Origin of the sequence: Butyricimonas hominis (assembly GCF_014287455.1) — a bacterium.
GTDB classification, from domain to species: domain Bacteria; phylum Bacteroidota; class Bacteroidia; order Bacteroidales; family Marinifilaceae; genus Butyricimonas; species Butyricimonas muris.
This window is the reverse complement of record NZ_JACOOH010000004.1, coordinates 1-57671: the sequence shown is the minus strand read 5'-3', so window position 1 is coordinate 57671 and position 57671 is coordinate 1. Positions and strand designations below refer to the sequence as shown.

The window sequence follows — 57671 nt, the reverse complement described above, 5'->3', positions numbered from 1 at the left end:
TTATTCGGTGATGGATTTGAACAGTTGGACAGATGGGAAAAACGTGATTTCATGGACATCGCCTGAAACGATTTTCACGCAGGGGGGGAATGCTGTTGTTTCGACATTCTTGAATTCTTCGACCGATTGGAATAATCCGAATCCGGATTATACATATCCGGAGCAAGCGTTTTCGTACCAAGTGTCCGAGGAGCTGTTGAGATGTTATGGCGATGGGGATTTGCGCAGAACCGCTTTTTTCAAGAATTCTTTGCATGCGGCTATTCCCGATAAGTATAAGACGTGGACGGATTATAATGATAATGACGAGATTGGGGCGGATTTTTTGATTCGTTTGCCGGAAGTGATTTTGAATAAGGCAGAGGCATTGGCGATGTTGAACCGGGATGGGGATGCGAAAACCGAGTTGGAAAAGTTGCGTTCCAAACGATTCGTGGTAGCTCCGTCGGTAACGGAAACGGGTGGGGCATTGATTGACTTTATCCGCGATGAACGCCGTCGGGAGCTTTGCTTCGAGGGACATCGTTGGTTTGATTTGCGACGCTATGCCGTGAATAGTATTCACCCTCTGCCGGATAATTTCACTATCCGACACCGGAATAATGCTTATGAAGCAAATTCACGAACTTGGTATGAAAACGGTTATTACGAGTTGAATGCTTATACGCGAGATCGGGCGGCTTGGATGATTCCGATTCCGAACTATGCTATTGAATTTAACCGGGGAGAACTCCAGAACGAGATTCGCCCGAATAGAGAACTTCAAAGAGATTGATTATGAGAAAGAATAAATTCCTTTATGTATTGCTTTTGTCCGTGTTATTCACGGCGTGTGACAAGGAAGATAATTTGACGCCTTCCAACCTCGGTAAAGATTGGTTCACGATTGAAAATTCGGATGATCCTGTCGACCGGGCGATTTATCAATTCTACGTGGAAACGGGGATTCCCGTGTTCTATAACGATACGATCGGGCAAGAAACCCGCGTCGATAACTGGGGTAATTCTTATACACATTACGAAATCTTGCAGTTCGGGGCATCAGCTTTGGGGGGAACGGAAACCCCTAATCCGTTTTCGGATTACGAGTTATGTCCGAGAGAAAATGTTGTCGACGGGCTTGAATTCCTGCGTGAAGAAATTGTGCCTGTTCTGCCCGAGAGTATTAAAATTCGCAGTTTCTTGTTGTTGAAATCTTTAACGCCCTATAATCCGGCAACAAGCAAGGAGGCTTTCAAAGGATTGAACACCGTGCTGATTTCCCGTGTTACCGAATTTGGGGACATGAGCGATGCGGAACGGCTGAACATGAAAGGAGCTGTTCTTAATGCAGTCCTTGCCACGCCGATCGCTGCTTATGCTGAAGAACTGGCAGTGTTCTATCAGACGACACGCGGCTGCTATACGCAGGCAGATTTGTATGGTTGTAATGGGTGGCGTTTTTATAATACTTACGGGTTCTCTGATCCGAGAACTGTCGGTTTCTTGAAAGACCCGAATCCTTATGATTATGGTAATATGCCCACGGAAACTCAGGATGTCGGTATGTATATCAGTGCGATATTTACTTCTACGCCGGAAGAGTTCGAAGCGTCGTACGGGGCATTTGATGCCGTGATGATCAAGTATAGAATTATAGTGTCCGTATTGAAGGAAATAGGGGTTTCTATATAGATTATTCGTTTATTCATAAAGTGTTATTATTAATGGAAGAGAGTCAAACTCTCTTCCGTTGAGGAACACATCGCCGTAATTGAAAGAAGTATGTTTTGTATTGTATAAAATGAACTGAAATGAAAAAAATTCTATTGATTTATGTCGGGATTTTGTGTTCTGCGCTGGTTTTCGGGCAGACAAATTTCCAGAAATTGACATTAAACGAAGCCTGTGAAAAGGCGAAAGCGGAAGGGAAAATGGTTTTTGTAGATCTTTACACGTCGTGGTGTGGACCTTGTAAAGTGATGGCTGCCGATGTATTCCCGAACGTACAGTTGGGTGAGTTTATGAACAAGCATTTCGTGTGCGTGAAATATGACACGGGTGCGGAGGAAGATGGCAAAGTCCTCGCGCAAAAGTTCAACGTTCAGGCATACCCGACATTCCTGTTACTGAATACCGCTCAAGGGTTAGAAAATCAAATTGTCGGCGCCACGATTGACCCGTCAGAGTTTAAAAAAATGGTGGAAGAGGCCATGTCGGCTTCAATTGCCAGTTTGGGAAAACAGTACGCGGAGGGTAACCGGGATGCTTCTTTCTTGACAAATTATTTGCAGGAATTGTTGAAAGCCCAAATGATCGCGGAAGCACAAGAAGTACGTGCGGAATTGTTCAAGGTGGTTCCGGACGCCCAAAAGTCGAATAGAGAGTATTGGTACATTTATGATAATCAGGTATTATCCCCGATTTGTTCGGAACCGATGGATTTCCTGTTTGCACATTTCGACCAATTTTGCGAGAGCATGGGTGAGGAAAAAGTGTTGGAGAGAATCTCGATGGCTTTTGAGATAAAATTGAGAGATATGATTCGCGGTCGGGAAAAGATGGATGACTTGGATAAAGTGATAAAGCAGATGAAACCTCATCATTTTAACTCTCGGTCACGTCTTGATGTTTATGCCTCTTTGGCGCAAGCGTTGCGTGCCGCTTGGGCGGATAACAAGAACAAAGAAAAAATAGAAAAAGTACTCGTGTTATGTGAAAAAGAATTCCCGAAAATCGATGGAGAGGATTTGGTTTGGTTTTATTTTCCCGTGACAATTTTCATCGCGGGTTCCGGGACGGAGGAACAATACGCTCGCGTGGTGAAATTACACGAGTACACTTACGAGCATACCGGGCATCAACCTTTGCAAATCGGACTGGGAAATATGCTCAATGCTAGGGAACAAAAACAGAATTAATATTACAAGTAAAAGAAAATGAAAAAGTTATTATTGGTATTTGTGGGACTCTTGTGTTCCGTAGTTATCTTCGCTCAAACCAACTTTCAGGAATTGTCATTAGAGAAAGCTCGCGAGCAAGCGAAGACAGAGAATAAACCCATATTTTTGGATTGTTATACTTCTTGGTGCGGTCCGTGCAAGATGATGGCGAATAATGTCTTCACGCTTGAAGCTGCCGGTGATTATTTCAACAAGAACTTTGTTTGCGTGAAAATCGATATGGAAAAAGGTGAAGGTCCGGCTATCGGGAAACAGTACGGGGTTGACGCGTATCCTACCTTTTTGATTATTAACGCTGATGGAAAACTGATGCATAAACTTGTCGGGGCGATGTCGCTCGAGGAGTTGATTGAAAACGTCGAGTGTGGTTTAAAGGCAAGCAGCATTGCGGAGTATGAAACGCTGTATCAGTCGGGGAAGCTGGATAAAACGGAACAAATGGCATATTGGAAATTGCTCTCTATCTCCGGAGAGGTGGTGAAGGCTCAAACCGTGGGTGATGACCTTTGGGGAAAACTTTCAGAAAAGGATAAGCTAAACCCGACTTATTGGGCATTGTTACGCTCGCGGGCAACGACCATAGAGGGCGAGGAGATGAAGTTCGTTTGCGCCAATAGGGAATATTTTGAAAAAGAAGTCGGGAAAGAAGAGGTTGGTAAGTTGATTTATAATTCGTTTATAACCGAATTGAACATGATGATCGTGTACCAGTTACCAGCGAAAAAATACGAGAAGGTTCCGGTTATTAAGGATTTGCTTAAAAATAACGATGTACCTCGTAAAGAGGCTCTTTTGAAGATAACCGAATTGGCTGAAGCCCGGGGAAATTATGATGAAAGGGCTTATCTGGATATTCTTGATGCCAATTTGGATATATGGGATGATTCGGAAAAAAGAACGATATTCGAGGCGGCAAAATTATTTATCTCGCTTGCCAATGGTAAAGAACACACGAGAATGTTGGGAGATATAGCCTTACGGGCACAAGAAACCGTGAAAGATGAGGTGGTTAAAGAGGGGATTATTAAAATAGGGCTCACTTCCAGAAGAGTGTCGGGGAAGGACGGCGTGTATTGGGAAGATTTGGCATCACTGAAAGAGGTCATGGAGCGAGCTTTGCTCGAGAGTAGGTATGTATTCTTGTATTTCCACAATGACGGTCAAACTTCAAAACTTATCAATGAAAAGCTCTTCTCTAGCAAAGAGGTGGGGGATTACTTGAATAAGTTCTTTATAAATTATAAAATACACGTTGGAGAAGGGGATGGAGCTAGAATTGCCAGAAAATATGGTGTCATTGTTCCCAACGTGGTGGTTATGATTGATAAATACGGGGATGTTCGTCACCGGGTGTCCAATCTCATGCAAGGTGATTTCATCGAACGGATGAGCGAAACCTTTGATGATAATAAAGCCGTGGGAGAACTTGAAACACGATATGCAATGGGTGAGCGTTCGCCCGAATTTATGGTGAAATATTTGATGGCACTGGCTAAGATATCTAGCCCGAGAACTTCGCTTGTTGCCGTGGAGCTATTCGCTTTGCTTGATGACGAGCAGAGGGTTTCTCCCGAATTTTGGATGCTGTATCACCCTCAATTTTCCATGATTAGTTCGGATATGAAGAATTATTTGTTTTCGAATATTCAGGAATTTCGTGAGAAATCAGGTGTCGAGAAAGTGGATGAGTTGGTCGCGTATCAAATTAATTCCGACCTAAATCAAGTTCTTTATAATGCGAAAGCCAGAACTACTGCCGAAGATATAGATAGGACGATACAATTTATTAAACAAAATAAGTTACAGAACTCGGGTCAATTAATAGGGTTGGCAAATATTGTCAAACTGTTCAAGAACAAGGTTTGTAGCGTTAAGGAATACAAGAAAGCAAGTAAAGGTATGAAGCCGGAAGAGATTCCGTTCGCGGATTTATACGCGAATGTCCTCGCGATGGAGCCGGGGAGAACGGAAGAGTGGAACGCGTGGGGGAAAGAGATAGTTGATTCTCTTTCTGACCCTAAATATATACAGTGGTATAAACAATTTCTTAACTTGAAGTAAAGTATATTTTTTACTTGGTTTGGAATTTTGAACAGTCTTTTGAAAGTTGAATAATGAACTTTCAAAGGGCTGTTTAAGTTTAAAATGGAGTCGATTTTCTTCCCCGTTTCTGATAAAATAAGTTAAATAATATATATGTAAATTGTATATTATTTATAGTTAATTTGTATCATCTCCCATTCAACTCCCATTCATCTCCTATTCAAAGCCTATTTTAAAGGTAAATAAATAGTAATTTAATTGAATTTGAATAAAATTTAATACCATGAAAATATATAGTATATTCATGATTAATTCAGGTAGGATATTTGAATATGCTAGAAACCCACCTTTTATTTTTTTGCTTTAATGATAATTGTGTCGCGAGTGTAATTTCATTATTTTTAGGGCGAAAATTTCTCTTCAACCCAGAGGGGTAGAGGAGAAATAAGTTGTGTTTTGTGTTATTTTAGTGATTTTGATGATGATGAGAATTGTTTGTGTTTTGTTTTTTGTAAGCGTGTGGTTATCACCGTCCTGTGTATCCGCGCAAGTGAAAGCCGTGAAAACATGGGTGGCAAGAAAAGCGGAGGAACGAAAACCGTTGAATAAATTTGCTTTTTACGAGAAGGCGTTGAATAAGGAGGAGGCAAGGGAAATCGCGACTTTGTTGTTTGACGAGAAGCTGAAAGAGGTGAAGAAGAAAAACGAGCGAATGTGGGGAGGGAAATGTTTTAGTAGGGAGGGGTTGCGGATGCCTTTTGATTATAAGGTGTTCGGGGTGAAACCGGCAGACGGGAGGAGTCTTTATATTTCCATGCATGGCGGGGGAAGCGCCCCGGAGGCTGTGAATACGCAACAATGGAAGAATCAGATTCAGTTGTATCAACCGACGGAGGGTGTGTACGTGGCACCCCGGGCGCCTTGGGATGATTGGAATATGTGGTTTAAGCCGGGGTTGGACGAGTTTTTCGACGAGTTGATCCGGACGGCGGTCGTGATGATGGACGTGAACCCGGATAAGGTGTATCTGTTGGGTTATTCGGCAGGGGGTGACGGCGTGTGGCGTATGGCTCCCCGTATGGCGGATCGTTGGGCTGCCGCTTCCATGATGGCAGGGCATCCCGGTGAGGCTTCTCAGGTTAATTTGCGTAACGTCCCTTTCATGATTTGGATGGGGGAACGGGATGCGGCTTATAACCGGAATACTTTGGCTGCCGAGAAAGGAGTGGTGATGGATTCTTTGCACGCTTCCGACCCGGAAGGGTATATTCACGAAACGCGTATCGTGAAGGGGAAAGGGCATTGGATGGATCGGGAAGATCGTGCGGCAATCCCTTGGATGGCGAAATATCAACGAGAGCCAAACCCGACAAAGGTCGTGTGGAGACAGGAAGAGGTGGTGATGCCTTCTTTATATTGGCTGCGTGTTGATACGGATGAGGCGAAACACGGCATGGAGGTCGTCGTGGAACGGAACGGGAACACGTTCACGATTCTGAAAAATGATTACAAGCGATTGATAATTCGGTTGAATGATGAGATGATTGATTTCGAACAGCCCGTGGAGATATTTTACCAAGGGAATAAACTCTTTAGCGGAAAAGTGAAGCGGACGTTGAAGAATATAGCCGAATCGATAGACGAGAGGGTGGATAGGCGTTTGATTTTTAGTGGGAAATTGACGGTTGTTGATAACGGGAAGGTTGAGTGAATGCTCTTTTTGATCTTTGATAAAATCGCTCGCCATGGTAATTGGCGGGCGATTTTTTTTCGGTTATGGAAATGTTAAAATGGAGCGTTTTAAATGTAGGTTGAGGGTAGAAGAATTAACAAAGAATTAATGTAGAATCATTTTGAATAGTGAAATCTGGGGTGTAATTTTGTTGGTATAATTAGTGCGTGTTCTTCAGAGAACTTTAAAGAAAAATGATTAAAACAATTAGAAATGAAAAAATTAGGATTGATTTTTGTTAGTTGCGTCCTCTCGCTGTTTGTCGTCCAAAAGACGTACGCGCAGGCGCAGGACAAGTTATTGCAACTATTGAAGGAAGAGTTGGCAGCCGATATGAAAGAGCTGCAGAAGCAGGAGAATCCTCCTTACCACATGAATTTTCGGGTAATGGATGATCGTACCGTGAATATCTCGAGTGCTTTCGGGGCGACGATGCGGGCACAGGAGCAACATGTGCGTTCTTTGGTGCCGCAGATTCGGGTGGGAGACACGATTCTGGATAACTTTAAATATAACGCCATGGGGGCTCAGCCTGACCGGAACGGGAATTACCGGATGGCTTATATCGGATTGGATGACGAGAACGGGACTGATGCAACGCGTCAGGCAATCTGGTACGAGGTGATGCAACGTTATAATTTTGCCACGGAAGCTTACGAGCAGGCGAAGACGCAGAGTAAGGTAAGCGTTGCCGACGAGGATAAAGCTCCTTCTTTCTCTGCAGCCCCGGTAGAGAAATATTACGAGGCCCCGATTCCTGCCGAGAAGCAGGCTATCGATATCGCGGCGTGGGAAAAGAAATTGAATGAGGTTTCCGCCGTGTTCAAAAGTGAACCTTTATTACAGAGCGGGGAAACAAGCTTGACCTTCCGGGTATTGCGTACTTATTTCGTGAATACCGAGGGTACGGAAGTGGTGCAAAACCGCACGTATGCCCGTGTCATGATGAGTGCTTCGATGAAAGCGGATGACGGGATGGAATTGCCTTTGAATATGTCTTATTTCGCTTACGAATTGAAAGACCTTCCTGATGCAGGCATCATGATTGCCGATGCGAAAAAAATGATAGAGCGTTTGAAAGTATTGCGTGTTGCCCCGGTCGTTGATCCTTACACGGGTCCGGCATTGTTGTCCGGTCCTGCAAGCGGTGTTTTCTTCCATGAAATCTTTGGTCACCGTATCGAGGGACATCGTTTGAAATCGGGTGGACAGACCTTCAAGAAAATGGTAGGTGAATACGTGTTGCCGAAAGAGTTCCAAGTGTATTGCGATCCGACTTTACGTAGTTATGCAGGGGAGGAATTGAACGGGTTCTACCTGTATGATGATCAAGGTGCAAAAGCACGTCGTGTAGATGTAGTGAAAGACGGTATATTAAGGGAGTTCCTGATGAGTCGTGTGCCTCTGGACGGATTTCCCCGTACGAACGGACACGCTCGTACTTCCGGAGGTGGTGATCCTGTTTCCCGTCAGTCTAACTTGGTGGTGGAAACGACAGCCCCGAAAACGGAGGCGGAATTACGTCAGATGTTGCTGGAAGAAGCTAAAAAGCAAGGAAAAGAATACGGTTATTATTTCAAAGAAGTAACGAGCGGTTTCACGTTGACCGGTGAAGGCGGTAGCTTGAACTCCTTTAACGTGACCCCGTTGGAAGTGTATCGGATATATGTTGACGGTCGTCCGGACGAATTGGTTCGCGGAGTGGATTTGATCGGAACCCCGTTATCCATGTTCTCCAATATCGTGTGCGGTGGTGATACCCCAAGCGTGTTCACGGGCGAGTGTGGTGCTGAATCCGGTTGGGTGCCTGTTACGGCTAGTTCCCCGATGATTCTGGTAAATAAGATTGAAACGCAGCGTCGTCAGAAATCAATGGATTTACCTCCTATTTTACCGGCACCGACGAACAATTGAAAATGGAGAATTGAAAATTGAAAATGATGATTTACGAGAGAGGGGAATGGAATCGTAAATCTAAAATCTAAAATCTTAAATTGAAATGAAATATATATTATCGATATTATTGTTTTTCCTGCTTGTGGCGCCGCTTGCCGCCCAGAATAATCAAGATCAGGTGATCTTTAAAGCTATGCAGGATGAGATGCAACGCAGCAAGGAACAGTTGATGTTGCCGGGGATGCAGCCGCCTTACTATATTTCTTATACCTTGGGACGTTCTCGTCAATTTCAGGTGAGAGCCTCGTTGGGCGGTATCGTTAATTTCACGGAAACGCCGTGGTCTTCCCGCGGGGCGGTACAAATGTTTTTAGGGAATGATGATAATAATAACGATTTCGCGTATAGCTGTGTCGCGGCTCAATTGCCGATGCCGGCAGAGCCCGATTATGACGGCATGCGCAGGAATTATTGGATGGGGTCGGATATGATGTACAAGTGGTCGTTACAGGCTGCCAACATGAAAGAATCTTACTTGAAGGCGAACCCGAGAACGCCCGAAGAGGTGAATTTGAAAGATCGTCAGAAAGTGGAGCCTGTCACGAAAATCGAGGAAGCTAAAAACGCTTACACGATAGATCGTGCCGCGTTGGAGAAAACGGCAAACGAATTATCTGCCATCTTCAAGGATTACAAGGATATATACAATTCATCGGTAAATATCAGCGGTGCGGATATTGAGATTTATAAAATGACGACCGATGGTGTTGTGTTGAAACAACCGATGAGATATACCAACTTGTATGCCACGGCTTACGTGGTGACCGAGGATGGTGTACGTATCGATGATACTTATTCCGTGATTGTAGACCGTCCGGAAGATTTACCTTCGCTTGATGAGTTGAAAAAAGGCGTGAAAGCGTTTGCCGATAATTTGATCAAGTTGAAGAATGCCCCGGTTATCACGGAGTATTACGGTGGTCCGGTTTTATTTGAAGGAGGAGCGAGTTCTTCTGTTTTGACCTCTAATTTATTGAGAAGAGGTGCTCTTTACGCTTATCGTAAACCTGCTTCTGACCGTATGCAACCGATCAAGACTTTGGATGATCGTCTGGATATGAAGATCATCGATACCCGTCTGACGGTGAAGAATTATTCTTCTTTGGAAAAATACAATGGTGTCACTTTATTGGGAGCTTATGATATTGACGCCGACGGTATCGTGCCGCCCAAGGAAATCACCTTGGTGGAGAACGGTATTTTCAAGGCGATGTTGAACGGAACCGTTCCGACATTACATGCGCCCCAATCGACAGGTAGTTCCCGGTTCACGCTTTCTTCTATGGATGGAACCTATACATTGGCTCCCGGTACAATTCATATTAAAGCCGACAAGGGTACCAAGCCGGAAAAGATGAAAGCCGCTTTGATCAAGGCTGCCAAGGAGGAAGGTTTGAAATACGCTTATATCGTGCGTGGCTTGGCAGGAAAAGCTTCCCGCATCTACCGGGTGGATTTGAAAGACGGAAGCGAAACGCAAGTACGTTTCGGTGATGTTTCCGGATTCACGTTACCTAACTTGAAACGTATGTTGAATATTTCCAACAAGGAGAATGTAAGCAATTATCTTTCAAACGGAGAGGTGTTGTCTTCAATCATTTATCCTTCTTCTATTCTGGTGGAAAATATAGAAATCAACAAGTCTGACGTGAAGAAAGACAAAGAACAGGTATTGACTTTCCCGTTGCAGAAATAGTCATTATAGAAAATAGAACACAGGGAACTTGGCTCGCTTTTACGGTGAGCCAAGTTTTTTTATGATACTTGTGATTATTTGATTTGCAATTATTATATTTGCAATAATTGCAATTTAAATAATCTAATGATGATAGCAAAGGTTAGGAATCCTTTTATAATTAGCGGGTATGTTTCTGCCGAATATTTTTGTGACCGGGAGATGGAAAGTGATGAACTTACGCGGGCTTTTTTTAACGAGCGTAATACGGTGATTGTTTCTCCCCGGCGTATGGGTAAAACAGGGTTAATAGAACATTGTTTTCATCGTAAGCAGGTGCAAGAAGAGTTCTACACGTTCTTTATCGATATTTATGCCACGGGTACGTTAAGGGAATTCGTGTTCGCTCTAGGCAAGCATATTTTTGAAACCTTGAAGCCCAAGGGGAAGAAGTTTATAGAGCAATTCTTTGCCATTATCAGTTCACTGCGTCCGGCATTTAAGTTAGACTCAATGAGTGGACAGCCTGTTTTTGATATCGGGATTGGAGATATCAAGCAACCGGAATTATCTCTTGAAGAGATTTTCATGTATTTGGAAAGAGCCGATAAACGTTGTATCGTGGCTATTGATGAGTTTCAGCAGATTGCCAAGTACCCGGAGAAAAACGTGGAGGCAATGTTGCGCACGTGTATTCAAAGATGTAAGAATGCTAATTTTGTGTTTTCCGGTAGCCAACGCCACATGATGCAAAATATGTTTTTTTCGGCATCAAGACCGTTTTACCAGAGTGCTTCTCTTCTGAATCTGGAAGCCATTCGGCCGGAACGGTATAAGGAGTTCGTGTATCATCATTTTCGTGAAGCGGGTAAAAAGATTACGGAGGAGTGTATCACGCGCGTGTATAATTTGTTGGAGGGGCATACTTGGTATATGCAGATGTTGTTTAATCGTTTTTATGAACAGGTGGAGGCAGGAGAAGAGATGACGGTAAACCTTGCTGACCAGATATTGCATTTAACGGTGGAAGCGAATAAAACTGTTTATCAAAGTATGGTTGCCATGTTGCCCGAAAGGCAGAAAGAGGTATTGTTTGCAATAGCTAAAGAAGGGAAAGCCATGGAGATAACCTCGACGCAATTTGTCAAAAGGCATGGATTGCATTCGCCGAGTTCCGTGCAATCCGCGATAAAACAATTGCTCGAGAGAGAGTTTATAACTAAGGATGGAGGGGTGTATCACGTTTATGACCGGTTTTTCGGTTTTTGGTTGGCAGAAACGTATGGAACAGGATATAAGCTTTAATTCAAAATAGTAGTGGGGAGCATGGAAGAGTCTGTGAATAAAATGAATCTGGCGGATAGGTTTGAGCAGGTCTATAGAGAATACTCGAAGCCGATGTTTTTGTATGCCCTTAGTTTTTTGATTTCGGAGGAGGAAGCGGAGGATGTTATACAAGAGGTTTTTATAAATTTCTGGAAGGACAAAACGTATCAAAAAATCCGGAGTGAGGTCACGAAGACTTACTTGTTCCGTTCGGTAAAGAATAGTTGCCTGAATCGATTAAAAAAGAAAGATATATTGCGTGATCGACTGGATGTGTTGCGGGAAGAAGTGGTTGAGGAGGAGATGGTGAAGTGGAACGACACGTTGATTCAGGAGGTGGAGGCTGAAATAGAGCGAATGCCTGAACAGACACGGGAAATTATTAGAAGCGTGTTTTTTCATGAAATGAAATATCAAGAGGTCGCGGATGCGTTGGGAATATCTATAAATTCCGTGAAAACGTTGTTGAAAAACGGGATGAGGCATTTGCGGGAGCGTTTTGCCGAACGGATGGATTTGTTTCTTGTTATGGTGCTGATAAATTGATGGTTATGCTTGGTGCTTGATTTTTTTTGAATTTTTTCTCTTTTTGATTCACCCGATTTTCTTTTTTATTGTCTATACGGAAAAGAAAATAGGTCATGGATACATGGAATGAAATAGACGAGTGGATTGCCCGATACCTGCAAGGGGAGCTTCCGGAACAAGACAAGAGTAGTTTGATTCGGTGGTTGGAAGCTTCCCCCGAGCATGAAAAGTATTTTCGGGAGATACTTCGGACAAAGGTGCATGTGGATGCTGTCGGAAAACGGAGTAGATTGGAGCGGATGCAAGAAGATGTGTGGAAGCGTATAACCCCGATTTTGGAGAGGCGAAGGAGATTGTGGTACGCGTGGGGAAGTAGTGTCGCTGCCGTGGTAATGGTGTTGGTAGGGGCGTTTTTCGTTTGGAGAGGACAACGGGAAATCAAGGGTGAATCAAATGTTTTCGCGAGTGTTTTACAAGTTGAATCCGGATCGGCTAAAGCGATTTTAGTGACTTCGTCGGGAAAAAGGATCGAGTTAAAGGAAGGTGAAACTCGTCAAGTGGCGGATATTTCCGGTGTAGGTGTGATACAGGATTCAACGGGAGGAGTTCGATTCGAGGATAAAGGGATGCCCGGGGAGGGGATACGAGAGAACAACACGATCGTGGTGCCTCGGAAAGGGGAGTACTTCGTGGAGTTGAGCGATGGTACGAAAGTTTGGATAAATTCGGATTCACGGTTGGAGTTTCCCAATCGCTTTTACGGGGATTCGCGGGAAGTGAGTTTGCAAGGCGAGGCTTACTTCGAGGTGGCGTCAAACCCGGATAAACCGTTTTACGTGCATCTGGGAGAAGTGAAAGTGCGTGTGCTGGGGACGGCATTTAACGTGATGGCTTACGAGAATGACGGTTTGACGGAAGTGGCGCTTTTGCACGGGAAAGTTAGTTTTGACGTGGGAAAGGAGGCTTATGCGCTTGAACCGGGAGAGGTTGCATCTTTAAACAAAGAGAACGGTAAAACTACTATTCGGGAAGGTGATGTTCGGATGATTATTGATTGGAAAACCGGTAAGTTTAATTTTGAGGATATGCCTTTGGAGGTATTGACCGTGAAATTATCTCGTTGGTATGGAGTATCTTTTGTTTTTGTGGATGAGGAGGCAAAGAAATTCCGTTTTTCCGGGGCGGTAACTAAATACAGGAGTTTGGATTACGTGTTGAATATGATATCGAAGACGACAAATGTGAAGTTCGAGGAGGAGGAAGGGAAAGTCGTGATTCGTGCGAAAAGATGAAGCTTATATAAAATGAATTATCCCGAATAGTGGTGACGCACGATCCGGGATAGGGCTTATTAATAATAATAATATACCTATTTGCAAAAGTATGAAAAAAAAGCGAACGAGGTGGTTTTTCATGCGAGGTTTTGAACCACGAAAATTATTGAAAGTAATGAAACTAAGCGTAATTTTATTATTGGCAAGCATGCATCTGGCGGTTGCCGGTGTTAAGGCTCAAGCGAAGATCACGGTTGAGGCGAAGATCGTGACTTATTTGGAGTTATTTAAACAGATCAAAGAACAGACGGGGCTTACCGTGGTGTATAGTAACAACGAGTTGGATAAGTCGCAAACCGTGGAAGCGGGATTCGTGCAGACGGATTTGAAGGTTGTGCTGGATAGAATTTTAGAAGGCACACGTTTGACTTACGAGATGATGGATGAGTTTATTGTTTTGAAACTAGCTCCGGAGGAAAAGAAAAAGTCGTTGAATATCGTGGGGCGAGTGTCAGATAAAGACAAGTTGCCTCTCCCCGGGGTAGCCGTGATGGCGAAAGATTTGAAGTTAGGAACGACGACTGATCATAACGGGTATTATTCTTTGCTTTTGCCGATGACGGATAATGTTTCTCTCGTGTTTTCGTTTATGGGAATGAAGACTGTAGAGGTGAAGTACGTGGGGCAAGATTCGATTAACGTGGTGATGGAGGAAGACATCAAGGCTTTGGACGACGTGGTGATTACCGGCTACGGGAGAACGGCGAAGGGGAATTACACGGGAGCGGCAACCACGGTGAACGTGGCGGATATTATGATGGCGGGAGCTTCTTCTATCGACCAGATGTTGCAGGGGGTGGTTCCGGGAATGCTGGTGCAGTCGGGAACCGGTATGGTGGGCTCTTCACCGAAGATACGCGTAAGGGGTACTTCTTCTTTGCTGGGGAGTCAGGAACCGGTATGGGTGGTTGACGGAGTGGTGCAACGGGATCCCCAACCGTTTAACTCGGAGGATAACACGAAGTTTTCGGTGGACGCGGATGATATTTCCCAGTTAGCGGGTAATGCAATTTCATGGTTGAATCCCAATGATATAGAAACAATCACTGTTTTGAAGGATGCTTCGGCTACCGCTATTTATGGTTCCGAGGCGGCTAATGGTGTCATCGTTATCACGACAAAAAAGGCAAAAGCGGGTAAAGTTTCGGTATCGTATAGCGGGGATTTTTCTATAGGTCAGAGACCTCGTTACGGGTTGTATGACCGGATGAATTCACAGGAGATGATGGAGTTCTCGAGGGAAATGTACGAGGATCGGGTGGTTTACCCTAACACGATTTTGGAGGTCGGGTATGCCGGATTGTTGAAATCTTATTTGGATAAAAAGATTTCGAAGGAAGATTTCGATAAGGAATACAGGAAAATGGCCGAGCGAAACACGGATTGGTTTGATTTGCTGTTCAGTAATTCGTTTAGTCATAAACATAGTTTGAGTTTGAGCGGTGGTTCTGAAAAGATTCAGAACAGGACTTCGTTGGGATACACGGACGAGAGGGGAGAAGCGAAGGGGAATAACGTGGCGTTGTTTACGGCTACCTCTAACACGACGGTGAATTTGTTTGACAATAAATTGATGGTGAATTTGTTGTTGAAGGGTACTTGGCGAAAAGCGGAAGGTTTTGCCTATGACGTGGATCCTTTCAATTATGCGTATAACACGAGCCGTGTGATCCCCATGTATAACGAGGATGGTACTTTGCATTATCATGACAAATGGGCGGAAACCGAAAGTACGGTAATTAATAGTAAATATAATTACTTGTATAATATTCAGAATGAGTTAGATAACACGGGAAGCGAGAACAACACGAAGAGTTGGGGGGCAACCTTGGACTTGAAATGGAATATTTTGCCGGGATTGGAATACCAAGGCTTGGTGTCTTATGCTTCCTCGTCGGCAGACGTGAAAAAGTATGCCACGGAGCGTTCTTTTTACGCTTCTACTCTCCGGGGGTATGATTTTGAGGCTTACGAAAATTCTGCCGAGGAGTTCGGGTATACCCGTTTGCCTTTCGGGGGATTGTTGGAAACCGGGTTGACGGATGTGACTACCATCACGGTGCGGAATGCTTTGGTGTATGATAGAATGTTCAAGGATGTGCACCGGATGACGTTGCAGTTGGGTATCGAAACTAATTCTACTAAAACGAGAGGGTCGACCGGAAAGCGTTACGGGTATTTGAGGGAGCGGGGCGAAACTTTCGTGAAGTTGCCGATGACGTATATATATTTGGGTGATCCGGTAGATAATGATTTGGCACAAGGAGAAGCTACCGTGTTGAATAAGATTGACAATAAACTGAGCGAGTATGTTTCCGCCGTGTATGCTTATGATAATCGCTACGTGTTGAATGTCAGCGCTCGTCTTGATGCATCCAATCGTTTCGGGCAGGATAAAAATAAACGTTTCGAGCCGACATGGTCGGTGGGAGCGAAGTGGAGAGTGGCTTCGGAGAATTTCGCGAGAGATTTGTGGTGGTTGAATAATTTGGATTTGATAGCTTCTTACGGTTATCAAGGTAACGCGGTGGAAACGGTTTCACCTTATTTGATAGCGGAACAGGGAGGCGTGAATGAATATTATAATGATTACGTGTTGAACGTGAAGTCGTTGCCTTATTCTGATCTTGGATGGGAAAAAACGAAAACCTATAATTTGGGGGTAGATGCCGCATTCTTGGAAGGACGATTGAATTTCACGGTGAATTATTTCAAAAAGGTCAGTGACGTACTTTCTTCCCGTAATATCCCCCGGGAAAATGGAGTGGAGAAAGCTATCGTGGACGGGGGTGAGATGACGAATACCGGTTATGATTTCGTGATTAACGTGATTCCGGTTCGGACGAAAGATTTCACTTGGCAGTTGTCATTGAATACGGCCGTGACCAAGAATAAGGTAAATAAGAATCAACGGATTAATACCTTGAACGATTATCTGGATGGTAGTGCCGTGGTGAACGGGGAGGCTTTTTCCACGTTCTATTCTTTCAAGTATGCAGGTCTGGATGATGAGAATGGTTTCCCGAAATTTGATTACATGGATGTGGAGGACGGGGAGAGTCCGTTGGCCTATTTGGTGAAGTCCGGTAAGTTTACCCCGGATTTTTCGGGAGGTTTGAACATGATGTTCAAGTACCGGAATTGGTCGTTGTATGCTTTGTTCAACGTGCAGTGGGGAGGACATGCCCGTTTGCCGAAGTTGTATGACACGGATAGCAATTACGGGATTCCAACCCCGGAGCAGAATGTATCCCGGGATTTAGCCAAGCGTTGGCGGAAAGCGGGAGATAAAACCAATATTCCTTCTATTCCGACGAGTAAAGCCTATATCAATTTGCCGACGACAGCCACGGTAGCGAGTTCGGAAAGACGGTTGTATGATATGTATAATAATTCCGATTTGCGAGTGGCTAACACGGATTTTATTCGTTGTCGTTCTTTGTCGTTGTCTTATGATTTTGAACAGAAGTGGTTATCTCGAATCGGGGCGCAACGGTTGTTGCTTAAAGCAAGTATGACGAACCCGTTTATGTGGGTTTCCGATAGTAAATGGAACGGGTTGGATCCGGAAACGGGAGATTGGCCGACGAGAAGGGTTACTTCATTGTCTTTACAAGTGATGTTTTAAGAGGTAAGTTGAGTGTTAAATAATAAATAATGATATGATGAAGAAATTACAATTCATGATATGCTTATTGGGATTGCTGGGGCTGGGGGCTTGTTCCGATTATTTGGAGAAAGAGTCCTCGGATGAGGTAATCGTGAAGACTGTTTCCGATTATAGTGAATTGCTTTTGGGGGCAGGCTATCCGTCACCGACAAAGGCGATTTATAATACGCTCTATTTGTTGGATGACGATTTTATGCTGAATGATAATAATTTTAACGACGAAACGGATAATGCTGGTGCAGTGGGTGTTTTCCCGTTTTTTACATGGCAACCGGATATGTGGGAACGACAGGAGGTGGATAAATCTTCGTATGATGAGACTTATTCCCCGACATACGAGCGGATTATGGGAGTGAATGCCGTGCTGGACGGGATTGATGAGGCAACCGGTGATGTGGAAGAGCGTGACCGGGTGAAGGCGGAAGCCTTGGCTTTGAGAGGTTATTATTATTTTATGTTGGTAAATCTTTACGGGGAACCTTATAATTATAATAAAAAGGCATTAGGAGTACCTTTGAAGTTAACGGCTGATATGGAAACGAACGGGAAAGCCCGGAGTACGGTGGAAGAGGTGTATGGACAGATCGTGAAGGATTTGACGGAATCGTCAGCTTTGTTTGAAAAATATACCAAGCGTAGGGGAAGTTTCCGGATAAATTTGCCAACGGTTAATATTCTTTTGTCTCGTGTTTATTTACACATGGAGTTATGGAAAGAAGCTATTGCTGCTGCCACGAAGGCGATAGAACATGGTAATTTGTTAACGAATTACGTGAATTTACCGGCAAGCGCAATTTGTATTGCCAATTATAGTTATTCGGAAGTGGAGTGGGTGTATGGTAATGGAAATACACCGAGTCGATTGAATACGGTTCTTGTTTCTTCGGATTTGCGTGAAAAGTTTGATGCGAACCCGAATGATACCCGCCGGCTACTTTGGTTTGATGCGAACTGGAATGTTACTAAAAAACGACTGAGTTACCCGAGCGGTACGCCAAGAATGCCGACAAATTCGATTCGCATGTCGGAGGCTTACCTGAATCGGGCAGAAGCTTTGGTACAGGATAATCAAATCGGGTTGGCATGGGATGACTTGGAGCATTTGCGGGAGAATCGTTATCGGGATTATGATGAAGCGGAAATTACAGATGCGGTGGCATTGCTGGAAGCAATTCGTGAAGAACGTCGATTGGAACTTTGTTATGACGAGGTGCGTTGGTTTGATTTGCGGCGTTATGGAATGCCTGCTATTTCTCACCGGTATAAGGCAAGGAGTTCGGCGAATTGGCAGACTTACGTGTTGACGGAAAAAGATCCTTTGTACACGTTACCGATTCCTAATGAAGTGATGGACGAGAATCCGGGATTGCAGCAAAATGAATCGGCAAAGCAGCCTTTGAGGCAAGGGAAATGAGAAATGTAGAATCTAAAATGTTACAACGATGAAGACGAGTATATATGTATTCTTGTTTGCGCTCCTGTTTTTAGGAGCCTGCGCGGAGGACAAAGAGATTGGGGAGATTCAAATAACTGACCCGGATTACGTGTTGCCACAGGGAGGGAATGCTGCTGCGGATGAGGTCATTTTGAAGTTGTATGAAAAGTACAATACTTATTTCTTGTATAAATACACGGAAAAAGATATAGAATGGACTCAGACGGCTCTTTGGGCTTATTATGATTATGAGCCGATAGACCCCAATGATGTTGTGAATTTATTAAACTTGTTGGAAATTACTTGGTTTGATTTGTATGATGCGGAGGTTTTGAAAAGAATGATGCCTTATCGGGTATTTTTAACGGGGATGTTGAAGGAAGATATTGGCTCTTGGTGGGAAAATTGGGTAGATATTCCGGCTCGTTATCTGGAAAATCAGATAGCCATTAATAAGGTGGAGAAGGATGTGGCTGATATGTCTGCCGCGGAAAAGAGAGAATTTAAATCTTATTTGCAAGCCACGTTCTTGGAATACTGCGTGGCTTATGGTGTGATAACTATTCCTGATGAGTTTTATGCTGGAAGTGATTACACGAAATCTTATGCAAGTAGTTCGGAAGAAGCGAGAGAGTGGGGATTCGTGTACAATCCGAAAACGGATAGTGAATGGAGTTATGATACTTACCAAATCACTTCTACAGATGATGTAAACGCTTATTTGGCTTCTTTGGTATATCGCACTACCGGGGAGTGGGCTGAGGATTTGGAATACCCGTTGATTCGGGAGAAATATCAAATACTGGTCAACTGTCTGAAGGAGCAATATGGTATAGATGTTTGTAAAATCGGTAACACTGTTTATGAATAATGTTGTATGTTTAAAATGTATTGTATGAAAAAAAGTATTGTAGGTTTATTACTTTTGGTGTTTATGGCACCTTGCGTGTGTAAATCTTTTGCGGCAGAAAGGAAAAAGAAAAATGTCAAAGAAGAGACGAATGTCGCAAAGGAAACGAAATACGAGAAGTTGATGAAAAAAGCGGGACGGGAGACCGCTTCAGGGGAGTTTCTTTCTTTGCACAAGATTGGGGGAAAACTTTACGTGGAACTTCCTTTGAAATATTGCGGACGTGATTTATTGATTGCTTCCACGACATCGGAATCCAGTAATTCCAGATTGGCTATGGTCGGGTATAAAACACTTGATCCTTTGCATGTCAGATTCATAAAGATGGATAGTACGATTGTACTCCAGAACGTAAATGCCATGATGGAGGGGGATAAGGAACTGGAGATTGCCATAAAACGAAATTACATGGACACGTTTTATAAGAAGTACCCGATAGCGGCTTATAATAATGATTCTACTTCGGTTGTATTTGATATGACGGAATTGTTCGTTGGGGACGAGGAAGCTTTGAAGCCGGTTGAGAGCAATTACAGTATTCTGGGGATCTCTTCTCGGTTGAAACCGGGATTCGGTATGTTGGATAAGATCAAAGCTTTCGATGATAACGTAACGATAGCGTCGTACATGACTTATGATTATAGTATATCCTTTTTTGGGCAGAATATCGGGTCGGGAGAATTGACGACTAAAGTAATGCGTACGATATTGTTGTTGCCGGAGGAGCAAATGAAACCGAGAATCGCAGATTCCCGTGTAGGTATATTTCTTACCGGCAAACAAAATATCACTATGGCGGCAGATGGGATTGAAAGTTATGCATTGGCTAACCGTTGGAGATTGGAACCTAAGGATATGAAGGCATGGGAATGCGGGGAACTGGTGGAACCGGTGAAACCTATCGTGTGGTATATTGATGATGCTTTCCCCGAATCATGGAAGGAACCTTTGAAACAATCGGTTTTGATATGGAATCAGGCTTTCGAGAAAATCGGTTTTAAAAATGTGATGGTTGCACGTGATTTCCCGAAAGATGATCCTAATTTTGATCCCGACAACTTGAAATATTCATGTATTCGTTATGTGCCGATCTCGGTTGAGAATGCCATGGGACCTTCTTGGGTAGACCCGAGAACCGGAGAGATTATTAATGCGACCGTACTGGTTTATAATGATGTAATTAAATTGATTAATAGCTGGCGTTTTATCCAGACCGCGCAGTTAGACCCGAGAGTGCGGGGTAAGAAATTGCCGCAAGAGGTGGTGGATGAATCCTTGGCTTACGTGTTTGCCCATGAAATAGGACATACGTTGGGATTGATGCATAATATGGCTGCTTCCAGTGCTTATCCCGTGGATTCGTTACGTTCCGCATCCTTCACGAATAAATACGGTACGACACCCTCTATTATGGATTACGCTCGTTTTAATTACGTGGCGCAGCCGGGTGACGAGGGAGTACGCTTGTCACCTCCGGATATGGGTGTGTATGATGAGTATGCCATTAAATGGTTGTATTCTCCTATCCCGGGTGATAAATCAGTACGGGAGGAAGCTAAAATATTGGAAGGCTGGGTAGACGAGAAGGCTGGCGATCCTATCTACCGTTATGGGAAACAGCAAGTGTATTCTCGTTATGACCCGAGTGCCCTTGAGGAAGATTTGGGAGATGATGCTTGTAAAGCGGGAGATTACGGGATCAAGAATCTGAAATATATTTTGGAGAACTTGAATAGTTGGATAAAAGATGATGAATCGACAGCTCACAGACAGGAGTTGTATTCGGGACTTTGTAACCAGTATAACCGTTATTTGTTGAATGCCTTGACTAACGTGGGAGGTATTTATTTAACGGAGGTGAAAGACGGAACTCCGGGTGAGCGTTGGAGAGCGGTTCCTCGGGATGTACAACAAAAATCGTTGAAATGGGTTATTAAACAATTGCGTGAAAGCGATTGGTTGGATCAAAAAGATGTGACGAGCAAATTCCCGTTGGCAATCAATCAATCTCTTATGTTGAAATCTCGAGTGGGTAAAAAATTATTTCAACTTAATAAAGGCATATTATTGTCTTCTCATGTCAGCACTCAACCTTATACATTGGAGAATTACTACGATGATCTTTTTGCCGGAATCTGGGAATCGGCTATGAAAGGGCGTAAGTTGACGGCTGGTGATAAAATATTGCAGAGGTTGGCTGTGCAGGAGGCGATAGCTGCAGCCGGAAAAGTTATGGATAAAAAAGGAGGTAAATCTCTTCAAGTTGCAGATATGATTTATGCTCCTTCTGTAGATGAGATTGCTCTTTACGGATTGGATGAAACGGGTTGTATTAATGAATATTTGCCGGAATTGCGAGCTCTCGAGGAAGAACACGGGAAAGGTTATGTTGCAGCTTGCTTGCGAGAGAAATATCAGTTTGGGGATACTGGCGATTACGGTTGGCAGAAAGAGGTGAATGTAAGTGATATAGATGAATCTGCTGCTTATTGTGCCGTTATGTTGAAGAAAATAGAGAATTTGATAAAAACAAAACAGGCAATGGCAAATGTAGGGGATAAAATTCATTATCAATCCCTTTTGTTAATGATTGAAGCACAGAAAAAATAGCGTGTCAATAAAAAAAGTCGGTCAATTTTTGACCGACTTTTTTATATTGGTTACCTTAATCTTATTTTATTTCAATGGTTCTTTGTTCTTTTTTAATATCCTCGATGGAAATCTTCGGTAGATCAATGGTTAATACACCGTGTTCTACACCGGCGGCAATCTTTTCTTTGTCAACATCGTCGGGCAGAATCATCGTCTGCTGGAACTTGGAGTATGAAAACTCACGACGCAGGAAGCGTTGTTCTTTCTTCTCCTCGTTGTTTTCAATTTTCTTCTCCATGGTGATGACCAGATTATTATCTTCGTCAATGCGAACGTTAAAATCTTCTTTTGTCATACCCGGGGCGGCAACTTCTACTTTATAATCTTTTTCCGACTCGATCACGTTGATTGCAGGTGCAGTTGCGTTTGTTCTAGTCATCCACTCGTTATCAAAGAAATCATTAAAGATACTTGGTAACCAATTTTGAGTTCTTCTTACAGGCATCATAATTTCAGTCTCCTATCTTTAAGTTTAACATTCAATCTTATCTTTGGACTCCGGCTCTTTTTAGGAACCGTCGTTCGATAAGGAATAGTGCAAAGCCTGTGCCATCGTGATTTACGGACTTTTTGTCATGGATATTATGTCAAATTTTCATTTTTTGCTTCGTCATATGACAAATATTTTCAATTTCAAGTACGTTTTTGTGATAATAATTGTAGCTTTATGGCTGTTTAAATAGGTATGTACTTAATAAATACATTATGCATAGATCAAATAATAATTACAATTGGGCTAGAACAATATTTGTTGTAGCGTTGGTCGTTGGCCTTGGATGGATGTCTTCTCCGGTAATGGCACACGGCACGGAAGTGTGTTTGGCAGATGGTGATACTACCGTACATGTGGTTGCAGATGTACAGCCGGAGTTTAACGGGAATCTGAATCAATGGCTCGGGGAGAATATCATGTACCCGGAAGAGGCTCAACAGGAGCGTATCGAGGGCAAAGTGTTCGTGACTTTCACGGTAGAAAAAGACGGGGCAATATCTCATGTTACCGTCGTGCGTTCGGCTCACCCGATTCTGGATGCGGAGGCTGTGCGCGTGATCCAAAGTATGCCGAAATGGAAACCCGCCATGATGAACGGTGAAGCGGTACGTTTTTCCAAGACTTTGCCGATCACGTTTAAATTGGCAGAGGAACAATTGACTTACGAGCAATACCTGAAGAATCTGGAAGAGGAACAAGAGCTACTGAAACAAGGCAATCAATTAACGCCGGAGGAACAGGCAGCCCGCGTAGAGGCTTTCAAAAAACAGTTGGGAGATGATGCCACGCTTTACAAATTGTTGCTGGAAAAGAGTCAGGCTATCAAAGGCGAGATCGACAGTGTGGTGAAAGCTCAAACCAAAGTATTGAAGTTGAAAAAGACGGATGTAAAAGAATTGACAAAAATATACGAGAACGAGATTGACGCGAAGATCAAATTGATCGAAAGTCTGGGAACAGATGATTTTGTCAATAAATTTGTATCTTCCGAGATAAAGATGAGACAACTCGAGATGGACAAGATGTTGCAGATAAAAGATTTATTGAAAGATCGTTTTAAACTCTATTTCGAGAATTATATTTTGCAGCAATAATTATTACAAGGTATTAAATGACGGGTCGGGATGTAAATACCCCGACCCGTCATTGTTAAATTCAGTCTTAAGATAAGACATTTCAATAATTTTGTCATATATTTGACACTCCAAGATAAGACTATATGGTGATAGAGGATAGTGTCATATTAAATTCAATCCGGAATAATAAACCAGAAGGTATACATTTACTTTTTGATCGATACTATCGTCCGTTAGTTCTATACGCGGATGAATTCTTGAAGGACCAAGCTACTGCCGAGGATCTGGTTCAAGAGTTGTTTTTAAAATTATGGGAGGGTGATTATCTCTTGGAGGTATCTGAAAAGAATCTGGCGACTTATCTGTTTTCCGCGATAAGGAATAAATGTCGTACTTATTTTGAAAAGAAAGATGTTTTGCAAAAACGGGAAATGTTGGAAGATGTTGACATCCCGGTAGAGATGGTCGTGCGGATTGACGAGGAACGGATGGACATCGTGATGAAAGAAGTCAATCTTCTTCCCGAGCGCACCCGACAGATCGTGGAGTGTATCATGTTGAGGAACTTGAAATATAAAGAGGCTGCCGAGGAATTGCACATTTCTGTAAATACCGTAAAATTCTTGCTTAATAAAGGTATCGTGCGTCTGCGCGAACGTCTTGCTCATAGAAGCAGCGAAATTCTTCTATTTTTCTTGCGTCGGTTACACTTGTTTTAGTATTGGGAGATAATGCATTAGGATTTTCTAGGAAAAAAAACGGAAAAATACCTACCCATTTTTCTATTTTTTCTGTCTTCCTAGAAAAATATGTATTCGTATGCCAATACAAGAGGAAATATATGAACTGATATTCACGAAACTTAGTCAAGGTCTTGACAAGAACCGGAAGGAGTGTCTGCAGGCGTGGCTGGATGAAAGTGAACAAAACAGAAATGCTTACCGGGAAATTTGTTCTTTATGGTATAGTGGCAAATGGGCTTATAAAAGAGAACAAATACAAAAATCCGAAGGATGGGAGAAAATACTTGAAATCAAGAAAGGAAGACGGAAGAAACGTTTACTCAAAATATGGAGTGCGGGAGTTGCAGCTTCTGTTGTATTGATTATGGGAGCCTTTTTCGTCTCCCGATTTATGGATAGAGGACATGTAGAGCGAGTGACGGAATCCAGACAGGCTAATGTAACATTGATTCTGGCTTCAGGTGAACGAGTGGATGTAGGTCATAGGACAGACCGGATGATTCGGGAAGCCGGATCGGTGATTCGTTCGGATTCCGCGTTGCTGGTTTACGAGGAACATAGCATCGATACTCTTTCGGAAGAGACCGTGTATAACGAACTCGTTGTTCCGAAATGCGGGGAATATAAATTGCGTCTCTCGGATGGAAGTTTAATCGTCTTGAACTCGGAATCCAAACTCCGGTATCCCGTGAATTTTAATGGTGATACCCGTGAAGTCTTTTTATCCGGGGAGGCTTATTTCGAGGTGGCGAAGCATCCCGGTAAGTCTTTTGTGGTTCACACGGATCATGCGGATGTTCAGGTATTGGGGACATGGTTTAATGTTTCAGCCTATCCGGATGAGGAAAACACGGAGGTTACTCTTTTGAACGGAAGCGTACAGGTGGGGCGTGAAGAGGAACAAGCCATATTATTGCCCGGACAGCAATTTTTATTGAATAACCGAACATCGGAAAAGACAATACGTGACGTGGACACGAGCGTGTATGTCGCTTGGACTCGTGGTTTATTCCGGTTTGACGCGATGCCGCTGGAACAGTTGATGTTGAAATTGAGTCGCTGGATTCCTGTTACTTACACGTTTAAAGATGAAGCGATAAAGAAAATTCGCTTTACCGGGGGATTTCGGAAATATGACGACGTGGATCATACGCTCAAGATGTTGGAAGAAATTATAAATATTTCATTCAAAAGAAAAGGGCAGGAAATAATCATAGATTGGTACCAAAACTAACATAGAACGTAAAAACTTAAAATTCAAATTTATGGAAAAAAATCAAAAGGAAGGGCCTGAACCTTTACGGTACAGGTCGTGGAAGCTTTATACTGTCATGAGATTGACTTTGTTGATGAATGTCTTCTTTGTGCTTTTCTCTTTTGGAAATGGTTTTTCTCAAAAGAGGGTTACGATAGATTTGGGTGAGACAACGATAAAGGAAGCTCTGGTCGAATTTCAACGTCAAACCAATAAGATTGTAATTTACAGCGACGAGCATTTGGCCAATGACCAACGGGTGGTACTGAATTGTAAAGATGTGGAACTGGAAGAGTGTTTGAAGTTAATCTTGAAAGGAAGCGGTATGACTTATCGTTTTGAGGATGATTATATCTTGATAGTCCCTCTTAAAGTCTCTGAACAGGATTCTACTAAAACCGTCGCTAAAGTGGTTATTTCGGGTGTCGTGAAGGATACTGAAGGACTTCCTCTTCCGGGAGTGACGGTGCTGTTGAAAGGTATGAAGTTGGGGACTTCAACAAACTCGAAAGGGGAATTTACTTTGGAAATACCAAAAGTAAAAGATAAGGAAATACGCCTTGTCTTCTCTTTTATCGGTTTGCGAACGAAAGAAGTGATCTATAAAGAGAATGAACAGAAAACTCCGTGGGTGATCGTGATGGAAGAAGATATCCGGCAGTTGGGAGAGGTGACGGTAAGTACCGGTTATCAAACCGTGAACCGGAAAGATATGGTGGGGGCGTACACGACGGTAAGGGCTTCTGATATCATGCAACCGGTATATACTTCTGTCGACCAGATGCTGCAAGGGCGGGTAGCCGGAATGATCGTGATGAATACCAGTTCCCGGGTGGGGACGAATCCTAAAATACAGATTCGGGGAACCTCCACGATATTGGGGAATCAGGATCCGTTGTGGGTGGTTGACGGTATTATCCAACCGGATCCGCTTCCCTTGGACGTATCCTCTACCATGACGGAAGATTTGAAAAATGTACTCGGTAATCAGATTTCTTGGTTGAATCCTTCGGATATAGAAACGATCACCGTGTTGAAAGATGCTTCGGCTACGGCGATATACGGTTCGAAAGCCTCGAACGGGGTTATCGTTATCACGACCAAAAAGAGTAAAACCGATCGTCTGAGCGTGAATTATACGGCGAATTTTTCTTTCAAACAGAAACCCAGTTACGGGATGTTCAACATGATGAATTCCTGCGAGCGTATTGATTACTCCAAGGAAGCCTACGAGAACGGGGGACGTTTCATTGCAGAGCCTGTGGCACAGACTTCGTCGTACGAGGGATTGATGAGGCTTGTCGCGAGCAAAGAAATCACGATAGAAGAGTATGGAACTTACTTGGAGAGGCTGGAAACCGTGAATACCGACTGGTTTGATATATTGACACAAAATGGTTTTAGCCACAATCACAATCTCAGTCTGATGGGCGGATCGGAAAAAGTGACTTATAATTTGTCATTTAACTTTAGTGATGACCAAGGGCAGGAAATTGGCAACTCTGCCAAGAAAATGGGACTTCGGTTAAGAGTGGGTGCGCAATTGCTGAAAAATTTGAACGTGGACGCTTCCGTCATTTTAGCAAGGGGAGATAACCGAACTTTCGGTCCGGGAGTCAACCCGATGGAATATGCCAAATCAACAAGTCGGGCTCTGCCCGCTTATGACGAGAACGGTGCTCCCCTCTATTATTTGAGAAGTAATCCTTATGCTCCCGCGGGTAAAGACATCCTTTACAGTTATAATTTTGAAAACGAGCGAGATAATAGTTACGCCAAGGCGTTTAATATGAATACGAATGCCTCCCTCAACTTGAATTGGGATGTTACTTCATGGTTCCGTTATGAATTGGTACTTGGTTACACGGAGGTATCGAATACTTCCAAATCATTCGCGGGTGAGCAAACGTATCATATTGCTTCCAAGTACAGGGGATATGATTACGGTACGGCAGAACCCGGAAGCGATGAATTTAAATCCGCCATGCTGCCTTTCGGGGGGGAATACATGACTTCATACCTTTCGAATAAAAGTTATAACATTCAAAACAAATTTGTATTTAGCAAGACTTTCAATGAAGATCATCGGTTGAACGCGATGGCGGGAATTGAGGTACGTTCGGAGGATGCGGACGGTACGGCAAACACGGTATGGGGGTATACTCCGGACAGGGGGAATGGCTTGGTCGCACCGACCGGATTGAAGCAGTTGGTGACAGCAGAGACTCCTAAAGATTGGGGTATATTGCAGGCTTTGTATAGTGGCGGATGGAAAGAAACGGATCAGGTGAATAACTATCTTTCCTTGTTTGCCACCGTGGCTTATTCTTACAAAGATAAATATGTATTCAACGCGAATATTCGTTCCGATGCCTCGAATGCTTTTGGGCAAGACGTGAATAAACGTATGGACCCGACTTATTCTTTTGGTGTTTCTTGGCGGATGGCTGAAGAACCTTTTATAAAAAATCATATCAGTTGGTTGAACCAATTGAATTTCAGAGCGACTTACGGGGTGCAGGGAAATTCTGTAAATACGGTAAGCCCTGAAATGATTTTAGGAAGATATAGTACAGTTTTCAAGCCATTTAACGAGTACGGGGCGGGAATACGTTCTTTACCTAATCCTAACTTGAAATGGGAACGGACGAAATCTTGGAACTTGGGATTCGATTTACAATTGTTCAACGGGATTACCATGAACCTTGAATATTACGGACGCTCATCTGATGCGATTGTCGCGCAAAAGATTCCGGAAGAGTATGGAATATCTTCAATGAACATTAACGGGGGAAGAATCACGAACCACGGTGTGGAGTATTCGGTTCATTTTACTCCTTTCCAACGAAAAGATTTTGCGTGGACGATAGGGATCAATAGTTCCAAAAACTGGAATAAAGGCAGTTCTGTCAATGAAGTCAGTACACCTGATTTAAGTGAGTATTTGTCTGGCTCCTCCAGTCGTGTTTTAAAGAAAGGCTATCCGATATCTGCCATCTGGTCTTTCTCCTTTGCCGGATTGGATCCCGAAACAGGTTATCCGACGTTTAATTACATGGATTTTGAGGAAACGGATTCAAAAATGGACCCGACAGAGTATCTGGTGTATTCCGGTCAGACAGATCCTTACTTTACGGGCGGGTTGAATACCCGTTTGCGTTACAAGGACGTTTCTTTTGGTGCGGACTTCTCTGTCCTTTTAGGAGGTAAAAAACGGTTGCCGAGTTTGTACTCGGGAGAAAGAGGAAGTGTATTTATGCCGGATCCGTTTATCAACGTGGATAAAGAAATTGCTAAACGTTGGCGAGAGCCGGGTGATGAAAACAAGACCAAGGTTCCCGCGATTTACACGAGCAGCAATTTTAGTGATTATTGGGTAAAGAGACCGGATGGAGGTAGTTCGAATATGTATGAGATGTGGGATAAATCCGATTTCCGGGTAGTTAGTGCCTCTTTCCTGCGTTGTACCCAGATGTCATTGACATGGCGTGTTTCCGGGGAATGGTGTAAGAAACTTTATTTGACCAATTTGTCTATCAGTGCTTACGTGAACAATGTATTTGTGATTGCCAGCAAGAAATTCAACGGTTTCGATCCGGAATTGGGGAACAGTGTCATGCCTCGTACTTATTCTTTGGGAATTAATATTGGATTTTAAAATGGAAGTTTATGAAAAAGATGATGTTATATTTTTGGGGAATACTGCTCGTGTGTGCTTCTTGCAGTGATTTTTTAGAGCCGAGATCAAACACGCAATTTATACCGGAAGATGTTTCCGCTTTGCGGGAACTGATGATTGCGGAGGTATATACGCTGAATATTGCCATGGCCGGACCTTTGGTGCTTTTGGATGACGATGTTGACGGGGGCGAATTTATAGAGGGAAGGACAAGTGCGGTTGAAGGTCCCTTGGCTGCTTTTAGTTGGCAACCCGATATGTTTGAGATATTTGGAGCCGCGGGTATGAGTGACCAATGGTTTGCCCTGTGGAGAGACGGGTATAGCAGGATATTAGGGTGTAATGCCGTGCTTGATTATGTCGATGATGTAAATGGCCTTGAAGAGACTAGAAATGAGCTGAAAGCACAGGCTTTTACTATGCGTGCCTTTAATTATTTGTATATCGTGAATATATTCGGGGCCCCTTATTCTTATGATAAAAAAGCATTGGGCGTTCCGTTAAAACTGAATAGTAATATCGAGGAATCGTTGATGTCCCGGAATACGGTGGAAGAATGTTACGCCCGCATCGAGAAAGATTTGTTGGAGGCAGAACGACTGTATTTTACTATACCTGTGGAAAAACGATGGAGACCGGACTATAAAGCCAGTCTGCCGATGGCGCAATTGTTATTGTCCCGCGTGTACCTTGAAATGGAGAATTGGGAACAAGCTCACAAGTACGCGGAAAAGGTGATTTCCGATTACGCTTTTCGGTTGAAGGATTTGAATGAATTTGTACCCACGGAAGACGTACCTTATTATGATTTCTGTAATGTAAATTGTCCGGAGCAAATATTTTCTTATTCTCAAAATGGTTGCTTGACTGTTTTCCCGAGGGAGGGAATACCTAAAAACAGGTGGAATTATGTCGCTTCTCATGGTCTGTTGAAATGTTATTCGGAAAGTGATTTGAGAAAAGACAATTACATTATTGATGAACCCGGGTGTAAAAAAGAAGCTCCCGAAGGCATGCCTTGGGATACGTTGGTACGTCGTCCTGTCGGGAAGTATGGTGTGAATTCTAATCGGAGCGTGATTGAAAGCGCTCAATCTGTATTGAGTCTTCGGGTGGCTGAAGCGTATTTGAATTCTATGGAGGCGGCAGCATTCTTGTACAAGGCGGGAGACGCCCAAATGCAGACAAAAGCCATGGAACGTTTGGAAGATTTACGCTATATGAGATATCGTAGAAAAGACTATCGGAAATTGAGTGTTTTTTCCGATGCGGAAGCATTGATCACTTATATCCGTGAAGAGCGTCGCCGGGAACTTTGTTTCGAGGGGCATCGTTGGAATGACCTAAGAAGGTACGGGATGCCGGAAATAAAGCATCGCTGGAACTTGGATGGGAATCAATGGGTGGAATACACGCTAAAAGAAAAAGATCCTGCTTATACACTTCCTATTCCGGAATCGACACGAACGAGAAATTCATCGTTGGTGCAAAATCCTTTAGCCCCCAAGCGGGAAGGCGTAGCTGTGCGATAATGTATAATTTAAAACATCGATTATGAAAATGAGATATTTATTGTTGTTGATCACGGGACTAAGTCTTTTTTTAGGCGGTTGTTACGATGAAGACAAGGCAGTGCCGTCCGGGGATTATTCTCCCGTGCGTTTTGAATTCCCGCAGGGGAGTGAATCGTGGGATAAACTTTTTGAGCAAATGTATGATGATTTTGGTATTTGCGTGATTTATAAGGATTTTACACCGGGAGATTTGAATAAAAACTGGACGATCTCTGCCGGTGGAGATTGGACCGGACATCCGGTTCCAGATGACCATATGCCGAAATACGAGGATTTGTTAAAGAATTATTTGGTTCCTTTCTTGGGGAAAAAAGAGATCGTGGAGGCATGTTCCCCGCTCTATCTTTATTTGGCTGAAGATTTAGGGGGATCTTATGCTTCTTACGGTGATAATGTTGGAGTTAATCTGAATGGTTTGGATTTTTGGGCAATAGGTTTACTTGATACAATAAAATTTATCTTTGATATTCCTGGTATAGAGGATTTTAGGCACGGGCTTGTACATTCCGTGTATAATAAAATTGTTGAAAATAGTGTGGTGAAAAATCTTATCACTGAGCCAGTTGGCTTTCAAGCAGGAATAGATTATAAAACGGAAATTGAAAAGGAGAATCCAGAAGATCCGAATTACTATATGAATCGTGGTTTTGTTGGATATATTACTTGTATGACATCTATGTGTTGTATGTTTAATTGGAGTGATTATTGGTACGGGAATATAGAACAGATTGTCACGGCGAAAGGAGGAGATTTTATGATGTTCACCCGTGCGGCAATGCGTTGGACGAAAGAAGAGTTTGAGGAGAAATTCCCACCCGAAAAATATCCTCTGGTAAACGCACGCTACAAGATGGTCGTCGAACAATTTAAGAATTACGGGTTTGACTTGCCGGGATTTGCAAAGAAAGTAAAGGAATTACCTACACCATTCTAAGTTTCTGGAAGATTTATTTTCTCCGGTTAGAAAACAGGGGGATCGTGTGTCGGTCTTCCTGTTTTTACTTTTTGCCACTTTGTCAGTTCTCGTGTAACTATGCGTCATTTTCAGACGTATATTACAAGTTGGTACATGGTTTGTATTAACATATTACAGAATGTATAAATTATAAAAGTATGGCCTATATAGATTACTATAAGATTTTAGGAGTTGATAAAAGTGCTTCGCAGGATGCCATCAAGAAGGCTTTTAAAAAGTTGGCCAGAAAGTATCACCCGGACTTGAACCCGGATGACCCGAATGCCAAGCTACGTTTTCAAGAGATAAACGAGGCGAACGAAGTATTGGGCGATCCGGAGAAACGGAAAAAGTATGACCAATACGGGGAAAACTGGAAACATGCCGATGAGTTCGAGGCTCAAAGGCAGCGCCAGCAACAGCAAGGCGGTGGTTTCGGTAGCGGCGGTGGTGCTTACTGGTCGTCGGAAGGCGGTTTTTCCGGCATGGGGGGTGACGGGGAGTTCTCGGACTTCTTCGAATCCTTGTTCGGTTCCCGTCGTGGCGGAGGGCGTTCTGCCGGATTCCGGGGACAGGACTATAACGCGGAATTACACCTGTCATTTCAAGATGCGGCACATACCCACAAGCAGATATTAACGGTAAACGGAAAGAATATAAGGATCACCGTTCCCGCGGGAGTGGCGGACGGGCAGACCATCAAGTTGAAGGGACAAGGCGCTCCCGGCGTGAATGGCGGTCCGGCAGGAGATTTGTATATCACTTTCGTGATAGCCGAAGACCCCGTGTTCAAACGCTTGGGGAATGATCTGTACGTGACGGCACCGCTGGATCTCTACACCGCAATTCTCGGCGGAGAACAAATGGTAGACACCATGGACGGGAAAGTGAAATTGAAAGTAAAACCCGGCACGCAAAACGGGGCTAAAGTAAGGTTGAGAGGCAAAGGATACCCCGTCTACAAGGAAGACGGCAAGTTCGGCGATCTAATCGTGACTTACTCCGTGCAGATACCGACCGACTTGACGGAGAAGCAGAAAGCGTTGTTCAAGGAATTACAAGGTCTTAAATAAAACGTGTCAGTTATGCAAACAGATTTGATTATAATTAAAGAATATTGCCGGCAAAGTCATGTCGATCCGTCGTTTATCATCTCTCTGGAAGAGGATGGATTAATCGATATTCAGGTCGTTGACGGCGAACGTTATTTACCTGTTGAGCAATTGGGAGATCTGGAACGGTTTGTGCGTTGGCATGAAGACCTGTCCGTGAACATCGAGGGTATCGGTGTCATCCATGAATTGATGGGACGTATGCACGATATGCAACGTGAACTCGACCGTATGCGTCGGGAACTTCGATTGTTCCATGCCGATTACCGGAATACCCCGGAAGAGTATTGAGAAATTTGAAATAAATAGTGAAAAGGCAAAGAGATTTTTGAGAAAGGCTCTTTGCTTTTTTGTTTTTTATTTATATATTTATCAACAATTTTAAGCGTGTGTAACTTTAATGAAAATACTATGACTACTACCCGTTGTTTGATAAATAGTTTAATATCAATGCTTTTCTGTATATATGGAGGAGCAGGTATTTCCGGTTTGAAAGCGAGTGTAATCTTTTCTGGAACAGTAGAACGGGACACGACCGTGTATCTCGTGGCGGATGAAGCTCCGCGATTCGAAGGTGAATTGGAAACATGGTTGGGTGAAAACATCCGCTACCCTCAAGAGGCGTGGGATAACGAGATTGCCGGACGGGTGATTATGGCATTCGTGATAGAGCCGGACGGGAGTATTTCGGGGGTCAAGGTGTTACGAGGTGCCCATCCCTCTTTGGACATGGAGGCAACACGGGTTATCGGGGCAATGCCGAAATGGAGCCCGGCAAAGATTGGCGGTAAGGCGGTGCGTTTTTACATGACCTTTCCTTTGCTTTTCAAAATAGAACAACCGATGGCGGGAGTTCACTCTTACGAGGATTACGTGGCAATGTTAAATCGGGAAGCCGGGATTCCGCTGGATGAAGTGGCTGAAGAACAAGATCAGGAAATAATTCAAATTCTGATGGATAGAGAGCGTGTCCGATTCCGTACGGATGCGGAAGCCTATTTGTATTATCGAGAAGATTTACGAAAGAAAAAGAATGCGGTCACCACTCGTGCGGCAGGGTTACTTGAATGTTATAATTTCAAAAGTGCTAACATAAAAGTTCTGGCGGCAGTATTTGAACAGATTATCGGACAGGAATTAGCATTGGTTGAAGAGATTGGAAAGGAGAATTTCATAAAGCGATACGCCGCTCTCTCTCCCCGTATCCGGCATCTGCGGATGCAGGAAGAGGTACGGTTGAAGGATTGCATGAACGAGCGGGAACATCGTGTGTATTTCACGCGAGAAATTAGTCCTAGAATACAGGCACAGGAAGAAGTTGTCGGCGATTCGTGCTCGTGTGGTTGTATCTTCCATATACTCTCGCCTCTGACCGCGTACAGGGATTTGAACTACGCGTTAGCAAAAACGGTAAAATATCCTATTGTTGCGCAGGAAAGGAATATTCAAGGGAAAGTCTGGTTGAGTTATACCGTGGGGATGGACGGGAAAGTATCCGTGGTGGAAATTCTGCGTAGTGCGGACCCCGTTTTGGACAAAGAAGCGGTAAGAGCTCTCAAAAGTATCACTTTCCCGGTGCCCCCATACTGCCTTCTGCACAAGCGTAGAGTGGCACTTCGTTCGGTAGCTCCTGTTAATTTCAGACTGCAATAGAGAATCAGATAGAAGAAGTTCAATCAATAATATATTACTTATGGCGTTTGTGATAAAAAGAGCGTGGAAAACAGGACTATTCCTGTTATTCACTTGTTGGTTCACGGGAGTATCGGTCGCGGAAGTTTCCGCTTCGGTCAAAGATTCGCTCTCGTACGAAAACTATTGCAAGATGTTGGAACGGGAAACTCGTGTTCCGGTATCCGAAATTCCGAATGACGAGGGAATGAAGTATTTGCAGGAACGAATCAAGGCAATGAAAAAAGAGTACGGGAACGACAAGCGGGCGTATGCCGCGATGGTGGAGCAACTTCGGGTACATATCAGGCAGGAGTCCTATGACCATGCAAGGAGATTAATGATTACCGCGAAGTTGACGAATACCCGTATCGACGATCTGGAAGCGGTATGCTATTATTTTAACGGAGAGAAGTTGAAGTTGATGAAGGAACTTGGTCCGAAGAATTTTATTTATAATTATCTGGTGGCTTACCCGAAATTTGCTCACTTGAAAATTCTACAAGAGGCAAAAATACGGGAATTTATGAACGAGAACGACCGTCGTCGGCATTTCTTGAAGAATGTAATGCCCTACACTTTGTCTTATGGGCAGGTAGCAGACGAGGAGATGCTGAAAGATTGTTTTTATGTACAGATGCCGGTATTTGCCCAAGGAAACGTGATGGCATGGATTTCTCAAAATGTAAAGTATCCCCCTGAGGCAATAAAAATAAATGCCCAAGGGAAGGTTTTTGTCAGTTTCGTGATTGAAACCGACGGTTCTATCACAGACGTGAAGGTGGTAAAAGGATGCAATCCCTTTTTGGAGCAAGAAGCGAAGCGGGTAGTAAGATGCTTCCCGAAATACATCCCCGCTTGGTGTCCGATCAAAAAGCGTAGTTTCCGGACAACCTACACGGCGCCGATCAGTTTTCGATTATCCTCACCCCCTCATTTGCCTGATGATCTCTCCATGTCCGCCCGCGACTTACTTTGAGTCACGAGATACACCCCGGTAAAAACCAGCACGGCAGCCACGGGCTTATCCCACGTGAGGCGGTCTTGTCCCATAAGGATTGCCAGTGTGGCGGCAACGAGGGGTTGGGCGTAATTGTACATGCTGATTGTTGTCGGGCGGATGCGTTTCAACGCGATCGGGATAAAGAGATAGGCGAGGAATGTCGCAGCGAATACCACGTAAAACACGCTTGCCAAAGCGCTGAATGTCGTGTCGGGGGAGAATAGTTTTGCTTCTACCACTTCCTGTATGCTGAACGGGAACATGAGAATCGTGGAAAAAAGAAACATCCATTTCATCAACGTCACGGGACTGTAACGTTGCGCGATAGGTTTGGATATAACCAGATACGTGGCGTAACAGATCACGCTGATAAAACAAAGTAAATTACCCGTCATCGAGCTGCCGGAACCACCCGAAATCCCTACCGCGTAAGAGTGCCAGATGATCAGCACCGCCCCGCAAGCCCCGATAAGTACTCCGCCCGCTTTTTTCGCGGTGATCGGTTCTTTCAAGATTAAGGCTGAAATCAACATGACCATCATGGGATTCATCGTCACGATCAGTCCCGCGTCGATTGGCGATGTCATGCCAAGTCCTTTAATGAAAGTGAATTGATTCATGGTTGTGCCTAAAATGGCACAAAAAAACAGAATTAATAAATCTTTTTTACTTACTTTTTCGTTTAAGACAAACAAAGAGGTGATCCAAAAAGCGAGGGCACCGAATGACATGCGTAGGAACGTGAGCCCGATGGGGTCGATCCATTCCGGCATTAAGGTTTTGGCGATCGGAATATTCAATCCGAAGAGAATGTTAGCAGAGAAGATAGCGATGTGTCCGTGCCATTTATCTTTTGTCATAGGCTGATGTATCTATATTGTCATACGAAAGTAGCTTATTTTTGTAATATAAACAGTGAGTGTATGAAAAAAATAAAAGTGGGGCTATTGCCTAAAATTATCGTGGCGATTATTCTGGGTATAGTATGCGGATTTTTCTTTCCCGATTGGTTGGTAAGGATATTTTTGACCATAAATGGTCTGTTCAGTAATTTCTTGGGATTCATCATCCCCTTGTTGATCTTGGGATTGGTTGCCCCGGGTATAGCGGATCTCGGTAAGGGTGCCGGGCGTTTGTTGTTGATCACGGCTTTGCTGGCATACGGTTTTACCCTTTTCTCCGGCTTCTTCACTTATTTTGCCTGTGATCTGAGTTACCCGTGGTTGCTCGGTGATGCCGGAGAATTGCAACCGATAGAAGCCTCCGCGGCGGTGCCGCTGGCTCCCTATTTCACGGTGATGATGCCGCCGTTGATGGACGTGATGAGTTCTCTGGTTCTGGCATTTACTCTTGGCTTGGGAATGTCCGTGATTAACGGCGCAACCCTGAAAGGGGCAATGGAAGATTTCAAGGATATTATCAACAAAGTGATTGTCACCGTGATTATTCCTTTGTTGCCCTTGTATATCTTCGGTATATTTTTGAATATTTCCGGCTCCGGTCAGGTGTCCGGCGTGCTAGGCGTGTTCGTGAAAATTATCGTGGTCATATTCTTCCTGACCATTGTACTGTTGTTTATACAGTTCTTTATTGCCGGGTTCGTATCGAAGAAAAACCCGTTCCGCTTGTTCCGTAATATGCTTCCGGCTTACATGACGGCATTGGGAACACAATCCTCGGCTGCCACGATTCCCGTTACATTGGAACAGTCGATTAAAAACGGCGTGAACCGGGAACTGGCGGCGTTCGTGATACCGCTCTGCGCGACGATACACCTTTCGGGTAGTACGATGAAGATCGTGGCATGTGCCATGGCGATCATGCTTATGTCGAGTATGCCGATTTCTTTCGGGATGATGGCGGGCTTTATCTTTATGCTGGGTATCGCTATGGTTGCCGCTCCCGGGGTTCCGGGAGGAGCTATTATGGCAGCACTGGGATTGTTGCAGTCCATGCTCGGTTTCGATGAAACGGCACAAGGGTTGATGATTGCGTTGTATATCGCCATGGATAGCTTCGGTACGGCTTGTAACGTGACGGGTGACGGTGCTATCGCCGTGATCATGGATCGTATTAACCGGAACAGTAAGCATGTCGGCACGCGCGAAGAACTGGAAGAGGTAGCGGTAATCGAGTAATTCTCTCTATTACCTGTACGAGATAGGGTAGGAGTTAATATAATAGATAGTTTTACTAAGTATTAACGATAAATCAATTTCGATTTATTTCCTATTCAATTACTATTTTTTTACCTTTATAATAGGAGTTGAATGGGAGTTGAATAGGAGATGAATGGGAGTTGATATATAGAAAGTACAATTCTAATTCTATAATGGTACTTTTTTCAGTACTGTCCTCTCCTTGTTAATTTCGGTTAATTGGCAGGTCGTGTGAAGATAGACGCACTATTCTTTACCGTGATTTCAATGTTGGAAACAACTTCTTTATGTGGGGTATAGGGCTGTTCACGCGTATACAGGAATATAATTTAGCGCGGAGAGTTGTGAAAGAATTAAAATTTTTTCTACCTTTGTGTTATGGACTGTGCGGAGAGCCGCCGATGATGTCCTGTTTACAATGTTGAGGTTATAATTTTACATGGTTTAGGAGTAGCGACCTAGTAGGCAGAATTGCCATTAAACCGTGGAGATTGCAACACTCGCGTTGTTATATCTGTATATTCTTATGGATATATATTATAACGGCGTGGGGTTGCTTTTTTCATGATGGCGTTCGCTACTCCCATGAATTAAGCTAGCCCCTGCCGTTATCCTACGGCTCCGGGTTGACTTGTTCAGTCTGGAGTTTATTTTTTGAGGACTTCGGCTGAAATATAAATACTGGATAACCGGATGATTTTAGTATCGGGTTATTTTTCAACAAAGTAGACAAATTAGAAAAGTTTTTTTGTGCGGGTTTTAAATTGAACTTACAATGTTTGCAACCAGCTATTTAAGCCCGTGCTCGGAAAGGGGAAAGTTAGCTCCTCCCCTTTCCTTGTTTTGGAAAACGAGAGAGGGGAATAACCGGTAGGTGAATACCTTGACAAACTTAGAATACAGGAACGCGGGAGCCATACGCGACTACCACCCGCGTAAAGGGAGAAGGGTATGGCGTTTTGCCCTCTCCCGTTTTTACTAACTTAAATAACGAAGTATGGAACAACAGGAAGAAAAAATCGAGATAGTCGTCAACACGCGAAAAACTAAGGAAATAAGATTTTACGTGTACGCGGACGAGTGTACCGTGGATTGGGGTGACGGGAGCCGTGAATGTTACGCCACACCCAAGCCGGGTATTGAGGATTCGGATTACTGGCGGACACCTAAAAGACCCTATTGTGAACACTCGTACCGCGGGGTTAATCGCGTGGTCACGGTGACCGTTTCCGCCACGCGGTTATCGGAATTCATTATCGAGCATATCCCCGTGACGAGTGTCAGGATTCGGGATTGTGTCCATTTAGGTCATTTTTTTTGTATAGATTGCGGTCTGAGGCAATTGTACCTTGGCGATAGCCCGCGTTTGTATTACCTTAAATGTTCTTGTAACAATTTGCGTAAACTGGATTTGTCGGGTTGTTCCGGTTTGATGGGGTTGGAATGTGATTGCAATTACTTGACGGAATTGAATTTGTCCCGTTGTTTCAAGTTGCACACGCTCGCCTGCCGTTTCAACAGGTTGAAAAAATTGCGGGTTGCCGAGGGTGCGGAAAAAATTCATACCGTGAAGTGTTGTTACAATGATTTGTCGGCGAAAGAATTGAACCGGTTGTTCCGGGATGTCACTTGCTTGGTGGATTTCGGCTGTATAGATTACGGTTTGAATCCCGGAACTCGCGAAGCGGACAGGTATTGGCTTGACGAGCATCGTTGGCATATCACGAATTGTTACATGGAGAAGAAGACGGAAAGAATATTACGGGATGCCGGGATGGGTGGCAGGACAGAGTAATCCTATTTTGACAGTAGTATTTGTTATTTTCAAAAGTTATTGCGTAATTTGTGTAGCACTTTTTGTGCTACACAAATTACGCAATTTATAAATCATTGGTTATGAATAAAATATTCAATCAATTCGGCTCTTAAGGTGTTGATGGATAAAGAATACGTTTTTAAATCCGATAAGGGCTATCGCGTGTACGATCGTTTCATGGAATTGTGGTTGCAGACATTGCCTTATGGTAACTTATGACAACGAATGAAGCGTTTTGTTCGTAAGAATGGAAATTCTTTGTTAGCTTTGTGGGTATGATGAAAGATATGAAGACGATTATAGACTTATTCGAGAGAAGTTGTGAAATGTTTCCCGACAGACCTTATTTATGGGAGAAGAAGGACGGGGAATACAGGGCGACGACGTACACGGGGGTGAAACGGGAGGTGATGAACTTCGCCGGGGCATTGTGTATGTTGGGGTTGGAGCGTGGCGAGAGGGTGGCGTTGTTGAGCGAGGGGTGCAATAAATGGGCTTATTCGGAGCTGGGGATGTTGTATGCCGGGGGGGTGAACGTGCCGTTGTCGATTAAGTTGACGGATGGGGAGATTGTGTTCCGGATAGAACATTCACAAGCGAGGTTTCTGGTTGTTTCGTCGAATTTCCTGAACCGGGTGAAAGGGATTGAAGATCGGGTACAAGGCGTGGAGAAGATTATCGTGTTGGATTCCGCGGTGAACGAGGGGCGTTATATCGGTTTCGAGGAATTGCAGCGGAAGGGAGAGGAATGGTTGGCGGGACACCGGAACGAACTGGACGAAAGGGTGAAGGCTATCGACGAACGTGACCTCGTGAATATCTCTTACACGTCGGGGACGACTGCCGAGCCGAAAGGTATCATGCTCTCGCACCGGAATTACGTGACTAACGTGTTGCAATCGGATTCGCTTATCCGGATACCGGACTATTATAAAGTGTTGTTGTTCCTGCCGTGGGATCATAGTTTTGCCCACACGGTGGGGCTTTACTCGTTCATGTATAACGGGGCTTCGGTCGCGTCGGTGGATTACGGGCAATCGGGAATGGAGTATTTGCGCAATATTCCCGTGAACCTGCAAGAGGTGCAACCTCATATATTGTTGAGCGTTCCGGCGTTGGCAAAGAATTTCCGTAAAAATATAGAAGCGGGCATACGGGCACAAGGACGTTTCACGGAACGTTTATACCGGACGGGATTAAGGCTCGTTTATAAATACAACGGTTTCGGGGACGACCGGGGCAAGGGATGGAGATGCTTGTTGAAACCTCTGGTGAAATTGTGGGACGCGGTGTTGTTCTCGAAAATCAGGAAACAGGTGTTCGGGAGAAATTTGCGCTTCTTTGTCGGAGGCGGTGCCTTGTTGGATATCGAGTTGCAACGTTATTACGCGGCATTGGGCGTGCCGATGTTTCAAGGCTACGGGTTGTCGGAGGCATCCCCGGTGATTAGTTCCAACACGCCCGGGCGCCACCGTTTCGGTTCGTCCGGAACGCTGGTAAAACCGATGGATATCCTGATTTGCGACGAGGACGGGAAGCCGTTGCCTCACGGGCAGAAGGGGGAGTTGTGGATCCGGGGCGGAAACGTGATGGAAGGATATTGGCGCAACGAGAAAAGCACTGCCGAAACGGTTGTCGATGACTGGTTGCACACGGGTGATCTGGGATATCTGGACGAAGCGGGTTGGCTGTACGTGCTGGGGCGGTTCAAGTCATTGCTGATCGCGAATGACGGGGAGAAATATAGTCCGGAGGGTATCGAGGAAACGATAGCCGAGCAATCCGGGTACATAGATTATTGTATATTGTATAACAATCAATCGCCTTACACGGCGGGGTTGATCGTGCCGAATAAAGCCGCCTTGCGGGAATATGTCGGGAAACGGAACATGGAACCGGATTCCCCGGATTCCTATCGTTTGATGATAAAGAAGTTGCAGGAAGAATTGATGGCTTACCGGGTTGGCGGGCGCTATGCTAATTTGTTCCCGGAAAGGTGGTTGCCCGCGGTGGTGGCTATCCTGCCCGAACCGTTGACAGAGCAGAACGGGATGATAAATTCCACGATGAAAGTGGTAAGAACTCGGGTTTACGATCATTTTAAAGAAGAAATCGACTATCTTTACACCCCGGAAGGGAAGGATATGGCGAATAGGCATAACCTTCAGAATCTGAAAAGAATAATGAATAAAATTTAGAGTTTAGAATTTAAAATTTAGGATGTAGCGTGATGGGAATCTAAAATCTAAAATTTAAAATCTAAAATTAAAACATGGGTCGTCGGAAAACAAAACAAGTAAAAGTCGGTGATATTTATATCGGGTCGGAGTATCCGGTGCGCGTGCAGTCTATGTTGAACACGGACACGATGGACACGGAGGCTTGCGTGGAGCAGGCGATACGGATTATTGACGCGGGAGGTGAACTGGTGCGTATCACGGCTCCTGGGGTAAAGGAAGCGAAAAATTTAGCCAATATACACGCGGAATTGCGCCGGAGGGGGTACACTACACCGCTTTCGGCTGATATTCATTTCAACCCGGAGGCAGCGATGGAGGCGGCGAAACACGTGGAGAAGGTACGTATCAATCCCGGTAATTTCGTCGACAAGCGCGCCACGTTCCAGACGTTGGTTTACACGGACGAGGAATACGGGGAGGAGTTGCGGCGGTTGCGGGAGAAGTTCACGGCGTTTCTGGACGTGTGCCGGGAACACGGCACGGCGGTGCGAATCGGTACGAATCACGGCTCCCTGTCTGACCGGATTATGAGTCGCTACGGGAATACGCCTGCCGGAATGGTGGAGGCGACGATGGAGTACTTGCGCGTGTGTCGTGACGAAGAGTTTGATAACGTGGTGATCTCCTTGAAGTCCAGCGATTGCCGCGTGATGGTGGAGGCGGTGCGTTTGCTGGTGCGGCAGATGGAAAAAGAGGGGATGGATTACCCGTTGCACTTGGGAGTGACGGAAGCGGGAGAGGGGGAAGACGGGAGGATTCGCTCGGCAGTAGGTATCGGTACTCTCTTGAACGAGGGATTGGGCGATACTATCCGGGTTTCACTGACGGAGGAACCGGAACGGGAAATTCCCGAGGCATTAGCTTTGAGTATATTATGTGGTCGCGTTGACGTGGGTGTGGAACCTGTTAAGTTAGACGGGTGTTATTCGCGCCCGGTGCTTGTCGCGGATATATCCAAGGTGGATTGCATAGACGAAGCGGTGATGGAGAAATTGGATTTTCACGTGGCAGCGGTGAATGATCCGGTGTACGGCGATATGTTGCGAGGGGGAGTACGCGCCCCGGAGATTATTTATACCGAGGCACTGGGACCGGAATTGACAAAATTGCCGGATTCGGTGACCGTGGTCGTGCCTTTCGAGATGATAGATGTGGCGCATGTTTATAACCGTAAGGCGGCAGCGTTAATCAGTGACAAGGAGTTTCTTCGCCTTTCGCGTCCCGTGGAGGGAGATGGTATTTTCGTGGAGGTGCGTAACGGGAAGTTCATGAATGCCGATTTGGCGAGAAAATTGAAGGAGAATAAGTCGGCTGTCGTGGTGCTTACCTTGGATGTGGCTTCTGTTGCGGTGTACCGTGTTTACTTGGGGGGGCTTGAACGTTTAGGTATTGAAAACCGGGTGATTATTCGCTTGATATCGAAAGAGAAAGATGTATCGACGCTTCGTTTGTTGGCGGCGGCGAATTTGGGAGGTTTATTCTTGGATCGATTGGGATACGGGTTGTGGTTGTCTTGCACCGGGGTGCCGGATGCGTTCTATGGCGTGCAGTTGAGCCGGGATATTTTGCAATCGGCGGGAGTGCGCCGTTATAAAACGGAATTTATCAGTTGCCCGGGATGCGGACGGACATTATATAATTTGCAGGAGTCGGTGGCACGGGTGAAGGAGGCTTTCGGGCACTTGAGCCGTTTGAAAATAGCCGTGATGGGATGTATTGTCAACGGGCCCGGGGAGATGGGTGATGCCGATTACGGTTACGTGGGTGCCGGGAACGGGAAGGTGAACCTGTTCCGCGGGAAAGCGATGGTGCGCGTGGGTGTGCCGGAAGGAGAAGCTATTGAAGCGTTAAAACAATTAATTATAGAAAGCGGAGATTGGAATGACTGATGTAAAGGACAGCGCTCCACTTGTACTGGGAACGGAGAAAATCGGGAAGTTGCTGATGCAATACGCGATTCCCGCTATTATTGCCATGACGGCATCTTCGTTGTACAACATGGTGGACAGTATATTTATCGGGCATGGCGTGGGACCGTTGGCTATCGCGGGATTGGCTATCACTTTCCCGTTGATGAATCTGGCGGCGGCGTTCGGTTCGCTGGTGGGGGTGGGTGCCTCGACACTGGTGGCTATCAAGTTGGGGCAGAGAGATAAGGAGAGCGCCAATCAAGTGTTGGGCAACGTGGTTTTGATGAATGCTATTATCGGGTTGGTGTTCATGACGGTGGCTCTGGTGTTTCTTGACCCGATATTATTGTTTTTCGGGGCGAGTCCCGATACCTTGCCGTATGCCCGGGAATACATGGAGGTGATTCTGGGAGGTAATCTGGTTACCCATATTTACATGGGGCTGAATGAGGTACTGAGGGCGTCGGGCTACCCGAAGAAGGCGATGACGGCGACGCTGATGGCGGTGATAGTGAATTGCGTGTTGGACGCGTTGTTTATTCTCGTGTTCGAGTGGGGAATAAGAGGGGCGGCGTTGGCGACGATCGCGGCTCAGGTGATATCTTTGAGTTGGCAGTTGCATCACTTCTTCGATAAAAAGAGTTTCCTGCATTTCCAACGAGGCATATTCGGGTTGAAACGGCATATTGTCGGGGGAATGTTGGCTATCGGGTTATCGCCGTTCCTGATGAACCTGTGTGCCTGTTTCGTGGTTATTCTGATTAACAAGAGCCTGAAAGCTCACGGGGGAGATTTGGCTATCGGGGCTTACGGTATCGTGAACCGGGTGGTCTTTTTGTTTTTGATGATCGTGATGGGATTCAATCAAGGGATGCAGCCTATCGCGGGTTATAATTTCGGGGCTCGGCAATTTGATCGACTGAAACAGGTATTGAAATACACTGTCTTTTGCGGGGTGGCGGTGACGACTATCGGTTTTTTGGCGGGGCAGTTGTTCCCGCGGCCGATTATCTATCTTTTCACGTCGGACGCGGATTTGACTCGTATCGCGGTGGAAGGGTTGCGTATCGTGTTGATATTTTTCCCCGTGGTCGGCTTCCAGATGGTGACGTCGAGTTTCTTCCAGTCCATAGGGATGGCGAAGAAAGCGATCTTCTTGTCGTTGACCCGGCAATTGCTGTTCTTGATCCCTTCACTGTTGATTTTCCCGAATTTCTTCGGCACGGTAGGAGTCTGGATGAGTATGCCCGTGGCGGACGCCATCGCGACGGTTGTGGCGGCGTTGATGTTGAGGTGGCAATTAAAACATCTGAATGTGTAAATAAATTTGTACATAATGGACGACAGGTTTGGGAAAAAAACGGTAGTTTTGTAGAAGAAATAGCTTAAAGATAGACTTATGGAGAATTTTGTTATTACCGTCGGACGTCAGTTCGGTAGTTGCGGCAAGGAAATAGGGCACGCCTTGGCGAAGCGATTTAATATTGCTTTCTACGATAAGGAGTTGATCGCGTTGGCTTCCAAAGAGAGCGGACTTTGTCAGGAATTTTTTGAAAAGGCGGACGAGAAAAATTCGGGGAATCTCTTGCAGGCTTTTGCTGCTGGGTTTACGTTCGGGCCGTTCCAGTACAATGATTTCCTTTCGAACGATAAACTTTTTCAGATACAATCGGATGTAATCCGGAAAGTGGCGAATGAACACTCCTGTGTCATCGTGGGGCGTTGTGCCGACTATATTTTGCGGGACAACAAAAGATGTATCAACATATTTATCCATGCCGATATGGAAGAACGGGTGAAAACCGTGATGAATCGCCAGCATATTCCGGAACAGGACGCCCGCGAGCTGGTGCGCAAGATGGATAAGACACGTCCTAATTATTACAATTTTTATTCGGATAAAGAGTGGGGTGTTGCCGCATCCTATCATCTGTCGGTGGATTCTTCCCTGCTGGGGGTGGAGGGAACGGTTGATTTTATCGAACAGTTCGTGAAGAGAGCGCTGAATGAGGAAACAATTTAAGATTTATGATTTCGGATTTACGATTTAGGATTGGGAGTAATCTTAAATCGTAAATCAAAAATCATATAAACGTTTTATTTAAATATCCAAAATGCCAAGAGGGCAAGCAAGAGTATAGAGCCTAAAAATATAAAGGTGAAGCGGAAGTAATATAGCTTATCACTCTGTTCCTTGAGTGCGAATTCTTTTTCAGCTTGTTCCAATTCCTCTACCGAGAAATTTTTTGAATAGGGAGAATGTGATTTCTTTTTTTACTTCTGAATGAATATTGTAAATGTATAAAATTATTAGCAGAAATCAAATTATTATCCGGTAATATGTTAGATTATATGTTTTGAATTATACGATTTGTATAATTCAAAATAAATAATAACTATGCGCTTTCTTGATCTTTTTCTTAAATTAATTTTTTCTGAAAAAAGTTCGAATTTTCCTCACCCCTAAAACGTCTTTTTGGTGCTTTAGGGGAAAAGTGCTAATAATTGAAAAATGGCAACAGAAAGAATTCACATTGAAACATCGGAAATAGACCTGAAAGACGCCCAGATTTTCAAGGCTGTTTTCAATATGTTTTATCCTCGTGCCTACACTTTTACGTTGAAGTTGCTTCAGGACGAGGTCGTTAGTGCTGACATAACTCAAGAGGCTTTTCTGTACATGTGGGAAAAAGCATATTGTTTCCCGGATTTGCTTGCGTTTAAATCTTACTTGTATAGTTGTTTGAAAAACAAGACGCTGAATTATATCCGGGATTATAGGGTGGAGCGAGGAATGCAGGAATTGAAAGATGTTTTCGTGGATGAGGTCGACATTGACCATTTGATAATAAAGCAGGAATTGAAAGCCCGGATACTGGATGAGGTGAACAGGTTGGGAGGGGTGAAGCGGGATGTTATTTTATTACGATTGGAGGGATATAGTTATGATGAGATTTCAGAAGAATTGGGATTGAGTATAAACACGGTTAAAACTCATAAAAAGCAAGCGTATAAGGATTTAAGAATTCATTTGTCGGATTATAGCCAGTACGTTCTCATGTTGATTGTATTATTAGCAATATGTTTTTGTTAGCAAGTAAAAGGTATATCTATGAAAAAAATAAGGAAGGATATAGAGATAAGTGATTTACTTTACAGATCTCTGCGGGGAGAAATCACCGTTGACGAGAAAAAGTTGTTGGAGGCTTGGTGCTTGGAATCGAGGAACCGGGAGTTGTTTATGGAACTTCGGGAGGCGGATATTCTTTATGAGGGAATAGCGGATATGAATAACGTGGACACGGAAGCGCCTTTCAAAAAAATGAATGACAGGATAAGGCGCAGGAAACATGTGCGGATGATGAGATATTTTTCGGGGATTACTGCCGCGGTACTGGTGGTGGCGGTATTGTTTCTTTGGAGCGCAGAAGAAAAAGAACCGACAAGAGCGATTCCGCTTTCTTCTGTTTCCAAAGGGCGAATGGAACCTTTTGCGACTTTGGTGACGACCGGGGGGAAGGTTGTTTACCCGGAAGATTCTGTGAAACAATTGGCTGTAAACACGAGAGAGAGCAAATTTGTTTTTCCGGTAGAGGAAACGACCGACGAATCACAACTTGTCCAAATGCAGGAAATTGAATATAACGTGCTGACGACTTCTAAGCAAGGAAATATAAAAGTAACGCTGTATGACGGTAGCCACGTGTGGTTGAATGCCGGGAGTGAATTAAGATACCCGAATGCATTTGTCGGGAATAAACGAATCGTGTACTTGAAAGGGGAGGCATTCTTTGAAGTGGTGAAAGATGATGTCCATCCTTTTATTGTGAACACGGCTTCTGCCGTGATTAACGTGCTGGGAACAAGTTTTAACGTGAACGCTTATGATGTATCGTGCGTGACTACATTGGTGGAAGGCCATGTGCGAATGAAAAACGGGAAACGGGATAGCGTGGAACTTCGTCCGGGAGAACAGGCTTTTCTGACAAAGTACGGGGACATCAGGGTGCGTGAAGTCGATGTAAGATATTCCACGGGTTGGATGAATAACCTGTTTGCCTTTAAAGAAACACCATTGCGGGAGATCATGGATGTGCTGGGCGAGTGGTACGGCTACACGTTCCGTTTCGAGGACCCGAAAGTCGGGAATGTTTTATACACGACCATGGTAAAGAGATATCCGGATGTGGACAGCGTGTTGCGGGTATTGGAGGGAACGGGTGATTTCCGGTTTATAAAGATAAATGACATTATTATCATAAAAGGAAAATAGACAAAGAGCCTCGTATCTCTTTGCCTATCTCATACTTAAATTTCAAGTTAAAAACACAAATCTATGAAAAAAAAACCGATTCATTGCTCTTTAAAAGAGCGGATTTTTAGGAATGACAGGTTTTTAAGACAATTCCTTGCGTTATTGTCTTTGCTTGTCATAGGAAACGTGGGAATAACCGTGGCGCAAGCCGTCCCGAAGTTCACGGTGAATTTTAAGGACGCTTCGTTGACGGAAGTGCTGGATTATTTAGGGAAAAACAGCGACTATACCTTCACGTACAACAGTGAGAACGTGAAAAATGAAACCGTGAAGATTACCGAATCTTTCAAGGACGCTACATTGGAACAAGTTCTCACCAAATGTTTGGAAAAGACCCGTTTTGATTTTAATGTCGTGGAAAACCATGTCATTATAAAAAATAGGACGGTGTCAATGAATGAATTCCGTGTAAAAGGTAAGGTTGTTGATATGAAGGGACAACCTTTGCCTGGAGTGACAATTATGTTGGATGGTACTAAAGTTGGTTTTGTGTCAGATAACCAAGGGGCATTCAATGCAGTGATTCCGGTGGAGAAAGGAGTTCTTTCTTTGTCTTTTATCGGTTTTAAAACAAAAAAGGTGAATTTTGAATCTGGTAAAGAGCTGGTTGTTAAGATGGAAGAAGATGTGGCAGGGTTGGATGAAGTGACGGTTGTTGCGTATGGTGAACGTAAAAAGAGAGAGATGATCGGTTCGGTTTCCAGCGTGAAAGGGGATGAAATAAAGGAAATACCCTCTTCCAGTTTGGAGTCTCTTCTTCAAGGACGTATGGCGGGAGTAGAAATCACGAATATGTCCGGAGCTCCCGGTGGGGGTGGGGCTATTGTTGCTATTCGCGGTTATAATTCATTGATAGACCAAAATTCACTTTCGTTGGGTGATTACGGGGAACCTTTGTACGTGGTGGATGGTATTCCTATGCAGGGATTTACCTCGCCGGTAACGGGTACGAATACTCTTTCCGCTATTGACCCGGCTACCATTGAATCTATTGAAGTTTTGAAAGACGCAGCCTCTGCCGCAATCTATGGTTCTCGAGCAGGTCGAGGGGTTATTCTGATTACCACGAAAAAAGGGCGTGAAGGGGAAGCTAAATTTTCAGCGAATGTGTCCTATTCTTGGTCTCAATTGCCTTCGACTCCTGAGCAAACAGCGGGACGTGCAGTACGAGATTATGCGTTAACGGCGTTGAGAAACCAGACGAGGCCTTATCAGGATCCTGTAACCGGGATTTATAAATTTCCGCACAATTTGCAGGAAGCCTATGGCCTTTATAGTTATGGGGCAGTGTACGACGGTTTTTGGCATAAATCTTTAGTAGGAATTCAAGAAGGACAAAATCCTGTATTTAGTGTAATACAAGATAGTTTGAATCCGTTTTATAATAATGCCACAAACTGGTTTAAGTATGCGTTTCGAACCGGAAAAGTCTTAAATGCGAATATTCAAGCAAGTGGAGGAAGCGCTAGAACACAATATTTGATAGGTGCGGGAGTTTACGATGAAAAAGGGATCGGGTATGGTAGTGATTTTACCCGTGTAAATCTTTTGACGAACTTGAATGTTCAACCGGTGAGAAATTTCTTGGTAGATTCTCGGATTTCTTTGACTTATATGTCTCGACAACGAGGAGATGCAACCGGAGGAATGAAATCTGCTCAAAAGATTGAAAAGATGCCGGTGGATCCGACAAAAACATCATCATTTCTGCCGGGTGGTGGTTGGATAGAAGAAAAGTTGTTGGAAACGATCAACGAGCAATCGGAGAAGAACGAATCGTTTGATTTGAAGGCTTCGCTTGTTTTAAATTATGATATTCTTCCCGGTTTACGTTTGAGTTTGAATGGCTCGGCCAGCTTTAGTCTTGCCACATTGAATTTATTTTTACCGAGGAAATTAGATAAGTATGGATTGAACACTTCTAAATCTGAAATAGAAAGACGTCTGTCCGTGTTGAATGAAAATTTACTTAGTTATAAAAGATCATTTAATGAATCTCATAATATTGATTTGTTAGCGGGGCTTTCTTTCCAGAAAAACACGGGGAATTTTAATTTTGGACAAGGAAGAGGTGGTGCAAGTGATAAAATTCATTACATCTACGAGGGATTTCCTGAGTTACCGGCGGCTAATATGACGGTTGGCGATGGAGATAAAATACTTCAACACGCTCGGTCTGATTTCGAAGAAACTTCAATGGTGAGTTGGTTTGCGCGTGTTGCTTATAACTATAAGCAACGTTATTTGACAGAGTTTACATTCCGTCAGGATGGTTCTTCGGTTTTTGGTGATAAAAATAAATATGCGAATTTTCCTGCAGTAGCTTTAGGTTGGGCCTTTTCAGAGGAAAAATTCTTGGATTGGGCATGGTGGCTGAGTTATGGAAAATTTAGAGTATCGTATGGGAAATCGGGAGAAATATTTCCTGACGCCTATCGGGCGCATGGTTTGATGATTCCCGGAGGAGAATTTCTTGGGCGTCCGTTGATGAATATAGATGATAATGCGCTGAAGAACGGAGGGATGATTAATCGTGAGTTGAAATGGGTGAAACATGATCAATACGATTTCGGCTTAGATATGGATTTCTTCGATTATAGGTTAAAATTTAAAATAGATTATTATTATCGTTGGTCCACGGGAGTGATTGCTAATTCCAAGATCCCCAAAACGATTTATTTGTATGAAAATCGATGGGTGAATGCTAATGATATTTCCAACGAGGGACTTGAGATTGAAGTGGTCGGGGATATTATTCGTGGAGAAAACTGGAGTTGGAGAACACGTTTTAATGCTTCCCGTAACTGGAATCGTTTGAAAAAGACTTTTGATGGTAAAGACGTGGGATTAACGAACGGGATTCCTCACCATATGTTAGGTAAACCGTTATATAATTTGTGGGCATTCGTGCATGGGAAAGTCTATGAACATGAATCGGAGATTCCGACATACTATACGCCTAATGGTGAAAAATACACGATGTATTTGGCAGATAATAAATATCCTTTCGGCGTTGGAATGAAGGAAGTGGTTGATATGAACGGAGACGGAATTGCCGACTATCGGGATAAACGTAATATGGGACAAACATTGCCGAAAATATATGGTGGCTGGGCTCATGAGGTACGTTGGAAGAATTGGGATTTAAACGTGTTGTTGAATTACTCGTTCGGAAGAAAGATTGCTTGTATGTATCGTTCTGATTCAATGGACCCGAAAGAGGTTATTGGCGGTTCAAATCTTTACGTAGATCTTGATGATGTACGTTTCTGGGAAAAACCGGGAGATGCTGCGATAAAAGGGATTTATCCGCAATTATCCTATTTTGATGCGACGATGTTACAATTTAGTCTGATAGGAGGGGTTTTGTCTAGTCAGGTGGAAACGGTAAATTACGTGAAGTTGAAGCAATTAACTATTGGTTATAACGTGCCGAGAGAGTGGTGTCGAAAGATAAAATTGGATAATGTTCGGGTATTCTTTACCGGGGAGAATCTATTTACTATCACGGGTTATTCCGGTGAGGACCCAGAAGTCGTGAGTATATTTACCGGTATTGATAATTATCGGGCTTATCCGTTGGCTCGTAAGTTAACTTTAGGTTTAACTGTAAACTTTTAATAGGATATGATGAAAAAATTAATAATATTAGGATTGTGTGTGGCAAGCTTTACCGGTTGCGATAGTTTTATCGATTTGACACCGGAAAATGCAGTAACCTACACGAATGCCATGGAAACACCGGAAGAGATGGAAGCCGTACTTTCCAATGCTCAGGCTTGTTTTCAAGGGACATTTACAAAATTGAAAATACAAGAAAAAGCCGGGGCGTATTGTAATGGAGCGGTAGCGGGTTTCGGGGGACCTGCTAGTTACGTGGATGCTAAAGCGCATTTGTGGGATAACGAGATGATGAATACGGGATATTGGGGAGGACATTATGCTACTATCGGGTATGCCAATATCGTGGAATATAACGTGAAATCAAATTGGACCGAAGAGGCTAAAAACTATTTTTGGGGGCAAGCCGCTTTTTTGAAAGGGATGTGTTATTTTGACCTTGCTCGTTGTTGGGGGGAAGCTCCGGTTGTTGTAAATAATGATTATGAAGCTCCGCAAGTGGCAAAGAGTTCCAATCACGATTTGTTGGAAGAAGCAACTCGCAATGCGTTACGGGCCTTTCAGTATTTGCCAAGATATCGGGATTTGAAATATGCTGATGGAACGCAAATGGACAATCGGCAATATGGTAATAAAGAGAGTGCGGCAGCTTTATTAGCACACCTTTACGCGTGGAGAGCTGCAGTGGAAGAAGGAATTACTCCAGACAAGTCGAAAGAGTATTGGGAAGCTTCGGAGAAATACGCTTCGATGCTTGTTGATGCGAATGGAGAATTAGCAGGGTATGTCAACTTAGCTTCAACAATAGAGAATTTGCAGAAAAATACGTTGAATTCTCGTTATGGAGAAGAGGCTATTTTAGAGTTGGAATTCAACACGAAATATACACAAACTATGCCGGGAGAAGATTTTTACGTGGGTGCGAGTGCATGGGGGTATCCTTATAAGTATGGTTCTTATGAAGGAGATCGGATTGATATTAGTGTTAGCTGTAAATTAATAAACGATTTGTACGGAGAGAATACTGCGGATGAACGGAAGGTTGCTTATTTTGATGTAGAACATTATGATCCGGAGGCAACCTTTACCTGGCCGGATGAACCGGCTCGTATTGAGGTGTATGAACCTTTCCCGGGATGGGTTATGACGCAGGTTGTAGGGGGATTACCGGAGGTGGCTGTTAATCGAGCATACGTGAAAAAGTTTAATAAAGAATTTATATATACAGATGATCCGAATCAACCGGAAAAATACGTGAATATGGATTGTAATAAAATATTATGGCGTTATTCCGATATTCTTCTTTTAAGAGCTGAGGTACGAAATTTCTTGGGAAAAACGGACGAGGCAATCGCGGATTTGAATCGTATCCGGTCACGTGCAAAAGCAGATGCGTATCCGGCAGCAAATGATGCCAAGGGGTTACAATACGCTATATTCCAAGAGAGAGAAAGAGAGTTAATCTACGAGAACCATCGTTTCTTTGATATTATGCGAAATAAAGGATATTATAAAACGGAATTGCCCGCTAATTTCCGTATTTTGACAGAGCAGGAGGTGAAAGATGGTGCATTGTATTTGCCTATTGATAGGGATGCTTCGGAATATAACAAGTTAATGATGCCTAACAAGTACTGGTATAGTAAGAAATTTTAATTAAACGTTACGCTGATGAAAAGAATATATAGTATAGCAATTGTTTTGCTTGGTTTTATCGTTACATCTTGTGGAACGGATTATGGATTTATTGATACAGGGCTATCGAAAACACACGAGGAAAAAACAATGTATGAATATTTCCAGACAGATTCCTATAATTGGTCTTTAGTAAAACAGATGGTTGATAGAGCTGGCTTAAAATCGATGTTTAATGGGGAAGAATCTGATTATAAAGAGATCATGTTTCTAGGACCGGTAGATAATACGATTAGACGTTGGATGTGGGATCATGAATACCGGGAAGTGGAGGAAATTGATGCCGCATTGTGTAGAAAAGTTATATTGCGTTATGTCTTTAATAAAGTATATGAGCGTGAAGATGTTCCGGAGAAGACGTCAGAAACCGGCGATGGTGGCGTGAATCTTGTTGCGGCGGCGAATAATCCCGTGTGGTTTTATTCTGTTAAAACACCATTCCAAGACAATCCTAACGTGATGATAACCTCTTTGGAATTGGTTATGAAAGATAATGGGCAAAAAGCCTATATCGCTTCTTCCGGTATTAAAGTGAAAAACGGGATGCTACATTCTTTGGATGACTCACATAAAATAGGTACTGATATAAATTGATATGGTTATGAGAAAAATATTAGTAATTGGTTTTTTAATGACATTATTGGGAATTGCGGTTGGATGTCATGATGAAGATGTTAGTTATTTGGACGTTTCTGCTATGGAGTATCCGTTGAATTCAATGACTGTAATATCTGGGTTAACACTTGATGATACATTAACTATGAAACCGGGTAGTGCACCTTGGGATCCACCTACTTATCCTTATAAATCGAGGATAAAAAATAATGCGCCGTGGGTTTCACTGGGATTTTATGGAGGAACAGTGGAAGGGGCTCGTCCGTTACTCGTGACATTGGAAAGTGTAAAAGTAAAGGGGGAAAAAGCGAATGCAGAGGTGTTGAAAGAAGAATTGGTTATCGTGGGAGAAGGAAGATTGGAGATACCTTTGTACACGAAAATACCGCTTGGTGAATATGTCTTGTCTTTTCGAGTGGCGAATGTATCAGGGAGTGATGTTGTTGAAGACGCATTTACTGTTATCGTGACGGATGATAAAACACCTTGGTTGAATTGAATTTGGCAAAATATCAAAACGTGCGTGAGTGGTTTATAGTTACATGCGCAAAGAATAAGAAGTTTCACAGGTTGAAAATTAACAAAAATAAGAATTGAGATAATATTATCTTGATGAGAATAAAGAGGGAGTTGAACACAAATCGGCTCCCTCTTGTTTCGTATTTTTGTATTAATGGAGGGAAAAGGCGTTTCATCCCGTGTAATAAATGTCGATTTGACAATTATTCACTGTATACAAGTTAATCTCGTGCCCGTCGGTAAATATTTCATGAGGCATAAAATTAATTGTCAATGAAAACAAATTTATCGGGTGTAATCGCACCTTCACGCTTGTCACCGCTGGTGGCTGATGGCTTGTTTATTCGTCAAGACGGGTATTACAAGAAATATTTTTATGCCGATATCCTCTGTATCGAGGCATCGGGTAATTATTGTTATTTTTATTTTGAAGATAAATCCCGTGTTACAGTGGCATGTCGTTTGGGTGCCGTGGAACGGCAACTGCCGGACGCTTATCTTGTTCGTGTGCATCGGGGTTTTATATTGAACCTGCGTTATGTCGACACGTGGGCGGGCAATTCCTTGCGTGCCCGGGATAGATGGATCCCGATGGGTGATTATTACCGGGCAAACGTTTTGTCTTGTTTTAATATATTGGATACTTCCCGGGAGAACCCGAGAACGGGGGACGAGGAGTAGGTTTATTTAATATTCACCGGTCTCGTGGATAAGTTTATCGGCGGGCTCCGGTGGAAGGTTTGTCGATTTTGATGTAGTGTTTTGTTTGTCAATTTATTGATGAGATAGATTCCCGGTAAAGACAGGGAGTAATTCCGGAGAAGACAGGGAACAAAGTCCTTTTAAACTCCTTTCAAACTCGTTTCAAAAACCTTCCCGAAGGTCTTTGAAACGAGAGTGCCACGAGGGGGAAACGTGAGAGAGGGAGTATTCGTTGGGAATATGGTCTTGTATTACCCTGAAAAAAGTTTACTGTAAACCATAGTAAACCAATGTCAGAATTAGCAAAAATTATCAAACATCGTCATTTCCCCGTTCGGGTAAAATTGTCGGCAGTTCGTGATCGTTTGATCGAGGAACTAGATTACGCGGAGGTTTTAAGCAAGTATGATGTCAGTTCTTCTACCTTCCATGGATGGTTGACTAAATATAAACCCCGAGTGATGTCGGAAGCAAGTTATAAACGCTTATCTTTACCAGTGCATGATCCTAAAACTTTATTATCAATGACAGACAAGGAAGTTCAAGAACTGGAACACTTACGCGAGGAGTTAGAGAAACAAAAGGTACTTGTAGAAGCTTACGAGCTGATGCTTGAGTTAGCTAAAGACCGTCTTCACGTGGATGTAAAAAAAAACCACGAGGAGATGTTATTAGCGGGATTAGTGACCGCCAAAAAGCTCGGGAGGGCAAAGCGATGACAGCATACCTGTGCAACTCGCTAGGTTACAGCAAGCAGGCTTATTACAAGAGCCTTCGCTCGAGTAACGACGAGGAAGAACGTGAACGTTACGTTCTTTCCATTGTTGAAGAGATCCGTCGTGATTTGCCTCGTTTGGGGGTTCTGAAGTTGTGGCGGATGCTAACGGGTAACGGTTTGATGGTTGGTCGTGATTGGCTTTCCCGTTTGCTTCACCGGCATGACTTGATGGTAAAAATGAAGAAGTATCGCGTCATTACCACGGATTCCCGCGCGTGGCGTCACCAGTACCCGAACCTGGTGAAAGGCACTCGAGTCGAGCGCTCTAACCAAGTATGGGTTAGCGATATCACTTACCTGTCGACGGGCAAAGGTTTTGTTTACCTTTCCCTGGTGACGGACGCTTACTCGAGGCGGATCATGGGCTGGGATGTACACCCGACTCTGGATTCGTCTGGTCCGGTGAAAGCCTTGTACCATGCCCTAGAGACCGGAGAACACGGCTCTTTCAAGGACTTGATCCATCATTCTGACAGGGGCGGTCAATATTGTTCGGCCTTGTACACGGGGATATTGAAATTGCACGGGATACGTGTCAGCGTGACCCAGGACGGCTCTCCATACGATAACGCTATCGCCGAGAGGGTGAACGGGATTTTAAAGAGAGAATGGTTGAACGATATCCCGTTGAAGGATATTCATGACGCCAGGAAACACGTCAAGAGGGTGATTGAAATATACAACAAGAAAAGACCACACCTGGCCGTTTGTTGTCAAGTGCCGGAGCAAGCCTACAAGGACAAAATGAAAAAATTTGCCAGGGTAATGTTTTGAGCCGGGCGATTTTTCCTTCTCCCGGGGAATTCCCCGGGAGAAGGAAAAGAAAGTAAACCTTTGATAGGAAGTATCATTTATTTAAAGTAAACTTGTAACAGTAGATTACAACAATACTACATTTTTTAATTTATTGAATATCAAATCGAGTAAACCAATTTCAGGAAACTACATATTGACTATAAAACCGTGTGTGATAGATGGTGTAGAATCAAGAGATGTCCACTCGTGTGTTTCTTCAAGGCTTTGATGTCTAGTGTTTTGTAAAAAACTTTAAAAATACTGGTCAGAAAATTTGGAAAAAGGGAATTTCTTCGCTTATCTTTGCACCCGCTTTCGAGAGAGAGGGCAGGCGACGGGAGAAGCTTAAACGAGATACTGGAACGAGAGGTTTTAGAAACCGCCGAAAAAAAAGTTTTGAAAAAAGCTTGAAAAAATTTGGAGGTTGAAAAATAAGCATTACCTTTGCAGCCGCTTTCACGATGAAGGCCGGAGGGCAGGATAGAGGGGCGATAGGAAACGATAGAAGAAGAGTTCTTTAAGATATTGAATGAACAACGTAGCGAGCGTGAATCGAGCCGACGAGATGTCGGGATTCATGAAACACATGACCCTTGCCGGAATAAAATTTCTGAAATTAACTATTACAATGAAGAGTTTGATCCTGGCTCAGGATGAACGCTAGCGACAGGCTTAACACATGCAAGTCGAGGGGCAGCATAAGGTAGCAATACCTTGATGGCGACCGGCGCACGGGTGAGTA

Annotated in this window: 42 protein-coding genes and 1 rRNA gene (1 of these 43 running past the window's edge); 41 read left to right on the top strand and 2 right to left on the bottom strand. The window is 43.8% G+C overall.

What is annotated here, in order from left to right; genetic code table 11:
- The 14 genes from H8S64_RS09365 to H8S64_RS09300 all read left to right on the top strand — a co-directional run.
- A protein-coding gene (locus tag H8S64_RS09365) for a RagB/SusD family nutrient uptake outer membrane protein (RefSeq protein WP_186975869.1) crosses the window boundary here: on the top strand, positions 1 to 775 show its end. It extends 818 nt beyond the left edge of the window; only the last 775 of its 1593 coding nucleotides appear in the window; the start codon falls outside the window, past its left edge; it ends in the stop codon at positions 773 to 775.
- 2 nt (positions 776 to 777) lie between these two features.
- Positions 778 to 1674 carry a hypothetical protein gene (locus H8S64_RS09360; RefSeq protein WP_186975868.1) on the top strand — a complete coding sequence of 299 codons (897 nt, stop codon included), beginning with the start codon at positions 778 to 780 and terminating at the stop codon, positions 1672 to 1674.
- 119 nt (positions 1675 to 1793) lie between these two features.
- Positions 1794 to 2900 carry a thioredoxin family protein gene (locus H8S64_RS09355; RefSeq protein ID WP_186975867.1) on the top strand — a complete coding sequence of 369 codons (1107 nt, stop codon included), beginning with the start codon at positions 1794 to 1796 and terminating at the stop codon, positions 2898 to 2900.
- A gap of 18 nt (positions 2901 to 2918) precedes the next feature.
- A complete protein-coding gene (locus H8S64_RS09350) occupies positions 2919 to 5003 on the top strand; it encodes a thioredoxin family protein (protein WP_186975866.1) in 2085 nt (694 codons plus the stop codon).
- A gap of 463 nt (positions 5004 to 5466) precedes the next feature.
- Complete coding sequence (locus tag H8S64_RS09345) at positions 5467 to 6696, top strand: alpha/beta hydrolase (protein ID WP_255469493.1); 1230 nt, start codon at positions 5467 to 5469, stop codon at positions 6694 to 6696.
- A gap of 234 nt (positions 6697 to 6930) precedes the next feature.
- Positions 6931 to 8631, top strand: coding sequence for a TldD/PmbA family protein (locus H8S64_RS09340; protein WP_186975865.1), 1701 nt, complete (start codon positions 6931 to 6933; stop codon positions 8629 to 8631).
- A gap of 85 nt (positions 8632 to 8716) precedes the next feature.
- Complete coding sequence (locus tag H8S64_RS09335; protein WP_186975864.1) at positions 8717 to 10369, top strand: hypothetical protein; 1653 nt, start codon at positions 8717 to 8719, stop codon at positions 10367 to 10369.
- A 129-nt stretch (positions 10370 to 10498) separates the two neighbouring features.
- Complete coding sequence (locus tag H8S64_RS09330; RefSeq protein WP_186975863.1) at positions 10499 to 11653, top strand: AAA family ATPase; 1155 nt, start codon at positions 10499 to 10501, stop codon at positions 11651 to 11653.
- A gap of 21 nt (positions 11654 to 11674) precedes the next feature.
- Positions 11675 to 12220, top strand: coding sequence for an RNA polymerase sigma factor (locus tag H8S64_RS09325; protein WP_186975862.1), 546 nt, complete (start codon positions 11675 to 11677; stop codon positions 12218 to 12220).
- Between the two features lie 95 nt (positions 12221 to 12315).
- Positions 12316 to 13494, top strand: coding sequence for a FecR domain-containing protein (locus H8S64_RS09320; protein ID WP_186975861.1), 1179 nt, complete (start codon positions 12316 to 12318; stop codon positions 13492 to 13494).
- A 157-nt stretch (positions 13495 to 13651) separates the two neighbouring features.
- On the top strand, positions 13652 to 17164 hold the full coding sequence (locus H8S64_RS09315) for a SusC/RagA family TonB-linked outer membrane protein (RefSeq protein ID WP_255469492.1): 3513 nt from the start codon (positions 13652 to 13654) through the stop codon (positions 17162 to 17164).
- 34 nt (positions 17165 to 17198) lie between these two features.
- Positions 17199 to 18620, top strand: coding sequence for a RagB/SusD family nutrient uptake outer membrane protein (locus tag H8S64_RS09310; protein WP_186975860.1), 1422 nt, complete (start codon positions 17199 to 17201; stop codon positions 18618 to 18620).
- Positions 18621 to 18648: 28 nt separating this feature from the next.
- Entirely contained in the window at positions 18649 to 19512 is an 864-nt protein-coding gene (locus H8S64_RS09305; RefSeq protein ID WP_186975859.1) for a hypothetical protein, read from the top strand.
- 24 nt (positions 19513 to 19536) lie between these two features.
- Positions 19537 to 22161 carry a zinc-dependent metalloprotease gene (locus H8S64_RS09300; RefSeq protein ID WP_186975858.1) on the top strand — a complete coding sequence of 875 codons (2625 nt, stop codon included), beginning with the start codon at positions 19537 to 19539 and terminating at the stop codon, positions 22159 to 22161.
- 61 nt (positions 22162 to 22222) lie between these two features.
- Here H8S64_RS09300 and H8S64_RS09295 read toward each other — a convergent pair whose 3' ends face one another.
- Positions 22223 to 22651, bottom strand: a complete 429-nt coding sequence (locus H8S64_RS09295) for an Hsp20/alpha crystallin family protein (RefSeq protein ID WP_186975857.1) — start codon at positions 22649 to 22651, stop codon at positions 22223 to 22225.
- A gap of 257 nt (positions 22652 to 22908) precedes the next feature.
- On the opposite strand from H8S64_RS09295, the gene H8S64_RS09290 reads away from it, so the two are divergent.
- The 10 genes from H8S64_RS09290 to H8S64_RS09245 all read left to right on the top strand — a co-directional run bounded on the left by H8S64_RS09290 (position 22909) and on the right by H8S64_RS09245 (position 35740).
- Positions 22909 to 23790 carry an energy transducer TonB gene (locus H8S64_RS09290; RefSeq protein ID WP_186975856.1) on the top strand — a complete coding sequence of 294 codons (882 nt, stop codon included), beginning with the start codon at positions 22909 to 22911 and terminating at the stop codon, positions 23788 to 23790.
- 125 nt (positions 23791 to 23915) lie between these two features.
- Complete coding sequence (locus H8S64_RS09285; protein ID WP_099291781.1) at positions 23916 to 24491, top strand: sigma-70 family RNA polymerase sigma factor; 576 nt, start codon at positions 23916 to 23918, stop codon at positions 24489 to 24491.
- A 100-nt stretch (positions 24492 to 24591) separates the two neighbouring features.
- Positions 24592 to 25749, top strand: a complete 1158-nt coding sequence (locus H8S64_RS09280; protein WP_099291782.1) for a FecR family protein — start codon at positions 24592 to 24594, stop codon at positions 25747 to 25749.
- Between the two features lie 31 nt (positions 25750 to 25780).
- On the top strand, positions 25781 to 29428 hold the full coding sequence (locus H8S64_RS09275) for a SusC/RagA family TonB-linked outer membrane protein (protein ID WP_255301971.1): 3648 nt from the start codon (positions 25781 to 25783) through the stop codon (positions 29426 to 29428).
- 11 nt (positions 29429 to 29439) lie between these two features.
- Positions 29440 to 30981 (top strand): RagB/SusD family nutrient uptake outer membrane protein, encoded by a 1542-nt coding sequence (locus tag H8S64_RS09270; RefSeq protein WP_186975855.1) that lies wholly within the window; start codon positions 29440 to 29442, stop codon positions 30979 to 30981.
- Positions 30982 to 31003: 22 nt separating this feature from the next.
- Positions 31004 to 31957 carry a hypothetical protein gene (locus H8S64_RS09265; RefSeq protein WP_099291784.1) on the top strand — a complete coding sequence of 318 codons (954 nt, stop codon included), beginning with the start codon at positions 31004 to 31006 and terminating at the stop codon, positions 31955 to 31957.
- A 179-nt stretch (positions 31958 to 32136) separates the two neighbouring features.
- Positions 32137 to 33051 (top strand): DnaJ C-terminal domain-containing protein, encoded by a 915-nt coding sequence (locus H8S64_RS09260; protein ID WP_186975854.1) that lies wholly within the window; start codon positions 32137 to 32139, stop codon positions 33049 to 33051.
- A 12-nt stretch (positions 33052 to 33063) separates the two neighbouring features.
- On the top strand, positions 33064 to 33381 hold the full coding sequence (locus H8S64_RS09255; RefSeq protein WP_099291786.1) for a chaperone modulator CbpM: 318 nt from the start codon (positions 33064 to 33066) through the stop codon (positions 33379 to 33381).
- A gap of 159 nt (positions 33382 to 33540) precedes the next feature.
- Positions 33541 to 34743: an energy transducer TonB gene (locus H8S64_RS09250; protein WP_186975853.1), complete on the top strand. Its 1203-nt coding sequence runs from the start codon at positions 33541 to 33543 to the stop codon at positions 34741 to 34743.
- 40 nt (positions 34744 to 34783) lie between these two features.
- The gene (locus H8S64_RS09245; protein ID WP_186975852.1) at positions 34784 to 35740 is read left to right on the top strand and encodes an energy transducer TonB; all 957 of its coding nucleotides are present in this window, start codon (positions 34784 to 34786) and stop codon (positions 35738 to 35740) included.
- Here H8S64_RS09245 and H8S64_RS09240 read toward each other — a convergent pair.
- A complete protein-coding gene (locus H8S64_RS09240) occupies positions 35695 to 36624 on the bottom strand; it encodes a DMT family transporter (RefSeq protein ID WP_186975851.1) in 930 nt (309 codons plus the stop codon). The two genes, H8S64_RS09245 and H8S64_RS09240, sit on opposite strands and share 46 nt — an antisense overlap.
- A gap of 63 nt (positions 36625 to 36687) precedes the next feature.
- On the opposite strand from H8S64_RS09240, the gene H8S64_RS09235 reads away from it, so the two are divergent.
- The 17 genes from H8S64_RS09235 to H8S64_RS09160 all read left to right on the top strand — a co-directional run.
- Positions 36688 to 37902: a dicarboxylate/amino acid:cation symporter gene (locus H8S64_RS09235; RefSeq protein WP_186975850.1), complete on the top strand. Its 1215-nt coding sequence runs from the start codon at positions 36688 to 36690 to the stop codon at positions 37900 to 37902.
- Positions 37903 to 38920: 1018 nt separating this feature from the next.
- Entirely contained in the window at positions 38921 to 39718 is a 798-nt protein-coding gene (locus H8S64_RS09230; RefSeq protein WP_186975849.1) for a leucine-rich repeat domain-containing protein, read from the top strand.
- Between the two features lie 105 nt (positions 39719 to 39823).
- Positions 39824 to 39958, top strand: coding sequence for a hypothetical protein (locus tag H8S64_RS22970; RefSeq protein ID WP_494545989.1), 135 nt, complete (start codon positions 39824 to 39826; stop codon positions 39956 to 39958).
- A gap of 56 nt (positions 39959 to 40014) precedes the next feature.
- The gene (locus H8S64_RS09225; RefSeq protein ID WP_410026143.1) at positions 40015 to 41937 is read left to right on the top strand and encodes an AMP-dependent synthetase/ligase; all 1923 of its coding nucleotides are present in this window, start codon (positions 40015 to 40017) and stop codon (positions 41935 to 41937) included.
- Positions 41938 to 42011: 74 nt separating this feature from the next.
- Positions 42012 to 43868, top strand: coding sequence for a (E)-4-hydroxy-3-methylbut-2-enyl-diphosphate synthase (gene ispG / locus H8S64_RS09220; protein ID WP_186975848.1), 1857 nt, complete (start codon positions 42012 to 42014; stop codon positions 43866 to 43868).
- Positions 43861 to 45210: an MATE family efflux transporter gene (locus tag H8S64_RS09215; protein ID WP_099291793.1), complete on the top strand. Its 1350-nt coding sequence runs from the start codon at positions 43861 to 43863 to the stop codon at positions 45208 to 45210. Before ispG ends, H8S64_RS09215 begins: the two co-directional genes overlap by 8 nt.
- Positions 45211 to 45288: 78 nt before the next feature.
- Positions 45289 to 45912: a cytidylate kinase-like family protein gene (locus H8S64_RS09210; protein ID WP_186975847.1), complete on the top strand. Its 624-nt coding sequence runs from the start codon at positions 45289 to 45291 to the stop codon at positions 45910 to 45912.
- A gap of 489 nt (positions 45913 to 46401) precedes the next feature.
- Entirely contained in the window at positions 46402 to 46983 is a 582-nt protein-coding gene (locus H8S64_RS09205) for a sigma-70 family RNA polymerase sigma factor (RefSeq protein ID WP_186975846.1), read from the top strand.
- 18 nt (positions 46984 to 47001) lie between these two features.
- The gene (locus H8S64_RS09200; RefSeq protein ID WP_186975845.1) at positions 47002 to 48162 is read left to right on the top strand and encodes a FecR family protein; all 1161 of its coding nucleotides are present in this window, start codon (positions 47002 to 47004) and stop codon (positions 48160 to 48162) included.
- A gap of 63 nt (positions 48163 to 48225) precedes the next feature.
- Positions 48226 to 51825 (top strand): SusC/RagA family TonB-linked outer membrane protein, encoded by a 3600-nt coding sequence (locus H8S64_RS09195; protein ID WP_099291797.1) that lies wholly within the window; start codon positions 48226 to 48228, stop codon positions 51823 to 51825.
- Positions 51826 to 51834: 9 nt separating this feature from the next.
- Complete coding sequence (locus H8S64_RS09190) at positions 51835 to 53481, top strand: RagB/SusD family nutrient uptake outer membrane protein (RefSeq protein ID WP_222621169.1); 1647 nt, start codon at positions 51835 to 51837, stop codon at positions 53479 to 53481.
- A 15-nt stretch (positions 53482 to 53496) separates the two neighbouring features.
- Entirely contained in the window at positions 53497 to 54114 is a 618-nt protein-coding gene (locus H8S64_RS09185; protein WP_141560937.1) for a hypothetical protein, read from the top strand.
- 7 nt (positions 54115 to 54121) lie between these two features.
- Positions 54122 to 54634, top strand: a complete 513-nt coding sequence (locus H8S64_RS09180; protein ID WP_141560938.1) for a hypothetical protein — start codon at positions 54122 to 54124, stop codon at positions 54632 to 54634.
- 293 nt (positions 54635 to 54927) lie between these two features.
- Positions 54928 to 55335: a LytR/AlgR family response regulator transcription factor gene (locus H8S64_RS09175; RefSeq protein ID WP_186975843.1), complete on the top strand. Its 408-nt coding sequence runs from the start codon at positions 54928 to 54930 to the stop codon at positions 55333 to 55335.
- A gap of 311 nt (positions 55336 to 55646) precedes the next feature.
- Entirely contained in the window at positions 55647 to 56075 is a 429-nt protein-coding gene (locus H8S64_RS09170) for a hypothetical protein (protein WP_099292896.1), read from the top strand.
- Positions 56072 to 56908: an IS3 family transposase gene (locus tag H8S64_RS09165; protein ID WP_099291958.1), complete on the top strand. Its 837-nt coding sequence runs from the start codon at positions 56072 to 56074 to the stop codon at positions 56906 to 56908. The genes H8S64_RS09170 and H8S64_RS09165 overlap by 4 nt, the downstream gene beginning before the upstream one ends.
- Positions 56909 to 57554: 646 nt before the next feature.
- Positions 57555 to 57671, top strand: a 16S ribosomal RNA gene (locus H8S64_RS09160); the annotation flags it as partial.

Excerpts from the sequence above, each read along its gene's own strand:
- H8S64_RS09310 (WP_186975860.1), top strand. The coding sequence starts at position 17,199 with ATGATGAAGAAATTACAATTCATGATATGCTTATTGGGATTGCTGGGG.
- ispG (WP_186975848.1), top strand. The coding sequence starts at position 42,012 with ATGGGTCGTCGGAAAACAAAACAAGTAAAAGTCGGTGATATTTATATC.
- H8S64_RS09270 (WP_186975855.1), top strand. The coding sequence starts at position 29,440 with ATGAAAAAGATGATGTTATATTTTTGGGGAATACTGCTCGTGTGTGCT.
- H8S64_RS09230 (WP_186975849.1), top strand. The coding sequence starts at position 38,921 with ATGGAACAACAGGAAGAAAAAATCGAGATAGTCGTCAACACGCGAAAA.
- H8S64_RS09305 (WP_186975859.1), top strand. The coding sequence starts at position 18,649 with ATGAAGACGAGTATATATGTATTCTTGTTTGCGCTCCTGTTTTTAGGA.
- H8S64_RS09290 (WP_186975856.1), top strand. The coding sequence starts at position 22,909 with ATGCATAGATCAAATAATAATTACAATTGGGCTAGAACAATATTTGTT.
- H8S64_RS09245 (WP_186975852.1), top strand. The coding sequence starts at position 34,784 with ATGGCGTTTGTGATAAAAAGAGCGTGGAAAACAGGACTATTCCTGTTA.
- H8S64_RS09210 (WP_186975847.1), top strand. The coding sequence starts at position 45,289 with ATGGAGAATTTTGTTATTACCGTCGGACGTCAGTTCGGTAGTTGCGGC.
- H8S64_RS09255 (WP_099291786.1), top strand. The coding sequence starts at position 33,064 with ATGCAAACAGATTTGATTATAATTAAAGAATATTGCCGGCAAAGTCAT.
- H8S64_RS09200 (WP_186975845.1), top strand. The coding sequence starts at position 47,002 with ATGAAAAAAATAAGGAAGGATATAGAGATAAGTGATTTACTTTACAGA.
- H8S64_RS09300 (WP_186975858.1), top strand. The coding sequence starts at position 19,537 with ATGAAAAAAAGTATTGTAGGTTTATTACTTTTGGTGTTTATGGCACCT.
- H8S64_RS09235 (WP_186975850.1), top strand. The coding sequence starts at position 36,688 with ATGAAAAAAATAAAAGTGGGGCTATTGCCTAAAATTATCGTGGCGATT.
- H8S64_RS09360 (WP_186975868.1), top strand. The coding sequence starts at position 778 with ATGAGAAAGAATAAATTCCTTTATGTATTGCTTTTGTCCGTGTTATTC.
- H8S64_RS09250 (WP_186975853.1), top strand. The coding sequence starts at position 33,541 with ATGCTTTTCTGTATATATGGAGGAGCAGGTATTTCCGGTTTGAAAGCG.
- H8S64_RS09345 (WP_255469493.1), top strand. The coding sequence starts at position 5,467 with ATGATGAGAATTGTTTGTGTTTTGTTTTTTGTAAGCGTGTGGTTATCA.
- H8S64_RS09225 (WP_410026143.1), top strand. The coding sequence starts at position 40,015 with ATGATGAAAGATATGAAGACGATTATAGACTTATTCGAGAGAAGTTGT.
- H8S64_RS09335 (WP_186975864.1), top strand. The coding sequence starts at position 8,717 with ATGAAATATATATTATCGATATTATTGTTTTTCCTGCTTGTGGCGCCG.
- H8S64_RS09240 (WP_186975851.1), bottom strand. The coding sequence starts at position 36,624 with ATGACAAAAGATAAATGGCACGGACACATCGCTATCTTCTCTGCTAAC.
- H8S64_RS09265 (WP_099291784.1), top strand. The coding sequence starts at position 31,004 with ATGAAAATGAGATATTTATTGTTGTTGATCACGGGACTAAGTCTTTTT.
- H8S64_RS09355 (WP_186975867.1), top strand. The coding sequence starts at position 1,794 with ATGAAAAAAATTCTATTGATTTATGTCGGGATTTTGTGTTCTGCGCTG.
- H8S64_RS09280 (WP_099291782.1), top strand. The coding sequence starts at position 24,592 with ATGCCAATACAAGAGGAAATATATGAACTGATATTCACGAAACTTAGT.
- H8S64_RS09350 (WP_186975866.1), top strand. The coding sequence starts at position 2,919 with ATGAAAAAGTTATTATTGGTATTTGTGGGACTCTTGTGTTCCGTAGTT.
- H8S64_RS09215 (WP_099291793.1), top strand. The coding sequence starts at position 43,861 with ATGACTGATGTAAAGGACAGCGCTCCACTTGTACTGGGAACGGAGAAA.
- H8S64_RS09325 (WP_186975862.1), top strand. The coding sequence starts at position 11,675 with ATGGAAGAGTCTGTGAATAAAATGAATCTGGCGGATAGGTTTGAGCAG.
- H8S64_RS09175 (WP_186975843.1), top strand. The coding sequence starts at position 54,928 with ATGAAAACAAATTTATCGGGTGTAATCGCACCTTCACGCTTGTCACCG.
- H8S64_RS09330 (WP_186975863.1), top strand. The coding sequence starts at position 10,499 with ATGATAGCAAAGGTTAGGAATCCTTTTATAATTAGCGGGTATGTTTCT.
- H8S64_RS09295 (WP_186975857.1), bottom strand. The coding sequence starts at position 22,651 with ATGATGCCTGTAAGAAGAACTCAAAATTGGTTACCAAGTATCTTTAAT.
- H8S64_RS09315 (WP_255469492.1), top strand. The coding sequence starts at position 13,652 with ATGAAACTAAGCGTAATTTTATTATTGGCAAGCATGCATCTGGCGGTT.
- H8S64_RS09185 (WP_141560937.1), top strand. The coding sequence starts at position 53,497 with ATGAAAAGAATATATAGTATAGCAATTGTTTTGCTTGGTTTTATCGTT.
- H8S64_RS09320 (WP_186975861.1), top strand. The coding sequence starts at position 12,316 with ATGGATACATGGAATGAAATAGACGAGTGGATTGCCCGATACCTGCAA.
- H8S64_RS09260 (WP_186975854.1), top strand. The coding sequence starts at position 32,137 with ATGGCCTATATAGATTACTATAAGATTTTAGGAGTTGATAAAAGTGCT.
- H8S64_RS09285 (WP_099291781.1), top strand. The coding sequence starts at position 23,916 with ATGGTGATAGAGGATAGTGTCATATTAAATTCAATCCGGAATAATAAA.
- H8S64_RS09165 (WP_099291958.1), top strand. The coding sequence starts at position 56,072 with ATGACAGCATACCTGTGCAACTCGCTAGGTTACAGCAAGCAGGCTTAT.
- H8S64_RS09195 (WP_099291797.1), top strand. The coding sequence starts at position 48,226 with ATGAAAAAAAAACCGATTCATTGCTCTTTAAAAGAGCGGATTTTTAGG.
- H8S64_RS09205 (WP_186975846.1), top strand. The coding sequence starts at position 46,402 with ATGGCAACAGAAAGAATTCACATTGAAACATCGGAAATAGACCTGAAA.
- H8S64_RS09170 (WP_099292896.1), top strand. The coding sequence starts at position 55,647 with ATGTCAGAATTAGCAAAAATTATCAAACATCGTCATTTCCCCGTTCGG.
- H8S64_RS09340 (WP_186975865.1), top strand. The coding sequence starts at position 6,931 with ATGAAAAAATTAGGATTGATTTTTGTTAGTTGCGTCCTCTCGCTGTTT.
- H8S64_RS09275 (WP_255301971.1), top strand. The coding sequence starts at position 25,781 with ATGGAAAAAAATCAAAAGGAAGGGCCTGAACCTTTACGGTACAGGTCG.
- H8S64_RS09190 (WP_222621169.1), top strand. The coding sequence starts at position 51,835 with ATGAAAAAATTAATAATATTAGGATTGTGTGTGGCAAGCTTTACCGGT.
- H8S64_RS09180 (WP_141560938.1), top strand. The coding sequence starts at position 54,122 with ATGAGAAAAATATTAGTAATTGGTTTTTTAATGACATTATTGGGAATT.